46 protein-coding genes (2 of these 46 cut by a window edge) are annotated in these 57,671 nt (G+C 63.5%); 22 read left to right on the top strand and 24 right to left on the bottom strand.

Features of this window, described 5'->3' with window-relative positions; all coding sequences use genetic code 11:
• Nucleotides 1–683 carry the start of an amidase gene (locus HB634_RS18385; RefSeq protein ID WP_213949640.1) on the bottom strand. The gene continues 718 nt to the left of window position 1, outside the view, so 683 of the gene's 1,401 nt are visible here — the first part of the coding sequence; its start codon is at nucleotides 681–683; its stop codon lies beyond the left edge, outside the window.
• A 151-nt stretch (nucleotides 684–834) separates the two neighbouring features.
• On the opposite strand from HB634_RS18385, the gene HB634_RS18380 reads away from it, so the two are divergent.
• The 7 genes from HB634_RS18380 to HB634_RS18350 all read left to right on the top strand — a co-directional run bounded on the left by HB634_RS18380 (nucleotide 835) and on the right by HB634_RS18350 (nucleotide 10,201).
• Nucleotides 835–2,442 (top strand): electron transfer flavoprotein-ubiquinone oxidoreductase, encoded by a 1,608-nt coding sequence (locus HB634_RS18380; protein ID WP_213949639.1) that lies wholly within the window; start codon nucleotides 835–837, stop codon nucleotides 2,440–2,442.
• 4 nt (nucleotides 2,443–2,446) lie between these two features.
• On the top strand, nucleotides 2,447–4,528 hold the full coding sequence (locus HB634_RS18375; RefSeq protein WP_213949638.1) for a glycosyltransferase: 2,082 nt from the start codon (nucleotides 2,447–2,449) through the stop codon (nucleotides 4,526–4,528).
• A 2-nt stretch (nucleotides 4,529–4,530) separates the two neighbouring features.
• Nucleotides 4,531–6,489 (top strand): glycoside hydrolase family 99-like domain-containing protein, encoded by a 1,959-nt coding sequence (locus tag HB634_RS18370; RefSeq protein WP_213949637.1) that lies wholly within the window; start codon nucleotides 4,531–4,533, stop codon nucleotides 6,487–6,489.
• Nucleotides 6,490–6,562: 73 nt separating this feature from the next.
• Nucleotides 6,563–7,309, top strand: coding sequence for an electron transfer flavoprotein subunit beta/FixA family protein (locus HB634_RS18365; protein ID WP_063572163.1), 747 nt, complete (start codon nucleotides 6,563–6,565; stop codon nucleotides 7,307–7,309).
• 22 nt (nucleotides 7,310–7,331) lie between these two features.
• Nucleotides 7,332–8,270, top strand: coding sequence for an electron transfer flavoprotein subunit alpha/FixB family protein (locus tag HB634_RS18360; protein WP_213949636.1), 939 nt, complete (start codon nucleotides 7,332–7,334; stop codon nucleotides 8,268–8,270).
• 134 nt (nucleotides 8,271–8,404) lie between these two features.
• Nucleotides 8,405–9,118, top strand: a complete 714-nt coding sequence (locus tag HB634_RS18355; RefSeq protein ID WP_213949635.1) for a class I SAM-dependent methyltransferase — start codon at nucleotides 8,405–8,407, stop codon at nucleotides 9,116–9,118.
• Nucleotides 9,119–9,214: 96 nt separating this feature from the next.
• Entirely contained in the window at nucleotides 9,215–10,201 is a 987-nt protein-coding gene (locus HB634_RS18350) for a glycosyltransferase family 2 protein (protein ID WP_255548677.1), read from the top strand.
• Here HB634_RS18350 and HB634_RS18345 read toward each other — a convergent pair.
• The 6 genes from HB634_RS18345 to HB634_RS18320 all read right to left on the bottom strand — a co-directional run bounded on the left by HB634_RS18345 (nucleotide 10,198) and on the right by HB634_RS18320 (nucleotide 17,672).
• Nucleotides 10,198–11,769: an FAD-dependent monooxygenase gene (locus HB634_RS18345; protein ID WP_063570455.1), complete on the bottom strand. Its 1,572-nt coding sequence runs from the start codon at nucleotides 11,767–11,769 to the stop codon at nucleotides 10,198–10,200. The two genes, HB634_RS18350 and HB634_RS18345, sit on opposite strands and share 4 nt — an antisense overlap.
• A complete protein-coding gene (locus HB634_RS18340; protein WP_063570454.1) occupies nucleotides 11,762–13,027 on the bottom strand; it encodes an NAD-dependent epimerase/dehydratase family protein in 1,266 nt (421 codons plus the stop codon). Before HB634_RS18340 ends, HB634_RS18345 begins: the two co-directional genes overlap by 8 nt.
• Nucleotides 13,028–13,034: 7 nt before the next feature.
• Nucleotides 13,035–13,424, bottom strand: coding sequence for a GtrA family protein (locus HB634_RS18335; RefSeq protein WP_063570453.1), 390 nt, complete (start codon nucleotides 13,422–13,424; stop codon nucleotides 13,035–13,037).
• Entirely contained in the window at nucleotides 13,421–14,215 is a 795-nt protein-coding gene (locus tag HB634_RS18330) for a methyltransferase domain-containing protein (RefSeq protein WP_213949633.1), read from the bottom strand. Before HB634_RS18330 ends, HB634_RS18335 begins: the two co-directional genes overlap by 4 nt.
• 81 nt (nucleotides 14,216–14,296) lie before the next feature.
• Nucleotides 14,297–15,442, bottom strand: a complete 1,146-nt coding sequence (locus HB634_RS18325; RefSeq protein ID WP_213949632.1) for an acyltransferase — start codon at nucleotides 15,440–15,442, stop codon at nucleotides 14,297–14,299.
• Nucleotides 15,443–15,515: 73 nt separating this feature from the next.
• A complete protein-coding gene (locus HB634_RS18320) occupies nucleotides 15,516–17,672 on the bottom strand; it encodes a glycosyltransferase family 39 protein (RefSeq protein WP_063570451.1) in 2,157 nt (718 codons plus the stop codon).
• Between the two features lie 244 nt (nucleotides 17,673–17,916).
• Here HB634_RS18320 and HB634_RS18315 point away from each other — a divergent pair, with 244 nt between their 5' ends.
• The 4 genes from HB634_RS18315 to HB634_RS18300 are packed head-to-tail and all read left to right on the top strand — an operon-like array spanning nucleotide 17,917 to nucleotide 25,586.
• Nucleotides 17,917–18,759, top strand: a complete 843-nt coding sequence (locus HB634_RS18315; RefSeq protein WP_231873823.1) for an ABC transporter permease — start codon at nucleotides 17,917–17,919, stop codon at nucleotides 18,757–18,759.
• Entirely contained in the window at nucleotides 18,749–20,116 is a 1,368-nt protein-coding gene (locus HB634_RS18310) for an ABC transporter ATP-binding protein (protein ID WP_063570450.1), read from the top strand. Before HB634_RS18315 ends, HB634_RS18310 begins: the two co-directional genes overlap by 11 nt.
• Nucleotides 20,113–24,453, top strand: a complete 4,341-nt coding sequence (locus HB634_RS18305) for a glycoside hydrolase family 99-like domain-containing protein (RefSeq protein ID WP_213949631.1) — start codon at nucleotides 20,113–20,115, stop codon at nucleotides 24,451–24,453. The genes HB634_RS18310 and HB634_RS18305 overlap by 4 nt, the downstream gene beginning before the upstream one ends.
• Before the next feature lie 5 nt (nucleotides 24,454–24,458).
• Complete coding sequence (locus HB634_RS18300; RefSeq protein ID WP_213949630.1) at nucleotides 24,459–25,586, top strand: glycosyltransferase family 4 protein; 1,128 nt, start codon at nucleotides 24,459–24,461, stop codon at nucleotides 25,584–25,586.
• A 45-nt stretch (nucleotides 25,587–25,631) separates the two neighbouring features.
• Here HB634_RS18300 and gmd read toward each other — a convergent pair whose 3' ends face one another.
• The 3 genes from gmd to HB634_RS18285 are packed head-to-tail and all read right to left on the bottom strand — an operon-like array spanning nucleotide 25,632 to nucleotide 28,697.
• Nucleotides 25,632–26,609 carry a GDP-mannose 4,6-dehydratase gene (gene gmd, locus HB634_RS18295; RefSeq protein ID WP_063570447.1) on the bottom strand — a complete coding sequence of 326 codons (978 nt, stop codon included), beginning with the start codon at nucleotides 26,607–26,609 and terminating at the stop codon, nucleotides 25,632–25,634.
• A complete protein-coding gene (locus HB634_RS18290; protein ID WP_063570446.1) occupies nucleotides 26,606–27,526 on the bottom strand; it encodes a GDP-mannose 4,6-dehydratase in 921 nt (306 codons plus the stop codon). The genes gmd and HB634_RS18290 overlap by 4 nt, the downstream gene beginning before the upstream one ends.
• Complete coding sequence (locus HB634_RS18285) at nucleotides 27,519–28,697, bottom strand: PLP-dependent aspartate aminotransferase family protein (protein WP_213949629.1); 1,179 nt, start codon at nucleotides 28,695–28,697, stop codon at nucleotides 27,519–27,521. Before HB634_RS18285 ends, HB634_RS18290 begins: the two co-directional genes overlap by 8 nt.
• A gap of 216 nt (nucleotides 28,698–28,913) precedes the next feature.
• Here HB634_RS18285 and rfbB point away from each other — a divergent pair, with 216 nt between their 5' ends.
• From rfbB to HB634_RS18260, 5 genes are read left to right on the top strand one after another with little or no spacing between them, the layout of a single operon-like run.
• Complete coding sequence (gene rfbB, locus HB634_RS18280; protein ID WP_213949628.1) at nucleotides 28,914–29,984, top strand: dTDP-glucose 4,6-dehydratase; 1,071 nt, start codon at nucleotides 28,914–28,916, stop codon at nucleotides 29,982–29,984.
• A complete protein-coding gene (gene rfbA / locus HB634_RS18275) occupies nucleotides 29,981–30,868 on the top strand; it encodes a glucose-1-phosphate thymidylyltransferase RfbA (protein ID WP_063572061.1) in 888 nt (295 codons plus the stop codon). Before rfbB ends, rfbA begins: the two co-directional genes overlap by 4 nt.
• On the top strand, nucleotides 30,865–31,422 hold the full coding sequence (gene rfbC, locus HB634_RS18270) for a dTDP-4-dehydrorhamnose 3,5-epimerase (protein ID WP_063572060.1): 558 nt from the start codon (nucleotides 30,865–30,867) through the stop codon (nucleotides 31,420–31,422). The genes rfbA and rfbC overlap by 4 nt, the downstream gene beginning before the upstream one ends.
• Nucleotides 31,419–32,363 carry a dTDP-4-dehydrorhamnose reductase gene (gene rfbD, locus HB634_RS18265; protein ID WP_063572059.1) on the top strand — a complete coding sequence of 315 codons (945 nt, stop codon included), beginning with the start codon at nucleotides 31,419–31,421 and terminating at the stop codon, nucleotides 32,361–32,363. The genes rfbC and rfbD overlap by 4 nt, the downstream gene beginning before the upstream one ends.
• Nucleotides 32,360–33,772: a mannose-1-phosphate guanylyltransferase/mannose-6-phosphate isomerase gene (locus tag HB634_RS18260; protein ID WP_063572058.1), complete on the top strand. Its 1,413-nt coding sequence runs from the start codon at nucleotides 32,360–32,362 to the stop codon at nucleotides 33,770–33,772. The genes rfbD and HB634_RS18260 overlap by 4 nt, the downstream gene beginning before the upstream one ends.
• Before the next feature lie 24 nt (nucleotides 33,773–33,796).
• Here the strand turns inward: HB634_RS18260 and HB634_RS18255 are convergent, their stop codons facing one another.
• From HB634_RS18255 to HB634_RS18220, 8 genes are all read right to left on the bottom strand, one after another.
• A complete protein-coding gene (locus HB634_RS18255; protein WP_213949627.1) occupies nucleotides 33,797–35,926 on the bottom strand; it encodes a phospholipase C, phosphocholine-specific in 2,130 nt (709 codons plus the stop codon).
• A gap of 301 nt (nucleotides 35,927–36,227) precedes the next feature.
• Nucleotides 36,228–37,571 carry a phosphomannomutase gene (locus HB634_RS18250; protein WP_213949626.1) on the bottom strand — a complete coding sequence of 448 codons (1,344 nt, stop codon included), beginning with the start codon at nucleotides 37,569–37,571 and terminating at the stop codon, nucleotides 36,228–36,230.
• Between the two features lie 32 nt (nucleotides 37,572–37,603).
• Entirely contained in the window at nucleotides 37,604–38,104 is a 501-nt protein-coding gene (locus HB634_RS18245; RefSeq protein WP_213949625.1) for an acyltransferase, read from the bottom strand.
• 5 nt (nucleotides 38,105–38,109) lie between these two features.
• Complete coding sequence (gene glmS, locus HB634_RS18240) at nucleotides 38,110–39,939, bottom strand: glutamine--fructose-6-phosphate transaminase (isomerizing) (RefSeq protein WP_063573020.1); 1,830 nt, start codon at nucleotides 39,937–39,939, stop codon at nucleotides 38,110–38,112.
• Nucleotides 39,940–39,954: 15 nt separating this feature from the next.
• Entirely contained in the window at nucleotides 39,955–41,325 is a 1,371-nt protein-coding gene (locus HB634_RS18235; RefSeq protein ID WP_213949624.1) for a pyridoxal-phosphate dependent enzyme, read from the bottom strand.
• Nucleotides 41,326–41,511: 186 nt separating this feature from the next.
• The gene (locus tag HB634_RS18230) at nucleotides 41,512–41,739 is read right to left on the bottom strand and encodes a YdcH family protein (RefSeq protein WP_213949623.1); all 228 of its coding nucleotides are present in this window, start codon (nucleotides 41,737–41,739) and stop codon (nucleotides 41,512–41,514) included.
• A gap of 288 nt (nucleotides 41,740–42,027) precedes the next feature.
• Complete coding sequence (locus HB634_RS18225; RefSeq protein ID WP_063574352.1) at nucleotides 42,028–42,684, bottom strand: DUF4398 domain-containing protein; 657 nt, start codon at nucleotides 42,682–42,684, stop codon at nucleotides 42,028–42,030.
• Nucleotides 42,684–43,211: a DUF4398 domain-containing protein gene (locus HB634_RS18220; RefSeq protein ID WP_213949622.1), complete on the bottom strand. Its 528-nt coding sequence runs from the start codon at nucleotides 43,209–43,211 to the stop codon at nucleotides 42,684–42,686. The genes HB634_RS18225 and HB634_RS18220 overlap by 1 nt, the downstream gene beginning before the upstream one ends.
• Before the next feature lie 97 nt (nucleotides 43,212–43,308).
• On the opposite strand from HB634_RS18220, the gene HB634_RS18215 reads away from it, so the two are divergent.
• Entirely contained in the window at nucleotides 43,309–44,418 is a 1,110-nt protein-coding gene (locus HB634_RS18215; protein WP_063571348.1) for a PilT/PilU family type 4a pilus ATPase, read from the top strand.
• A 98-nt stretch (nucleotides 44,419–44,516) separates the two neighbouring features.
• Here the strand turns inward: HB634_RS18215 and maiA are convergent, their stop codons facing one another.
• Nucleotides 44,517–45,164, bottom strand: a complete 648-nt coding sequence (maiA, locus tag HB634_RS18210) for a maleylacetoacetate isomerase (RefSeq protein WP_213949621.1) — start codon at nucleotides 45,162–45,164, stop codon at nucleotides 44,517–44,519.
• Between the two features lie 85 nt (nucleotides 45,165–45,249).
• Between maiA and HB634_RS18205 the strand changes: the two genes are divergently transcribed.
• Genes HB634_RS18205 through HB634_RS18195 form a run of 3 tightly spaced genes read left to right on the top strand, consistent with a single transcriptional unit; the run spans nucleotide 45,250 to nucleotide 49,047 of the window.
• Nucleotides 45,250–46,431: a phosphoglycerate kinase gene (locus tag HB634_RS18205; RefSeq protein WP_213949620.1), complete on the top strand. Its 1,182-nt coding sequence runs from the start codon at nucleotides 45,250–45,252 to the stop codon at nucleotides 46,429–46,431.
• Nucleotides 46,431–47,081, top strand: a complete 651-nt coding sequence (locus HB634_RS18200; protein WP_213949619.1) for an HAD hydrolase-like protein — start codon at nucleotides 46,431–46,433, stop codon at nucleotides 47,079–47,081. The genes HB634_RS18205 and HB634_RS18200 overlap by 1 nt, the downstream gene beginning before the upstream one ends.
• Before the next feature lie 49 nt (nucleotides 47,082–47,130).
• A complete protein-coding gene (locus HB634_RS18195) occupies nucleotides 47,131–49,047 on the top strand; it encodes a hypothetical protein (protein WP_213949618.1) in 1,917 nt (638 codons plus the stop codon).
• On the opposite strand, the gene HB634_RS18190 is transcribed toward HB634_RS18195, so the two are convergent.
• Nucleotides 49,044–51,140 carry an acyltransferase family protein gene (locus HB634_RS18190; protein ID WP_213949617.1) on the bottom strand — a complete coding sequence of 699 codons (2,097 nt, stop codon included), beginning with the start codon at nucleotides 51,138–51,140 and terminating at the stop codon, nucleotides 49,044–49,046. The genes HB634_RS18195 and HB634_RS18190 overlap by 4 nt on opposite strands.
• A gap of 618 nt (nucleotides 51,141–51,758) precedes the next feature.
• The gene (tkt, locus tag HB634_RS18185; protein WP_213949616.1) at nucleotides 51,759–53,771 is read right to left on the bottom strand and encodes a transketolase; all 2,013 of its coding nucleotides are present in this window, start codon (nucleotides 53,769–53,771) and stop codon (nucleotides 51,759–51,761) included.
• 226 nt (nucleotides 53,772–53,997) lie between these two features.
• Here tkt and HB634_RS18180 point away from each other — a divergent pair, with 226 nt between their 5' ends.
• Both HB634_RS18180 and HB634_RS18175 read left to right on the top strand, forming a co-directional pair.
• A complete protein-coding gene (locus tag HB634_RS18180; RefSeq protein ID WP_213949615.1) occupies nucleotides 53,998–54,729 on the top strand; it encodes an outer membrane beta-barrel protein in 732 nt (243 codons plus the stop codon).
• Nucleotides 54,730–54,944: 215 nt separating this feature from the next.
• On the top strand, nucleotides 54,945–55,526 hold the full coding sequence (locus tag HB634_RS18175; protein WP_063570840.1) for a porin family protein: 582 nt from the start codon (nucleotides 54,945–54,947) through the stop codon (nucleotides 55,524–55,526).
• A 128-nt stretch (nucleotides 55,527–55,654) separates the two neighbouring features.
• On the opposite strand, the gene HB634_RS18170 is transcribed toward HB634_RS18175, so the two are convergent.
• The 3 genes from HB634_RS18170 to pyk form a co-directional block, all read right to left on the bottom strand.
• Nucleotides 55,655–56,680 carry a class I fructose-bisphosphate aldolase gene (locus tag HB634_RS18170; RefSeq protein WP_063570841.1) on the bottom strand — a complete coding sequence of 342 codons (1,026 nt, stop codon included), beginning with the start codon at nucleotides 56,678–56,680 and terminating at the stop codon, nucleotides 55,655–55,657.
• Between the two features lie 109 nt (nucleotides 56,681–56,789).
• Nucleotides 56,790–57,233: an energy transducer TonB gene (locus HB634_RS18165; protein ID WP_213949614.1), complete on the bottom strand. Its 444-nt coding sequence runs from the start codon at nucleotides 57,231–57,233 to the stop codon at nucleotides 56,790–56,792.
• A gap of 171 nt (nucleotides 57,234–57,404) precedes the next feature.
• A protein-coding gene (gene pyk / locus HB634_RS18160) for a pyruvate kinase (RefSeq protein ID WP_063570843.1) crosses the window boundary here: on the bottom strand, nucleotides 57,405–57,671 show its end. Its footprint extends 1,203 nt past the window's final position; the window shows 267 of its 1,470 coding nt (coding positions 1,204–1,470); its start codon lies beyond the right edge, outside the window; the stop codon is at nucleotides 57,405–57,407.

Raw genomic sequence — 57,671 nt, 5'->3', positions numbered from 1 at the left:
TCCACGCCACGCGCGAGCAGGCCGACCGCATCCAGACGGCGAGCCGCCGGCACCAGGCCGCGGGCCGAAATCTCGCCATGCGTGGGTTTCAGGGCATACACGCCGCAATAGCTGGCCGGAATGCGGACCGACCCCAGCGTGTCGGAGCCGATCGCCGCGACCGCCATGCCGGAGGCAACGGCAGCGGCCGCGCCACCGGACGAACCGCCGGCGGTATAACCGTGACGATGCGGATTGTGCGTCGCGCCATGAAACGGATTGTTGGTGGTGACCCCGAGCGCGCCTTCGTCCATGTTGGTCTTACCCAACAACACCGCGCCCGAGGCACGTAAGCGCGCGACGATGTGCGCGTCCTGATCCGGGATCGCGCTGCGCCGCCGCATGCCGACCCGCGTGGGCACGCCGGCGACATCGAAGTTGTCCTTGATCGCGATGGGGATACCGTCGAGGCGACCGATGACGCCGTCACGGCGACGACGGTCGGCGGCGAGGGCCTGCTCCTGGATAAGGGGTGCACTGAAGTCGACGAAGGCATTCAGTCGCGGATTCAGCCGCTCAATGGCGTTCTGGTAAGCATCCGAAAGGGCCTGGGGCTGGACCCTTCCAATCGCCAGCCAGTGCAGGATCTGCAGTAGCGTGGCGCGGCGCATGTCGGTGTCAGCCACCGGCGGCATCGTATTCATGAACTCTCCTTGCGCATGGGCCCGATTATGAACGCGCAATGTGAACATCATGCAAGTCAGACTGTTTGAAACGGCGATTTGCCCGCGCGCGGGGGAAGCCGGACAATGACGGGTTGATCCCTGAAGCCAGCCAAGATTGAGTGAGCCAGCCATGAGCGAACGCGAAACCATGGAATACGACCTCGTCGTCGTCGGAGCCGGCCCTGCCGGCCTGGCGTTCGCGATGCGTACGAAACAGCTCAATCCGGAGATCACGGTCTGCGTGATCGAGAAGGCCTCGACGATCGGTGCACAGATCCTGTCCGGCGCCGTAATCGAGACCGCGCCGCTGGATCGCCTGCTGCCCGAATGGCGCAGCAACCCGCCGCCGGTATGCGTACCGGTGACGAAGGATGAGTTCTGGCTGCTGCGCGATCACGCGTCGGGCACCAAGGCGCCCGTGACGCCGCCGCAGATGAACAACCACGGCAACGTGATCGTCAGCCTCGGCGCGCTGTGCGCGTGGCTCGCACCACAGGCCGAAGCCCTGGGTGTCGACGTGTTCCCGGGTTACGCCGCATCGGAGGCATTGTTCGACGAGGCCGGCGCCGTGAACGGCGTGCGCATTGGCGACATGGGCGTGGCGCGGGACGGCACGCACAAGCCCGGCTACACCGAGGGCATCGACATCCGCGCGAAGGTCACCGTGCTGGCCGAGGGGTGTCGCGGTCACATCAGCAAGTCGCTGATCAAGCATTTCGACCTGGACAAGGACAGCGATCCGCAGACTTACGGCATCGGCATCAAGGAACTGTGGCAGCTTCCGCCGGGTCGCGGCGAAGCGGGCAAGGTCGTGCACACGGCCGGCTGGCCGCTGGCCAACGACACCTATGGCGGCAGCTTCCTCTATCACCTGGACAAGGATCGCGTGGCGGTCGGCTTCGTCGTCGGCCTCGATTATCCCGATCCGAAGTTCTCGCCCTTCGAGGCGTTCCAGCAGTTCAAGCACCACGCAAACGTGAAAGGCCTGCTCGAGGGCGGCACCATTCTGTCGGCGGGCGCGCGAGCGATCATCGAAGGTGGCTTCCAGTCACTGCCGAAGGTCGAAATGCCCGGTGCGATCTTGATCGGCGATTCCGCCGGCCTGGTCAACGTGCCGAAGATCAAGGGCACCCACCAGGCCATCGCCTCGGGCATGCTCGCCGCGGAACACCTCGTGGCCACCACGTTGAACCCGACGGGCTGGGACGCGAAGCTGCGCGCTTCGGCGGTGATGAGCGAGCTGAAGAAGGTGCGCAACATCCGCCCCGGCTTCAACAAGGGCCTGTGGTTCGGCCTGATCAATGCCGCGTGGGAAACCGTCACCGGCGGTCGCTCGCCGTGGACGATGAAGAACCACGCAGACTGGTCGTCGCTGGATAAGCTGGGGCAGTACGAAGCGCCGAACAAGGATTACGTGGACCGCACGCTCGCCCCGCGCGACCGTCTGGCCAGCGTTTACTTCGCTGCCACCGAGCACGACGAGGACCAGCCGGTGCACCTGAAGGTGGCCGACACGTCCATCTGCATCGACCGCTGCACCACCGAGTACGGCAATCCCTGCGAAAAGTTCTGCCCCGCGGGTGTCTACGAAATCGTCCAGGACGAGGCCGGCAAGCGCCTGCAGATCAACTCGGCGAACTGCGTGCATTGCAAGACGTGTGACATCAAGGATCCGTACCAGATCATCACCTGGGTGACGCCGGAAGGCGGTTCGGGTCCGAACTACCAGAACCTCTGACGACGTGTCCGGCAAGATCACCTGGCGTTACCGCCGAGCCGTTTCCATCGCGCAGCGCCTTCGCTCAAGCGTTGCCCTGCGCGGATGGCGTGGGACGATCTCACGCATCTCGCAGGAGTTCGCCACGCGGCCCGAAGTAGACGATTCGCTCAGTCTGCTTCCGCTGGAGGTGACCTTCGAGCCGTTCGATGTCCCATCGAGCGAATCACCCCGGCTATCGATCGTCATTCCGGTCTACGGCAAGCTCGAATACACGCTGGCCTGCCTGCGTTCGATCGTTGCGAATCCGCCCACGGATGCCTTTGAAGTCATCGTGGTGGACGATGCATCGCCGGACGATAGCGCAGGGACGTTGGCGAAGGTGTCGGGTATTCGTCTTCTGCGCAACGCGACGAACCTCGGCTTTGTCGGCAGCTGCAATGCTGGCGCCGCGGCCGCCACCGGCGAATTCCTGATCTTCCTCAACAACGATACCCAGGTGATGCCCGGCTGGAGCGAGGAGCTGCTTCGCTGCTTCGCGTTGCGTGCCGATTGCGGCATAGCCGGGAGCCAGCTGGTTTATCCGGACGGTCGTCTGCAGGAGGCCGGGGCCTGGGTGTTCGCCGATGCCTCGGCGTGGAACATCGGGCGCTTCGATTCACGCAGTGATCCCGCCGTGCGCTACGCGCGCAAGGTGGATTACGTGTCGGGGGCGTCGCTCGCGATTCGCCGGCACGTCTTCGCTGAGCTCGGTGGCTTCGACCTGCGCTTCGCGCCCGGTTACTACGAAGATACCGACCTCGCCTTTGCCGCGCGCGCGGCGGGCTATTCGGTCTGGTACGTACCGACCAGCGTCGTGGTGCACGCCGAAGGCATCAGCTCCGCCGGCAACATGGAAACCGGCATGAAGCGGTTCCAGGCGATCAACCAGGTGAAGTTCGCCGACAAGTGGCGCACGGCCCTGGCCGCCCAGCCGGCGATGGGCACCGCGCTCGCCCTGGTGGCGAAAGCGAAGCGACGCGGCACCATCCTTGTCGTGGATGTGGCTACGCCGGATGCATCGCGCGATGCGGGTTCGATGCGACTGATATCGATGATGCGAATTCTCGTCGAGGACGGCTGGCACGTCGTCTTCGCACCGGACGATGGCCGCGCTGACGACGCAGCGATCCGCGAACTGGGCCGCCTCGGCGTCGAGGTGATCGCCCGTCCCTGGGTGGACGGCGTTCCGTCGTGGCTGACACGTTTTGCCGACGACCTGCATGCGGCCATCCTCAGCCGGCACATGGTCGCCGCGCAGTACGCGAGCTTCGTTCGCCGGCATGCGCCACAGGCGAAGGTGATCTTCGATACGGTGGATCTGCATTTTCTGCGCGAAGAACGTGGCGCAGAGCGCGCCGGCAATGCATCGTTGGCACGCCAGGCGGCGACGACGCGGGAGCAGGAGCTGAAGTTGATCGCGGAGGCGGATATCACGTTCGTCGTGAGCGACTACGAACGCGATTTGCTGAGCCGACTGATGCCGAGCGCGAATGTCGACCTGCTTTCGACGATCCAGGAGGTCCATGGGCGGACCGGGGGCCACGCCGGGCGCCGTGATCTCCTGTTCATTGGCGGGTTCGGCCATCCGCCGAATGCCGACGCGATGCACTGGATGGCATCGGAGATCCTGCCGGCGCTGCGGCGCGTGGTGCCGGATGCCAACATCCTTGTCGCCGGCGACGTACCCGAGGGCCATCGTCGCTCGCTGTCGGACACCGGCCTGCGCATGCTCGGTCGCGTGCCGGACCTCGAGCCGCTCATGTCATCGGCGCTGGCTTCGATCGCCCCGCTTCGTTTCGGCGCCGGGGTCAAAGGCAAGATCAATATGGCAATGAGTCATGGCCTGCCGGTGATCGGGACCACGGTGGCCGTCGAAGGCATGCGGCTGGAGGACGGGAACGACGTGCTCGTCGCCGATACGGCAGAGGCCTTTGCCGACGCCTATGTACGCCTGGTGCACGACGCCGGCCTGTGGAGATCTTTGTCGGACCATGCGATCGACAACGTGCGCACGCATTTTTCCGCCGAGGCCGCGCGCGATGCACTGCGTCGCGCAATACTTTGAACATGCCCTTGAACGACCGCCTCCGCTCACTCGTCTTCCAAAGCCTTCGGTTCGGCTTTCGGCTGGCGCCGATGCCCACGGCGACGCGGGATCGCCTTCGCCAGCGGTTCCTTGCACGCCATGCGGACCTCGTGCCGCAAGGACCCCTCGGCCAGAGTGCGGCAGGGCTGTCCATTCGTCCTTACGATCATTCGGCGCACCGCGCGCTCGGCTACATCCCGCGCCTGAGCGCTCCGTTGCCGGATCCATTACCGGCAACCGTCGTCGCCTTCTACCTGCCTCAGTTCCATCCCATCCCTGAGAATGATCGCTGGTGGGGACCCGGTTTCACCGAATGGCGCAACGTCACGCGGGCGCTGCCGCAGTTCGAGGGCCACCTGCAACCAAAGCTCCCGACCGACCTGGGCTATTACGACCTGCGCCTGCCGCAGATCATGCGCGAGCAGATGACGCTCGCTCGCGAGTATGGCGTGGGTGCCTTCTGTACCTATTTTTACTGGTTCGCCGGCAAGACACTGCTGGAAGCCCCGCTCCGCCAATGGTTGGAGGATCCCACCCTGGATCTGCCCATTTGTCTTTGCTGGGCGAACGAGAACTGGTCGCGGCGATGGGACGGCCGTGAAGACGATCTGCTCATCAGCCAGAAGCACAGCGCGGAGGACGATCTCGCCTTCATAGCCTACGTAGCGCCCTACCTGCGTGATCCTCGCTACCTGCGGGTTGACGGCAGACCCATGCTTCTCGTCTATCGCCCTGGCCTCCTTCCCGACCCGCAAGCCACGGCGAGCCGGTGGCGTACGTGGTGTCGTGAGAACGGCGTCGGCGAGATCCATCTCGCTTATGTGCAGAGCTTCGACAATGTCGATCCGTCCGACATCGGCTTCGATGCGGCCGTCGCCTTCCCGCCGAACAACACCAGCCTTTCCCCGATAACCGCGACCAAACGACTGATCAATCCCGCCTTCAGCGGCCAGGTGCTGGACTGGCGCGAACTGGCCAGGGCGAGCATCGCCGCGCCAGATCCTTCGTATCGTCTCTACCCGGGCGTCAATCCGGGCTGGGACAACGAAGCACGCCGGGCCGGCCGGGGCCGGAGCTTCGTGCACGCGACACCGCATGGGTTTTCCACCTGGACGCGTGAGGCGATAGCGATAGCTAGACGACGTGCGCCGACCGCGCCACTGGTCTTCGTGAATGCGTGGAACGAATGGGCCGAGGGCGCCGTCCTCGAACCCGACACGACGTTCGGTTATGCATGGCTTGAAGCGATTCGTCGCGCACTGATCCCCGCCGCGACACCGACTGGCCGGCCCTGCGTGGTCGTGCATCTCGATGACACGGACGGCCTGGAAAATATCGTGGCGGCCATACGCACCACGGGCGTGCCGTTCCGCACGCTACTGACCGTACCGGGCGGCTCCAGGGAGGCCATCGAGCGCATGCTGTCACGCCTTTCGTTCGCGGCGGAGCTCCTCGATGCTCCCGGTCCCGGCCGGGACATACTGCCTTTCCTGCAGGCGGCCACGCTGTTGCGCGACCAGGGTGAGGCGCTTGTCCTCAAGCTGGACCCTGCCGATGCGCGGGACGCTCTGGCACAACGCACCGTCCACGCCATGTTGAACACGTTTGCATCGAACAGGGACATCGGCGTTGCCGTCGCGGCGAGCGGCTTGCGCAGCGCCCCCGGGGCTACCGAGTCAAGGTCGGCCACGCTCGCCTATCTGAGCTCCGTCGCGGGCATCGGCCTCCCGGCGGCTGACGCATCCGTGGTCGAAGGGAGTTTTTGGTGTCGCCTCAGCGCCCTGGCGCCTCTCCTGGACGCGCCGCTCACCGTCGCCGAGTTTGGCCAGGCCCCGACGGGGTCAGGGGACGCCATGGCGCAAGCCATCGAACGCTCGATCGCTGCCGCGGCCTCCCACATGGGCTTCCGCACGGTCCAGGCGAGTTCCGGACCCGCCTGACCGAGATTGGCTAGAATAGTCGTCTAACTACGATGAGCGCCCTCCGGGGCGCCCTTTCCAACAGGAACCGCGAATGAAGATTCTGGTCGGCTACAAGCGCGTCGTGGACTATAACGTCCGCATCCAGGTGAAGCCTGACGGCACCGGCGTGGTCACGGATGGCGTCAAGCTCTCCGCCAACCCGTTCGACGATATCGCCCTCGAAGAGGCCTTGCGCCTGCGCGAGAAGGGTGTCGCCGAGGAAGTCATCGTGGTCGGCATCGGCCCGGCCGACCTCACGGCCCATCTGCGCAACGGCCTGGCCATGGGCGCCAATCGCGCCATCCACGTCCAGACCGCCGATGCCGTCTCGCCGCTCACCGCCGCCCGCACCTTTCTCAAGCTGATTGAGAAGGAACAGCCGGGCCTGGTGATCCTGGGCAAGCAGGCCATCGACGACGATGCCAACCAGACCGGCCAGATGCTGGCCGCCCTGTGGGATCGTCCCCAGGCGACGTTCGCCGGCAAGGTGGAGATTGCCGACGGCAAAGCCACGGTAACTCGCGAAGTGGACGCCGGGCTCGAGACCATCGAAGCCGACCTCCCGGCCGTGATCACCACGGATCTGCGCCTGAACGAGCCGCGCTTCATCAAGCTCCCGGACATCATGAAGGCCAAGGCCAAGCCGATCGACGTGATCGAGCTGGGTTCACTGGGCATCGATGCCGCCGACCACATCAAGACCACCCACTACGCCGCCCCGGCCAAGCGCAGCAAGGGTGTGATGGTGAAGGACGCCGCCGAGCTCGTCGCGGCCCTCAAGCAGAAGGGCCTGCTGTAAAGCAGCCGACCGGAGAATTCACATGTCCAAGATCCTCGTCATCGCCGAACACCTCGACGGCAAGCTCAATGGCGCCACGGCTCGGGCCGTCAGCGCCGCGGTTGCCGTCAAGCCGGAATCCATCGACGTCATTGTCCTGTCCGACGCGCCCGACGCCGTCGCTGCCGAAGCCGCGAAGATCGACGGCGTCAGCAAGGTACTGACCGTGGCCCGCGCCGAGAATGCGCACGCCATGGCCGCCATCCTCGCGCCGCAGATCGCCAAGGCCGCTGCCGGCTACTCGCATGTATTCGCTCCCTCGACGACCTTCGGCAAGGACCTCGCCCCGCGCGTGGCCGCCCTGCTCGGCGTGTCGCAGGTGAGTGACGTGATGAGCGTGGAAGGTGCGCACAGCTTCAGGCGCCCGATCTACGCCGGCAACGCCATCATTACCGTGGAAGTAGATACCGCCTCGACCGTCGTCGCCACGATCCGTACGGCTTCCTGGCCGGCGGCAGCCTCAAACGGCTCCGCACCCGTGGAAGCCCTGACCGTCGATGTCGCCCTGCCCTCGCACACGCGCTTCGTGAACCTGCAACAGGGTAAGAGCGACCGCCCGGACCTTCAGGGCGCTGCCAAGGTGGTCAGCGGTGGTCGTGGCGTGGGCTCGAAGGAGAACTTCGACATCATCTACAAGTTCGCCGACAAGATCGGTGCAGGCGTCGGCGCGTCGCGTGCCGCCGTCGACGCCGGGTATTGCCCGAACGAGATGCAGGTCGGCCAGACCGGCAAGATCATCGCGCCGGAGCTCTACATGGCGATCGGTATCTCGGGAGCGATCCAGCACCTGACCGGTATCAAGGATGCCGGCACCATCGTCGCTATCAACAAGGACGGGGAGGCGCCGATCTTCGAGATTGCCGACATCGGCCTGGTCGGGGATCTGTTCAAGATCCTTCCGGAGCTGGAAGCCGCGCTGTGAAGCGCGCCATCCACGGAGGGCTTAAACGCCTTTCGTGGATGGCACTCGGGTCGGCCCCCGCCCCTCTGAAACGAGTGTGCTACGGTTTGCAGGAATTGCTTACCGTGCATCCAGGCTTGCGAGGGCGTGTGGATATGCTGGCTGAAACACAGGCACACACGTCGCACGCGGGCTATTGCCCGTGCTGCCGCCACCGTACGACGTTCACCATCCATGGCCCCTGGCTCCGCGACGAGTACCTCTGCGACCGTTGCCAATCGATCCCTCGCCAGCGCCATCTGATCAGGATCCTGGATACGCTGTTTCCGCGCTGGCGATGGTCCTCGATGCACGAATCATCGCCCTCGCTGCCCATTCTGGCGAAGCAGTGCTGGCGATACAGCTATTCGCACTACCTGCCCGATGTCACGCCCGGTTCGACGAAGGACGGCATTCGCTGCGAGAGCATCGAAGCCCTCACGTTCGCCGATAACAGCCTCGATTTCTTCGTGACCCAGGACGTGCTCGAGCACGTATTCCATCCCGATCGCGCCTTGCGCGAGATTCATCGCGTACTCAAGCCGGGTGGTGCGCACATCTTCACCGCGCCGAAGCACGAGGCCCTGGCCGTCACGCGTTGCCGCGCGACGATAGCCGACGATGGCAGCATCGACTACCTGTTGCCCGAGGAGTATCACGGAAACCCTGTCGGTGACGGGAAGGCTTTGGTGACCTGGGATTACGGCTCGGATTTTGAGCGGCTCGCCAGTGAGTGGGTGGGCGCAACCGTGGACACGTTTCACACGGTTGACCGTACGCAAGGTATCGATGCTGCGTTCAACGAGGTCTTTGTCATCGTCAAGCGGTGACGCCATGCCGGTGTCGGCGATGACGACCGGGACGAGACACGTTAAGCTGGCCGGGTTCTGCCTTTACCGCAATCCGTCACAGGCATGCCTGAATACATGAAACGTCGTTCCCTGGTTGCAGTCGTCATCCCGGCCTATAAGGTCAGGGCGCATATCCTCGATGTGGTGACTTCGATCGGCAGTGAAGTCGACATGATCATCGTCGTCGACGATGCATGCCCCGAACACAGCGGACAACTGGTGATCGATACCGTTACGGATCCGCGTGTCCAGGTTGTCGTTCTCGAACAGAACCAGGGCGTCGGCGGCGCGGTGATGACGGGCTATCGCACCGCTATCGATGCAGGTGCGGAGATCATGGTCAAGATCGACGGAGACGGCCAGATGGACCCCAGCCTGGTCGAGGCCTTCGTCACGCCCATCGCGGACGGGCATGCCGATTACACCAAGGGGAACCGGTTCTACAGTCTCGAAAACATTCACAGGATGCCGGCGGTTCGCATCTTCGGGAATGCTGTCCTCTCGTTCATGACCAAACTTTCGACGGGCTACTGGGATCTGTTCGATCCGACGAATGGCTACACAGCCATCCACCGCGACGCCGCCCTCGTCCTTCCCCTGGATAAGGTCAGCAAGCGCTACTTTTTTGAGACCGACATGCTTTTCCGGCTTGGCCTGGTACGCGCGAAAGTGGTCGACGTGCCGATGGACGCCTTTTACGGAACCGAAGTCAGCAACCTCAAGATTTCAAAGATCCTCGGCGAGTTCCTGGGCAAACACACCAAGAATTTCTTCAAGCGAATCTTCTACAACTACTTCCTTCGCGGCATGTCCATTGCGTCGCTTGAGCTCATCGTCGGGCTGGTGGTCTTCGTCTTCGGCATCGCCTTCGGCGCCTATCACTGGATCTGGTCGGCGACACACCAGGTGGCGACGCCTGTCGGCACCGTGATGATCTCGGCGCTTTCGGTACTGTGTGGCTTGCAGCTCGTGCTGGCTTTCCTGAGCTTCGATTTCGCCAGCGTGCCGCGAAGCGCCCTGCACCTGTTGCGACGCCCTCATCGTCCCCGTAGCGGGGACTAGCCCGCCAGACGAGCCGCCATGCCCCGGCCAATGCGATCCGCATTGGCCATGATTGTCAGCGTGTGTGATTTGGCCGACAGTGCCGACAGACTCGCTCCGTCGGCTACGAAGATGCCAGGCGCGCCAAAGAGTTCACCGGCCGCCGTGCACTGGCCCGGACCAGGATCGGAAAGCATGGGCAGCGAACAGGCGTAGTGAATGTCGGCACCGGGCGCACTCGGCGTAAAGCTCCCGGGAAGCATCCACGCACCCAGCCGCCGAAACGCCTTGCCCAGCTTGACCCGCGCCTCATTCAATGCCGGATCGAGGGCAGTGGCGAAGCCACCTTGGAAATGCACCGTACCATCCGTCAGCAGCGTTGCCGAATTGTCGGACAGGCTCCCCGGGAAGAAGGCATTACCTAAGATGCACGAGCTGAGCAGTGTTCTGAGAACATCCGCGCCATAGCGACGGCTCAGCGGGAGATGACGAACGAACTCGGCGACGGGAAGTCCTGTCGACGAGAAGGTCGAGCCGAACGCGGAGAGGCCTCCCTCCAGGGCAAGTGAGAACGAAAGCTGCCCTAAACCGAAGCCGGGACGGCGTCCAGCTCCGAGCTGCGCAGGCAGCCAGAGGAGAAACGCGGCCGTTGGCGATGTCTGCACCGCGAGTGGTCGTGTCATACCGAGCGACCTCATGGCGATCGCCGTCGTCGCAAGCGTGCCCGCCGCGAGGACCGTTCGCCGACCCGGGATGGCCTCGGACATGCCACCCTGATGACCTATCACCTCTTGGTAGCCATCATGGGTGACGAAGCGATCGACGATGAAACCGGGGCGATAGGTGAAGTTATCGGCGTCACGCAACGTAGCAAGGTCGCTCACTGAGCTATACAGAGCCCCTCGGTGACACCCCCACAGGCACATGCCACTCAGGTCGCATGCGTTGCGCCCCGAGCGGGGCGTCGACAGTGCAGCGACCCGCGAACGCCCAAGGAGGAAGCCCATCTCGCGCAGGCCAACGCGCGCCTTGCTGTATTTCCTCATCACCCCGTCATGAAGATCGTCGAGCGGCACAGGTTGATCGGCCCACTCGTCGACACCGAAATAGTCCTTCATGTCGTCAGGCCCCGCGCCGCTCATGCCGATGCGGCGCGACACCGTGGCGTACGACGCCCGCATCTCGCCCTCGTCGACAGGAAACGCCTGGAGCTCGCCGGGACTCAATGCGGCTACGCCGCAGCCCCATGCATTCGAAAGGCCGCCGCGTGCAAGGGACCCCATCAGGGCAAAGTTGCTGCCACTCACCCGATTGGCACCTGAAAAATCGACAAAGGTGGCGGCCTGCGTCGGCGCCCTCAGCTTCGGCGATACGGCCGACACCTGACGCAGAGCGTGAAAGTCTGCTCCTACCATCCAGCGCGACTGGTCCCGTGCCCGGGCACGCTCGACCAGGTATTGCCCGGCAGGCGGTTCCACGCGGTTCTCTCGCCCGCCGTCGATCATCAGAACCCGCAAACCGGCGGCCACCAGCGGGAAACTTGCGGATACGCCTGCAGGCCCGCTACCCACCACAATCACATCAAACACGGGCGCTCTCCTGCAACGCGCCGATACGACGCAGCCACATCGGCGCCAGGATGGGCCGCACGACGCGCCAGGCGATCTCTGCGAGCACCGCACGGGCCAGCCTCATCACTGCCGTGGGTGTCGCCTCGCGCTGCCCCCCTCGCATGAATCGACGAAATCCGGCCGGACTGGCCTCACCGATGACGGTAGCCGCGTCGATACGCCACCGGAGCTCCTCGTGATTGCGAAGAATGGCCGGCGAATCGATGGCGGCGACGAGCGCCGGCATGACGACCATCGATCGTGGCAATCCGAGAGCGCGCCCTTGGCGGACCGACTCGACCGAGCGCACGTATCTCGACAGAAGCTGGCCAGAGGGCGCGCTGCGCAGGACGTAACCGATAAGCGCACGACCTTCTTCGAGCAGACGGCGGCGCCCGTTGCCTGCCTTCGGCATCCCGTCGTCCAGCGAGCGCAACGCGAGCCCAAGTGCACTCATATCATCGCCACTGGAAACACGTGGAACATCCAGTAGCGAGTCGAGTTTATCCAACACCGGGAGGGAAACACCGATTCGTCGAATGCCGTAAATAGCGCCTCGTAATAGCACGGTTGGGAACGGAATGAAGACGACGCGCTTCCGCACCCGATCGCTTGCGATGCGGCGCAGGAATTCCGTGAACGTCACCGGTTCCGCGGCAGCGAGGTGGATGACGTGAAGCCCAGCCGGCTTCATCAGTGCGACACGCAGCAGCCCCTCAGCGCAGTCCTCGACGTGGATGGGCTGGATCAGTGGTCCAGGAACCAGGGCGGGCAGCACGGGCAATCGCCTGAGCAGCGAGGTCAGGGTTCCGAACAGGCCAAGCTCCGGTCCGCCATAGACTTGCCCAGGCCTGACCACCCAGCCGCCACGCGCCAGCACGCGTTGTTCGATCATCCATTTACTGCGCCCGTACGCTGTCGGCGCGTCGGCGCGCGCAGTCTGGCTCGATACGAAGACGAACGGAATATCGGCTGCCGACGGGGCGTCCATCAGCGCGACGGCGGCGCGAAATTCAGCCTCCGGGTCATTGATTGCACCCGTAGTGTCCGCAGCCATGTGAACAATGACATCGACATCGCCGGACAAGGCGATGGCGTCGCCGAGCTGATAGGGAATCCACTCACCTACCGGCGAACGGCGGCGCGATGCCGTCACGACTCCGTGACCGTTCGCGAGCGCGCGCCGAACGAACACCGAACCGATATAGCCTGTTGCGCCTGTAACGAGGATCTTCACGCTTGCGTCAGCCCGGCCGGCGATCGCGTCGGGCGCCGAATATGAACACCTTGCTGACCCAATAGGTGAGCGCCACGTTGGCGACGTCCGAAATAAACTTTGCGAGCCACGGCGGCCCGATGACGTATAGAAGCGCCTTCATGAGCCCAGCCGATATCGGGATATTGCAGGCAAGCGTGATGAAATACCGCGCGGCCTGCGACGAGGCGGTTGCATTGTCACGCGCCTCGAAAGTGAAGTGCCGGTGCACCAGGAAAGCGAAACAACCAGCGACAGCCTTTGCACCTATGTTTGCCAGGATAGGATCGGCATGCGCCGCCTTGGTAAGAAGAAGGAAGCTGCCCATGTCGACGCCATAGGCGACGACCTGGACCGCTACGTATTTCGCAAACTTCACTGAACGCGTTTCCTTATGACTACTACATGATGGAGCGATGTCCACCTATTAAGCGGGGAGCCCAGCCTCTGTACTGCACTGACCACAGGGATCATCCAGTTAGGGACAAGTTGACGAAAGTTGAGTCCACCTGAAAGCAGGTACTCGAGATGATTGCCGCAGACTTCCTGGTGGACTATCTCGAGACCGGGAAATCTCTTTTCGAACGTTTCACGGTCGCGGACAAAAACGATGTAGCTCAGCGCCTGGTTCGCACCGTTCATCGGTCCCGTGGCCGGTGTCTCCCAAGACGGGTAATTCTTGTCGAACCCCTCGGTCGAGAACAGCCGCGGAAACATCCAGGATGCTATCGGGCCGTAGTAGGGCTCGAGCAGGATCGCACCGCCGCCTGGTGTGAGCACACGTTCGAGTTCGCCGAAAAAACGTTCAGGCTCAGGGAAATGATGGAAACAGTTCTGTCCATAGACAGCCCGGACCGACCCGTTCCCGAGATCCATATCCTGGGCGTTCAACGTGCGATCGAGTTGCTCGCTGTAAACGACGTCTGTCGCAAGGACATCGGGAAACGAGTTTCGAATGGGTGCAACGCCGGCACCAAGCTCGATCCGCTGACCCTGACCAGTGAAGAACTGCTCGTCAAGGCGCCGAAAAACGCTATGGAATTCAGCAAACACCTTCTGCAACATCGGCTTGCTGGCCAACACCTTCTCGTGCGCCGCGATACGGTCGGCACCATCCACGTCGATCTCTTCCATGCCAGAGATACGAATGCGGTCGAGTAATGACTTCACGATGCTTTCTCCGTCGAGCCTGTGGATCCTTCAGCGATCTTATACGAAAAGAATGAATTCATGCGGCAAAAACTCATTACTTCAAGCAGTTACCGGCGCTCCGGCGACCGACTTGCGAAACAGTCGCTTACCCCATTCCATGCCCGGCTTCTCGATCAACTCGTAAGTCACGGAGGCAAGCGCGACCACGATTCCGATAGCCACGGCCATGGAAAGAAAGAAGCTCCATGCGTAGTGCGATGGCATCTTCTCGTGCAGCCACATGTAGACGCCATGCTGGCCCAGCTCCCAGGTGATATTCGGGTGCAGAAGGTAGACGCCGAAGCTGATCTTGCCGACATAACGCGTTGCCGCGTTTGAGATGAGCCACGTCGGAAATATGGCAGCGCCGAGGCATAGGAAGAAGAACGGCAGACCCCAGAGCGACGCATGTGCCCGCGTCATGTCGTATTTATAGAAGAAGCCCGCCAAGCCAAAGTCCTTGTACATCACCAGGAGCAACGCGACAGCCACGAGGCTTAGGCCGATGCCGGCAAGGTGGACGCGAGCAACCGGAATCCGCGGAAGCAGCCATTGGTGCACGTGATAGGCGAGGACGCCCCACATGAAGAATGGAACATTCGCCATCACATTGTGGTAGTTGAACGACTGCGATATGCCCGTCGCGTGATTCATGTCCGCGGTGTATTTCGTCGCCACGAAGATAGCGAACAGCAACGCCACGGCCGTCCGCCGGATCGACGTACAAAGTAGCACCACGAAGGGAAATACAACGTAGAACACCATCTCGATCCCGATCGACCAGCTTGCCGGAACAATGCCGTCAGTCAGGCTCGGGACGAAATTGAAGACGAAGAGTGCATTCGCAAGAATGTCTCCGGGGGAGAACGTGACATTTACCCTGAAGTAGAGATAGATCACCTGGAACACCAGCATCGCGTAGAACAGCGGCGCAATACGCGCGAACCGGCGAACGAGATACTGCTCGACATCAGCCATGCTCTGCAGCCGGCCGAAATACCCATACGACAGGCTGAAACCGCTGATCACGAAGAACAGCGGCACGCCCATGCCGAAATGCGTCCGGAAGAAACTAAACCCCAGCGGGAAGTTGTCGCCGACCAGTGCCGACACATGGAAGAAGATGATGGAAACGGCGGCGAAGGCGCGAAGTGCTTCGATGCCTTCGAAATGTTTGCGTGGTGACGCGTCCAGCGTGTTAGACATGCCTGATTCCCGTGATTTCCAAGACGGCAGCGTCGTTCGCTGCCGTTACAACGCTGAGCCGCCCTGCCCGTGGTCAGGGGCGCTGGAACTGGAGTCTGGCCATGGCGACGCCCAACTGTCGCGGCCCCGACGCTTCAAGATGATGGCAACGAACGAACATCCGTTCGGCTTCCTTGCCAGGCGAAAGGGTGACGGTGTAGTCAGCCCCCTTGCCGGTGATATGTACCGTCGCCTTGCTGTCGCCGAGTTCCAGCGTGACGTCGTCACCCTCCGGCGTGGCCGACCAGGCGAAGAACGTGACCACCACGGTACCGCTCACACGCACGGGCAGCGCGATGGACGCGTCCGTGCCGGAGGACCATCGCCCCCAGGGCTCAGCGGCATTGAAGTGATCGAACGTCGTCAATCCCCCCGCATCCGACGGTGAAATGAGCAGCGGTTCGCCGTCCCACACTTTCCGCATCGGAACCGTTGGCCAATTCACGCCACTGCCCAGAAGGTACAGCCGGTACGGCCCGAAGGGCAGTTCCGCCGCCGACGGCAGGTCGACCTCGATGTCCGAGCCGGCGACAACCCACTGCACGCCAGCGGGTACGGCGGATTCGCGGAGAGTCTGACCAGGGCGCAGCACGTCCACGTGTTGCAGTGAGTCGATGGCGGCCAGAAGGTAGCTCGCCTGACCGAACCGGTCGGTGGTGGCAATCATGCCTTTCCCCGCCGGCTGATCGCCCAGATAGGCAGCCACCGCGTTGCCCGCATCGATGCTCACCTGCGCATAACGCGACTGGGCGGCCAGCCACGCACCCGCCTGAAAATGGGCCAGCACCATCACAGCCAGGACAAACACCCCGTACACCGCTCGGCGATAGCGCGATACGGCGAACCCCAGCCATGCCAGCGTGCCGGCGATGAGGGTCCATGTACATGTCCACGGAAGCGCGCCGTCGAAGGACCATCGCCCTGGCGTCGGCGTGAAGAACCCGAAGGCATCGGGATAGTCCCAGGGGTAGAGCTGGAAAATCTGCGTCCCGAACCACGCAAACGTCCACAAGGCAAGCAAGCCGAGCGCGGCGAGAACCTTCGCCGGGGTCTTGTACACACCAGCGACGGCGTAGCCGAGCAGCAGGGGAAAGAGAAGGGCCAGGTAACGCCCGTGAAGACGCCCCTTCTCGAAATCGCTCCCGGCGGCGGCGGCGTCTGTGAACACAGCCACCATTGCCACCAACGCGAGCACCAGCAGCAGGACGAACAGCGCCATGGCGCCACTCGAGAAAGGCTTGCCGGCGATGCGTCCGGGCGCCTCCCGCCCGCGCAGCCAGGCCCAGCTCTCCGCTATGAGTAGCGGAAAAGCGGGCAGGAAAAACACGCAGAGCAGCCAGAGGTGGCCCGCGGCATACATAGCCGTCGTGCCCGCGTGTTCGAGCAGGTAGTGCGGGTCTCTGAGGCCTTTGAGGTACTGGGCGTAGAAGCTCGCGACCACGGTGCCCGACGTCCTGGGGTCAAGGAGCCGACCAAACACCTTCATGAAGACGTACGTCGCCACGAGGAACAGCAGCATGCGCCAGGCAGCACCCCCGATCCGGCGACCGAGGGGCGCGTCATAAGGAAGCCGCAGGCCGGCGACGCCGAGCCAGGCGACACTCGCCAGGATCGCCGCTGCCGCATGCGGCTTGGTCAGGTAGCCAAGCGCCCCGGCGGCGCCCGCGAACAGGATGCGTTGCCATGACGGCAGCGGGGTGCCGAATACCCAGATGGCCACCAGCACGTAGACGGTGAACTGGAACTCCACCTCCGGCAGCAGCATCGTGGCGTAGATCGAGAACGGAAAGGTCAGGTAAAGCAAGGCCGAGATCAGCGCGACGCGCCGGTCGAACAGGCGCTGGAAGATCGCAAACAGCAGGAGCGCGCAAACGCTGTAGAGGAAGGCGTTGAAAAGGCGCCCCACATCGGCGACCCGCTGCAGTGACGCCGTCGACCACAGCTTGTACAGCCAGGGATAGACCTTGTTGTCCACTCGCTGGATGTTCGTATCCAGCAGGAACAACTGGTCCCGCGCCGCGTCGAAATGGGCCGACTGGAAATAGGCGTACTCGTCGCTACCCATGACCGGCGAGTCGATCGCCACCACCCGGACGGCGAGAAGGGCAAAAATTACGAAGACGCCCAGAATGAGGGAAGTCGGAAAGAAATCACGCCGCCATGAAGACCACGGCAAACCCTTGAGCACCATCGAATAGCGTCCTTGAATATCTGCGGCCCCCGGTCCCCGGAAACTCTTGCGATCGATTATCCGCGACGGGACGCCATGTCCGCCACCCGCGTGGACCGCGAGCTCGTCTTTGGTCTTTCTTAACAGCCACTTAGCCGGCGCACCCGTTGCCGTGCTTTCCACACTCGCCACGGTTAAGATATGCGGTCGCCTTACGCCCCGCCTCCGTCCCTGGTTACGCGGTGCCGGCATCCGGGTAGACCACGTGACCAAAGCCTCGACGTTCACTTCCCTCGCGCGCCATCGGGCCAGTCCCCGGGCCATGCTCGGCCACGGCCGGCACAATCGCGCGCTGATCATGTCCCTGATCAGGCGGGACATTGCCAGCCGCTACCGGGGTTCCGCCCTCGGCATGGTGTGGTCGGTACTCAACCCCTTGCTCATGCTGGCGATTTACACCTTTGTGTTCAGCCAGGTGTTCAAGATGCGCTGGGGCGCCGCCTCGGCCCCTTCCGAATTTGCGCTCATGCTGTTTGCGGGCATGCTCGTCTTCAATTTCTTCTCGGAGACCGTCAGCCGGGCTCCCGGACTGATCACCGGCACGCCCAACCTGGTGAAGAAGATTGTCTTCCCGCTGGAAGTGCAGGCCTACGTGGTCATCGGCTCGGCGCTGTTCCAGAGCCTCATCAGCCTGATCGTCCTGCTCGGCGCACATCTGCTGATGAAGGGCATGCCGCCCGCGACGACCGTACTGATTCCGCTGATCTTTATCCCGCTCAGCCTGATGTGCCTGGGATTTGTCTGGCTGCTGTCCGCCCTTGGCGTCTACCTTCGTGACATCGGCCAGCTGGTGGGTCACGTCATCATGATGACGATGTTCCTGTCGCCCCTCTTCTATCCCGAAACCGCCGTTCCCGAGCGTTTCCGCAGGTTCATCGACGTCAACCCGCTGGCTATCCTCATCGCGCAGTCGCGAAAGGTGCTCATTCTCGGCGAGTGGCCGGACTGGGGCGTCCTGGGCGGATTCACGCTAATCGCGTTTGCATTCGCCAGCCTCGGCTTCTGGTGGTTCCAGCGTACGCGCAAGGGGTTCGCCGATGTCCTCTGAAATCGCCATCAGCGTCCGCAACGTCAGCAAGATCTACAACATCTACGACAGCCCCATGCATCGACTGGCGCAGTCGCTTTATCCGCGTGCGGCGGCCGTCGTCCACCGGGTCGGTGCACGCCGGCTGGCCGGCTCGCTTCGCGAGCGCCGCGGCTTTCGCGAATTCCACGCCCTGGACGATGTCAGCTTCGAGCTGCGCCGCGGCGAAACCGTCGGCATTGTCGGTCGTAACGGCTCGGGCAAGTCGACCCTGCTGCAGATGATCGCCGGCACGCTGGCGCCGACATCGGGCGAGATCGTGGTGGCCGGGCGCGTCGCCGCCCTGCTCGAGCTCGGATCCGGTTTCAACCCCGACTTCACCGGCCTCGAGAACATTCGCCTCAATGCGGCTGTGCTGGGCCTGTCGACCGAAGAGATCGATAGCCGGATGGATGCCATCCTCGCCTTCGCCGACATCGGTGAATTCGTCAAACGGCCGGTGAAGACGTATTCCAGTGGCATGGTCGTTCGCCTCGCCTTCGCCGTGCAGGCGCAGGTCGAACCGGACGTCCTCATCGTCGACGAAGCCCTCTCCGTCGGCGACGCCAAGTTCCAGTCGAAGTGCTTTGCGCGCCTCGATACGCTCAAGCAGAACGGCACCTCGATCCTCTTCGTCTCGCACTCGACCGAGCAGATCGTGACGCATTGCGACCGCGCAATCCTGCTCGACGACGGCGAGCTCCAGCAGGACGGCCAGCCCAAGGACGTCGTCCACACCTACCTCGACCTCCTCTTCGGCAAGGGCCGCAAGGTGAAGGGGGGAACGCTCGAGTCCGACGACCCCAATGTGCCGGCGACGAAGGACGACGCTCTCGTGGAAGTGCCGGATGGCGCTTTCGAGCTGCGCACGAACTACAACCCCTATGAATATCGCTGGGGCGACAGGGCCGCCGAGATCAGCGACTTCCGGCTGACCACCCCCGACGACGCGGAGCCCGGCAGCATCGCGAGCGGCACGCCGCTCCGACTGGCCCTGAGCGTGGTCTTCCACCAGGCGATACGTCGTCCCATCTTCGGTCTCACGATCAAGACGAAGGACGGCATCACGGTGTACGGAACGAACACCGAAGTGGCCGAGACGCCGCTGCCCGACACCTTGGGCGGCAAGGGCACGCGCACCCAGATCTCATTCGAACTCGACAGTCGCCTGGGCCCAGGCGACTACTTCATTTCTGTCGGCGTAGCCAGCCACAACGGCGAAGACGTGATTCCCCACGACCGCCGCTATGACGCCATCCATCTCAACGTCCATGGAAAGGGCTTCTTCGGCCTGACCAACCTGGACGTGCGCATCGACGCCCAGGAGCTCACGCAGTGACCGCACCTCTTTCGCTCCCCCGCCGTATCCTCGCCGACGCGGGTTACGCCGCCGATGTCGCTCATGATGTCTGGGTCCGTACCGGACACAACGCATCGGCGTTCGCCTATTCGGACGGTGACGAAGTTGAAGAGCGCATCGCGGCAGCCATCAAGGACAGCACTGACGTCTCCTTGCAGTCCGAGCAGTTGCGCGGGTTCCAGGTGGATTGGCCGTCGATCTACCACCTCAGCGCCACGCGTGCGAACCTGCTTCGCTCGATCGGAAGCCTATTCAAGGGCGCCAGCGTCCTCGAGATCGGTGCCGGCTGCGGTGCCATCACGCGTTTTCTCGGTGAAGCCGGCGCGCACGTGGTTGCTCTCGAAGGTAGTCCGCGCCGCGCGTCGATCGCGGCGTCGCGTTGCCGCGACCTTCCCGACGTCGCCGTCGTCAACGAACGCTTTGATGCCTTCGCACCGAAACAGCGTTTCGATGTGGTCACCCTGGTCGGCGTGCTCGAATACGCCCGCATGTACACCGCCGGCGACGACCCGATCCAGGAGACCCTGCGTCGTGCCCGCGACCTCCTGACCGACGACGGCGTGCTCATCATCGCCATCGAGAACCAGCTCGGACTAAAGTACTTCGCCGGCGTCCCCGAGGATCATATCGGGCGGTCGATGGCAGGCATCCAGGACGATTACACCGATCGTACGGTGGTCACGTTCGGCAAGGCCGAACTCGAAAGGCGCCTCGCCAGTGCGGGATTCGAGCGCAGCGCATTTGCACTGCCCTTCCCCGATTACAAGCTTCCCTTGAACATCGTGCTGCCATTGGGCGTCGATCATCCGGGGTTCGATGCCGCGACGCTTGGCGCACAGGGAACGCGAGCCGACCGCCAGGTGCGCTTCACGCCGTTGTTCTCCATCGGCCGCACCTTCGACGTCATCGGTCGTAACGGCCTGCTGGCCGACATGGCCAACTCGTTCCTGATCATCGCCGGTAAATCGGCGGCGTCGCCGTCGTTCGCCACGGCTGCTCCGGACATCCTGGCGGAACAGTATTCAACGGAGCGTCAGCCGGCTTACAACAAGGCGGCACGCTTCCGCGAGACGAACGGCGCGATAACGGTGGAGCGCTTCCTACTCTCACCGGATGTCCGGTCGAACTCGCGTGTCATCGCCCATCACATCGAAGACGAAGCCTATCTCAAGGGCCGCCGCTGGCCCGATCGACTCGATGCCATCCTGAGCCGACACGGCTGGACGCTCGACGAAGTCGCCGACTGGTTCGAGGTGTGGCTGCGCGCCATCCTGCGTGAAGCGAACCTCGAAGGGCCTGTCACGCTGGAGCAGCCGATCCCCGGCACCCTGATGGATGCCATGCCGGGCAATCTCATTGTCGACGACGACGGCAACGGCACCTTCTTCGACCTCGAGTGGTCGCTCCTTTCGCCGACCACCCTGGGCTACCTTGCCTTCCGCGCCATCAAGCTCTCATTGGGACAGTTGACGGCGGTAGCCATGCCGCAGGACCAGCAACTCCTGCATACGGACACGCTGCTACGCGTTGTCCTGCGGCGCTGCGGATTCATCCTGACCACCAGTCACGTGCAGCAATACCTCGATACCGAAGCGGCGTTCGTCGCCGAGGTGCTCGGGGAACTCACCCGCGACATTCCCATCGGCCCATACAAGACCGAATCCCTCGCCGTACTGCCTGACGTGGCCGTGCTGCTCACGCAGCACACCTCGGCAACCGCGGAGGCGCTGCGCAGCAGGGCAGCTCTTCAGAATGAGATCGACCAGCTGAGAGCGTCACTCGCCGCCACGGAAGCCGAACTCACCGACACCCGCTCCCATGCGCTGCATACGGATGTCCAGCTGTCAGACGAGATCCGGAAGGCGTTGAATGACGCCACGATCACCCGCACGGATGCCGTGAGCCGGCTGGAAATCGCACGGCGGGAGAACCGTAGCCTGCAGCGTATGGTTGCTTCGCAGGAGCACGAACTAGGCCTGGTCAAGCGCTCGCTCAGCTGGCGGCTGACCGCGCCGCTGCGCAGGGCAAAGCGAATTGTCTCCCGCGTCCGCGGTGGCGCGCGCCGTCGCCTGGTTTCGGGCGCCAAACGCGTCTACACGGCGGCTCCGCTGAGGCCGCAGTACAAGCGCGCGGTGAAGGGCTCGATCTTCCGTGTGGGCAAGCCATTCCTTCGTCGCACGGCGGCTTACCAGCGATGGGAAGCCTACGAGCGAATCTCGAAGCCCACCTTGCCACGAGCCACCGCTTCGCGGCCGACGTCCGCCGGTGTCGTCGACACCTCAGTGGGCAACGTCCTCTGGCAGGCCGATGGCGTACGGGAGTGGAGCGATTACGCAGAGGTCCGCAATCGGATCGACGTTGAGACGCAAGCCTCGCGAGCGAGCCGGACCGCCACCCCCGTGCCGCAGCTCGACTACTCCCGTGTGACGCCAGAGGATGTCGCAGGCCGTGTCGGCCTGCCCGCGACCAGCAAGCCGCACGTCACGATCCTCATACCCGTCTACAACCATCTCTCGACGACACTGGAATGCCTGGCGTCGATCGTGGCGTCCATGACGCCGGAGGACCCGTCGTTCGAAGTACTGGTTGCCAACGACGCCTCGACGGACGCCACCGCACAGGTGCTGGCCGGCGTAAGCCATCTTCGGGTGGTCAACCAGCCGTCGAATCTCGGTTTCCTGCTGAACTGCAACACCGCGGCCGCGCATGCGCGGGGCGATGTGCTAATCCTGCTCAACAACGACGTCCAGGTCACCCGCGGCTGGCTGGGCAAACTGGTCGCCTGCCTCGAATCCGATGAGCGCATCGGCGCCGTCGGTCCCCGCATCCTGTACCCGAACGGTTGGCTGCAGGAGGCCGGCACGCGACTACATCGCGACGGCAGCGCGGAGATGCTTGGGCTCAACGACCAGGCCGATCTGCCCCGTTACCAGTACACCCGGGACGTCGATTACTGCAGCGGTGCCTGCCTGGCATTGCACCGTGCCGATTTCGATCGCCTCGGCGGTTTCGACACCGGTTACGCTCCCGCTTACTGCGAAGATTCCGACCTTTGCATGCGACTGCGGTCCGAAGGCCGCCGTATCGTCTACTGCGCCGACACCGAAGTGGTCCACCAGCTGAGCGCGACGTCCGATGCGATGCCGAGCGAATACAAGCTCAGCTGCATCGCACGCAACCTGGATCGTTTTGCAACGAAGTGGCGTGAAGATCTCGATCGCATGAACGAGGTCCGCACCATCGCATTCTATCTTCCGCAGTTCCATCCGATCGCGGAGAACGATGTGTGGTGGGGCCCCGGCTTCACCGAATGGACGAATGTCACCAAGGCCCGGCCCAACTATGTCGGGCACTACCAGCCCCGTATGCCGGCCGACCTGGGCTACTACGACCTTCGCCTGACCGAGGTCATGGAGAAGCAGGCCGAACTCGCACGTCGCTACGGCGTGGGTGGCTTCTGCTTCTACTACTACTGGTTCGCGGGCAAGCGTCTCCTCGAGCGTCCCATCGAGCAGATGCTCGAAACGGGCAAGCCCGATTTCCCGTTCTGCCTGTGCTGGGCGAACGAGAACTGGACGCGTCGTTGGGACGGCCAGGAGAACGAGATCCTGATGGCGCAGAACCATTCGGATGAGGATGATCTTGCCGTCATCCACGACCTCATGCGCTACTTCCGCAGCCCGAACTACATCCGCATCGACGGCAAGCCGCTGATCCTTGTGTACCGCATCACGCTCTTCCCTGACTTCAAGCGCACCGCGTCCATCTGGCGCGAAGAGTGCCGGCGCGCGGGCTTGGGCGAGATCTATATCGCACAGGTGGAATCTTTCGAGCTGGCGGCGGCAGGAAGCAATCCGAAAGACATGGGCTGCGATGCCGCTGTCGAGTTTCCGCCACAGGGCATGGGGCAGCCGATCGATCTGACCGAGCCGCTTCTCAACCCACAGTTCCAGGGGGTCGTGTCCGACTACCGCGATATCGCCGTGCGCTACGCCACGCGCGAGATGCCCGCATACAAGCGCTTCATGGGCGTGATGCCAGGCTGGGACAACACCGCGCGACGCCAGGACAACAGCTACAGCTTCGCCGAGGCGACACCTGGCAGCTTCCAGGCCTGGATGGAAACCACTGTAGCTCGCACCAAACAGCAGTTCAGCGGCGATGAGCGCCTGGTGTTCATCAACGCGTGGAACGAATGGGCGGAAGGCACCTATCTCGAGCCCGACCGTCGCTTCGGCCACACCTTCCTGGAAGCGCACCGCAATGCACTGGACGCCGACTATCTCGCACGCAAAGACAAATACTCGCTGGGCTGATGACCATGGATAACCACGACATCGTCCTTGTAGGACATCCTTACGCCCCGATCGGCTGCGGCGAGAGCCTGCGCTGTTCGTACCGCGCGCTGCGATCGGTCGCCATGCGCCCCGGCCTGCTCGATGTCTATGGAATGAATGCGCCCGAAGCCGATGCCGCCCGCGAGTTCGGTGGCGCCATGACCAAGAAACTCGGCCGTATCAACGTATTCCACCTCAACGCGGACGAGGTGGACGCGTCGCTCGCTACCTTGCCTGCAAGCGATCTCGCGCGCTCGTACAACATCCTTTATCCGAACTGGGAGCTGTCACGCTTTCCGTCCGAGTGGTTCCCACTGCTCGAGCGTTTCGACGAGGTCTGGGCGCCGTCGAAGTTCATCGCCGACTCGATCGAAGGCCATATCTCAAAGCCGCTTCGCCACCTGCCGGTGAGCTGCGAAGTCGACCTTTCGTCGCTGCTGGCACGGCGCTACTTCGGCATCCCTGAAAGCGCTTACGCGTTTATCTTCTTCTTCGACTTTCGCTCTTTCGCCACACGCAAGAATCCGCAGGCCGTCGTCGAAGCGTTCCGCCAACTGGTTGCCGCACGGCCGACGAGCGATTGCGCACTGGTTATCAAGGTCAACGGAAGCGACCGCGATCCCGAGGCGCTCGCCCGCCTCAAGGACGAGGTGGCGCAGTACCAAGACCGCATCGTCCTGATCGACCGCACCGTGACCGACAACGAGGTGAAGAACCTCATCCGCTGCTGCGACTGCTTCGTCTCGCTCCACCGGTCCGAAGGTTTTGGCCGCGGCCTGGCCGAGGCGATGTACCTCGAGAAGCCGCTTATCGCGACGGCTTACTCAGGCAACATGGATTTCATGGACGAGCAGTCCGCCCTGTTGGTCGACTTCACGTTGATCCCCGTGCGTGACGGCGACTATCCGAAGCATGAAGGCCAGGTCTGGGCTGATGCTGATGTCGAGCAGGCCAGCGCGCACATGATCCGTCTCGTCGACCAGCCCTCGCTCGGACGAGAGATCGGTAAGCGCGCAGGCCGGATGGTCCGTGACCGTGTCGGCTATCGCCACGTGGGCATGACGTACCGGAATCGCTTTGCCGAGATCGAAAAGGGCCTTAACACCCTTTGATTCCGCCGCCAGCCCCGAGATCATCTCGTCGGGGCTGGCGAGCAATCAGCCCTTCAGGCGACGCAGGTCCGCGTCCACCATCATGGCAATCAGTTCTTCCATCGTCGTGCGCGGCGACCAGCCGAGCTTCGCCTTTGCCTTCGCGGGATTGCCGAGCAGCACGTCGACTTCGGCCGGACGCATGAACTTTGCGTCGATCGCGAGGTAGTCCTCGTAGTTCAGGCCGACATGCTCGAAGGCAAACTTGCACATGTCGCGCACGGTATTGGTGACGCCCGTGGCTACCACGTAGTCGTCCGGCGTCGCCTGCTGCGTCATCAACCACATGGCTTCGACGTAGTCGCCGGCAAAACCCCAGTCGCGCTTGCTGTCGATATTGCCGAGGCGGAGCTCTTTCTGCAGCCCGAGCTTGATGGACGCGACGGCGTGCGCCACTTTGCGAGTCACGAATTCGATGCCGCGCAGCGGCGATTCGTGATTGAACAGGATGCCGCTCGACGCGTGCATGCCGTAGCTTTCGCGATAGTTCACCGTGGCCCAGTGGCCCATGAGCTTCGCGACGCCATACGGGCTGCGCGGATAGAACGGGGTGCTCTCGTCCTGGTGGTCGGCCTGGATCAGGCCGAACATTTCGCTGGTGGAGGCCTGGTAGAAGTGGGCATCGCGATTGACGATGCGAACCGCCTCGAGCATGCGAACCGTGCCGGTACCGTCGATGTCGGCCGTGAGCAGCGGCTGCTGCCACGAGGTGCCGACAAAGCTCTGCGCGCCCAGGTTATAGACCTCGCTGGCACGCGAGGTTTCCATCGCACGGATAAGCGAGGAAAGATCCGCCAGGTCGCCATCGATCAGATGGACATCGCCGGCAACGCCCAGCTCGCGAAGACGCCATGACGTATCCGTACTGCGCCGCGGCGCGAGTCCGTGGACCTCGTAGCCCTTGCCGAGCAGGAACTTCGCAAGGTAGGCGCCATCCTGACCGGTAATACCGGTGATCAGCGCGGACTTAGTGGAATTGCTCATGCTCGGCCTCTTGCATCAATAAGTACATCGTTCAATGTCTGACGGATAGGAACCCGTGGTTCCCACCCGGTGTGTTTTTTCAGCAACGCGGCACTCGCCACCATGCGTCGCTGCTCGGCGGGGCGCATGCGGGCGGGGTCCTGCCTGATCTCGACGGATACGCCGACCAGTTCGCACATCATTTCAATGAGCGTACGCATGCGGTACTCGTGGCCACTGGCGACGACGTACGTCGAGCCGGCCACGCCAGCCCCGAGGACGGCCTCATAGGCACGAACCACATCGCGCACATCGGTGAAGTCGCGCGTGGTGTCGATGTCGCCGGTCTCCAGGACCGCCGGCGCGCCACGCTCGATCGCGACGATCTGCGCGGCGAAGGACGCGACGGCGAAATTCGGCGCTTGCCCAGGACCGATATGGTTGAAAGGCCGCACGACGACAGCGTCGAGACCGAACGTACGATGCCACATCAGGACCAGCTGCTCGGCAGCCACCTTGGATACGGCATAGGGATTCCGGGGTTCCGGGGCTCGATTCTCATCCACGGGCAACGCATCGTCGGGAACCAGCCCGTAGACATCGCCGGAGCTGACATACACGAAGCGGCCACTGAACTTCGTCGCCGATAGCGCCCGGAGGAGGTTGAGCGTGCCGCCCAGGTTGATATCGAACGTTTCCTGGGGGGCCTCGAACGAGCGCGGCACGAAGCCCTGTGCGGCCAGATGGAGCACGCCGTCCGCCCTTTCGGAGGCCAACCATGCGTCGACGGCGACCGGATCGCGCAGGTCGAGGCCAGGCGGCGCAACCGTGAGCGACCAGCCCGCGAAACCACCCTCGCGTGCGGCCGCGCGGATCGTCGAGCCGACGAAGCCGCTGCCGCCGGTGATCAGCAGGCGCCGGGTCGGGCTATCAGACACCAGAGAGGACCTCGTCGAGTTCCGCGCGCAGATCCTCGACGTTTTCCACGCCGACGCTCAGGCGGACCAGGTTATCCGTGATGCCAAGGCGTGCGCGGACTTCGGGTGGCACCGAGGCATGCGTCATGATCGCCGGATGGTTGACCAGGCTTTCGACACCGCCCAGTGACTCGGCCAGCGCGAACAGCGACGTGCGCTCGCAGAAGCGCGTCGCCGCGGCAGGGCCACCCTTCAGATAGATGGAAATCATGCCGCCGAAACCGTCCATCTGGCGGCGCGCGAGTTCGTGCTGCGGGTGGCTCGCCAGTCCCGGGTAAATGACCTTCTCGATCGCCGGGTGGCCGGCGAGCCAATCCGCCAGCTCGGCCGCGCTCGCGCAATGTGCGCGCATACGCAGGTGAAGCGTCTTGAGGCCGCGCAGGGCCAGGAAGCTATCAAAGGGCCCCTGGACGGCACCCGTGGAGTTCTGCAGGAATCCCACGCGACCGGCCAGCTCCTCGTTGGCCGCCACGAGCACGCCGCCAACGATGTCGGAGTGCCCGTTGAGGTACTTGGTGGCCGAGTGGAGGACGAGATCCGCGCCGTATTCGATCGGGCGCTGGACCATCGGCGAGCAGAACGTGTTGTCGACGACCATCAGCAAGCCGTTTGCCTTGCAAAAGGCGCCGACGCGTTCCAGGTCGACGAGCTTGAGCAGCGGGTTCGTCGGCGTCTCGACCCAGACCATCCGGGTTTCCGGCCGAAGCGCCGCCTTCAGGGCCACTTCGTCGTTCAGGTCGAGGAAGGTGAAATCCAGGCCCGCCGAACGGCGACGGACGCGCTCGAACAGGCGGTACGTGCCACCGTAGAGGTCGTCCATGGCGATGACGTGGCTGCCACTGTCCAGCAGGTCCAGCGTACATGCGGCCGCGGCCAGGCCTGAGGCATAGGCGAAACCCGCGACCCCACCTTCGAGATCGGCGATGCATCGCTCGTACGCCATGCGGGTGGGGTTCTGCGAGCGCGAGTACTCGTAGCCCTGGTGCACGCCGGGACTCGACTGGACGTACGTCGAGGTGGCGTAGATCGGGGGCATGATCGCGCCCGTCGAGGGATCCGGCGCCTGGCCGGCATGAATGGCCCGCGTTCCCAGTCCCAGCGGTCGAAGGGTGCTGTCGTGTGGCTTGGTCATTTGGCTTCCGTACTGTCGGGTGGCGCCGACGTGGCGTGTCAAAAGCGGCCATCTTACTCCGTTTGGTCCTGAGCCCAGGCACTGCCAGAGCCCCCGACCGACCGGCGATCACGGCGGAGTCGTTCAGGATTCGTTTGGAGGGAGGAGCCCAGACGAGGCATTATTCCCTACCTAGGAAGGCTCCGGCCCCACCCCCTCACACGAGTGCGACCACCGATGACATCTTCGAGCCAGCGGCACAAAACCCTGCTAGTGACCGGCGGCGCCGGCTTCATTGGCGCGAATTTCGTTCTCCAGGCCGTGGCCGACGGTCTCAAAGTCATCAACCTGGACAAGCTGACCTACGCCGGCAACCCGGACACGCTGGCGCAGCTGAAGGGCAACGACCTTCACGTCTTCGCCAAGGGCGACATCGGCGACCGCACTCTCGTGGCGCAGCTTCTGGCCGAGCATCGGCCCACGGCTGTCATCAACTTCGCCGCCGAGTCGCACGTCGACCGGTCCATCGACGCGCCGGCCGACTTCATCCAGACCAACGTCGTGGGCACGCTGGGCCTTCTCGAATGCGTTCGCGACTACTGGCGCTCGATGGCCACGGAGGAACAGGCCGCCTTCCGTTTCCTCCACGTGTCGACCGACGAAGTGTACGGCTCGCTGGGTGCCGAGGGCCTGTTCACGGAAACGACGCCCTATGCGCCGAACTCGCCCTACTCCGCGTCCAAGGCCTCGTCGGATCACCTCGTCCGCGCGTTCCACCACACGTACGGCCTGCCCACGCTGACCACGAACTGCTCGAACAACTACGGCCCGTTCCAGTTCCCCGAGAAGCTGATCCCGCTGGTGATCCAGAAGGCGCTGGCTGGCGAGTCGTTGCCGGTCTATGGCGACGGCAAGAACATCCGCGACTGGCTCTTCGTCGGCGATCACTGCACCGCGATCCGTCGCGTCCTCGAGGACGGTCGCGTCGGCGAGACCTATAACGTCGGCGGCAATGCCGAGCGCCAGAATATCGACGTGGTCGGCACCATCTGCGACCTCCTCGACGGCGAGGGACCCCTCTCGTCGGGCGCCGATCGCCGCTCGCTCATCACCTACGTGCGCGACCGACCAGGCCACGATCGCCGGTATGCGATCGATGCCGGCAAGCTCAAGCGAGAACTCGGCTGGACGCCGGCCCATACCTTCGAGACCGGCATCGCGGACACCGTGCGCTGGTACCTGGACAACCAGCCGTGGGTCGCTCGCGTCCTCGACGGCAGCTATCGAATGGAGCGCCTCGGAGCATGAGCAAGACCAAGGGAATCATTCTCGCGGGGGGATCGGGAACGCGTCTTTATCCCATCACCCAGGCTGTGAGCAAACAGCTCCTGCCCGTGTACGACAAGCCGATGATCTACTACCCGCTTGCCACGCTGATGCTGGCAGGCATCCGGGACATCCTGATCATCAACACGCCGCACGAGCAGGCGCTCTTCCAGCGCCTCCTGGGCGATGGCAGCCAGTGGGGCATCAACATCAACTATGCCGTGCAGCCGTCGCCGGACGGCCTGGCGCAGGCCTTTCTCATCGGCAAGGATTTCATCGGCAGCGATCCGAGCTGCCTCGTCCTCGGCGACAACATCTTCTATGGCGTGGGCCTCACCGAACGCATGAAGCGCGCTGCGGCTCGCGAGAGCGGCGCGACGGTGTTCGGCTACTGGGTGCGCGATCCGGAACGCTACGGCGTGGCCGAATTCGATGCCAGCGGAAAGGTCATCGGCCTGGAGGAAAAGCCAAAGACACCGAAGTCCAACTACGCGGTGACCGGCCTCTATTTTTACGATAACCGCGTGCTCGACTACGCGAAGGACCTGAAGCCCTCGCCCCGCGGCGAGCTGGAGATCACGGACCTCAACCGCTGCTACCTCGACAGTGAAACACTGCATCTCGAACAGCTCGGCCGCGGCTACGCGTGGCTGGATACGGGCACGCATGAGTCGCTCATGGAAGCCGGTGAATATATCCAGACGATCGAGAATCGGCAGGGCCTCAAGGTCTGCTGCCCCGAGGAGATCGCCTACATGAACCAGTGGATCGATGCGGAACAGCTGCTTCGCCTGGCCGAACCGCTGGCGAAGACGGGCTATGGCCAGTACCTGCAGAACCTCATCAAGCAGGGCTACGTCGGATGAAGTTCATCGAAACGTCCCTGCCCGGCTGCATCGTCGTCGAACCCCAGGTGTTCGGCGACTCGCGAGGCTTCTTCTACGAAAGCTACAACGAAGCCAAATACCGGGACGCGGGAATCGACCGCCGTTTCGTGCAGTCGAACGTATCCCGTTCGGCGCGCGGCGTGTTGCGCGGCTTGCACTACCAGTGGCCTCATCCGCAGGGCAAGCTGGTGAGCGTCCTCGAGGGCGAAGTCTATGACGTCGCCGTGGACATCCGCCGTGGCTCGCCGACGTTCGGCCAATGGGCCGGCGTCATGCTGACGGCGGAAAATCATCGCCACTTCTGGATCCCCGAGGGCTTCGCCCACGGCTTCTGCGTCGTCTCCGAGCACGCGACATTCTCGTACCAGTGCACCGATCTGTACGACGCCAAGGCCGACGGCGGCGTTCGCTGGGACGATCCCGCCATCGGCATCGACTGGCCCGTCTCGGAACCGCTGCTTTCGGACAAGGACAAGAAGGCACCGCTTCTTGCCGACGTCCCCGTGGATCGGCTACCGGAATTCCTTCCGTGAAGTTCCTGCTCCTCGGCGCCAATGGACAGCTGGGTCAGACGTTCCTGAGCCAGGGCGGCCTCGCCGACCGAGGCGAGCTTGTCGCAGCGACGCGCGACGGTTCGCTCGCGAACGGTGCACGTGGCGTGGTGGGCAATCTTGCGGACCCCACCAGCCTCGAAGCGCTGCTGGAGACGGAGCGGCCCGATGTCATCGTCAATGCCGCTGCCTACACGGCAGTGGACAAGGCGGAATCGGACGAAGTCACGGCCTCCCTCGTGAATGGTCACGCCCTCGGCATTCTGGGTGATTGGGCGGCTCGTCACGGCGCAATGGTCATCCACTACTCGACGGACTATGTGTTCGACGGCGAAGCCACAACGCCTTACACCGAGGATGCGACGGTCGCGCCAGCGGGTGCCTACGGGCGCTCGAAGCTCGTCGGCGAGGGGAAGCTCCGCGACAGCGGGGCGGCGCATTTCATCTTTCGCACCGCGTGGGTCTACTCGTCGGTCGGCCATAACTTCCTGCGCACCATGCTCCGCCTTGGCGCCGATCGGGACCAGCTTGCCGTCGTCGCCGACCAACAGGGCACGCCCACCGATACCGGACTCATCGTCGATGCCACCCTGGCCGCGCTGGACCGATGGGTGGCCGAACCGTCGTCGCGCGGCGCTGTCGAAGGCACGTACCATCTGACGGCGACGGGAACGACGACCTGGCACGGTTTTGCGGAAGCTATTTTCGACGGGGCTGTGACCCGCGGCCTGCTTGCCCGCCCTCCTGTCGTCAAGCCCATCGCCACGGCGGAATTTCCGACACCGGCACGTCGTCCGTCTTATTCAGTACTGGACAACCGACGCTTCGCCCAAACGTTCGGCTTTGATTTCCCCACCTGGCGCGCTGGCGTCGAGAAGACCCTGGCGATCCTCGCCCAAAGCAATGGAATAACGATCCCATGATCATTCCCCTGATTCTCAGCGGCGGTAGCGGGACACGGTTGTGGCCGATCTCACGCAGGAACCTGCCCAAGCAGTTCCTTGCGCTGACGGCCGCCGAGACGCTCTTCCAGCAGACGGTGATCCGGGCCGCGCGCCTGCCTGACGCGGCGCCGCCGATCGTCGTGGCGGCCGACGATCACCGGTTCCTCGCTGCCGAACAGCTTCAGGAGCTGAAGGTTTCCGGCGCGAGCATCCTGCTCGAGCCGACGGCCCGCAATACGGCACCCGCGATCGCGGTCGGTGCCTTCCACGCCCTGGAGAAGGACCCCGATGCCCTGCTGCTCGTCCTCCCTGCCGACCACCTGATCGGCAACGACGACTTGTTCGCCGAGGCGGTAAGCCGCGCGCGCCCCCTCGCCGAGGACGGCTGGCTGGTGACCTTCGGTATCCGTCCCGATCGTGCCGAGACAGGTTTCGGCTATATCCAGCGTGGCGACGCCATCGGCGGTGCCAGCTTCAAGGTCAACCAGTTCGTGGAGAAACCCGCGAGCGATCTCGCCACGCGTTATGTCGCCTCCGGCGATTACGACTGGAATTCGGGCATGTTCATGTTCCGCGCCTCGCGCTACATCGAGGAGCTCGGCAAGTATGCGCCGGAGATGGTCGAAGCAGCGCGCGCCGCCTATATCAAGGCAAACACCGATCTCGACTTCATCCGGCTGGACGCTGAGGCATTCGCCGCGGCGCCCAGCGACTCGATCGACTACGCCGTGATGGAGCGCACCGAGCGCGCTGCCGTCGTGCCCGTGAGTTGCGGTTGGAGCGACATCGGTTCGTGGGACGCGCTTTGGCTTTCCGCGACGAAAGACGCGAATGGCAACAGCACCGAAGGCGACGTCATCGCGCTCGACACGCAGGGCTCCCTCATCCGCTCGCACGCACGCCACCTGGTGGCGACCATCGGACTGGAGGACGTCATCGTCGTAACTACGCCAGATGCCACCCTGGTAGCGCGTCGGGATGCATCGCAAGAGGTCAAGAAAGTCGTCGACGAGCTGAAGGCCGCCGGCCGCACCGAGCACGACCTGCACCGTGTCGTTCGCCGTCCATGGGGAAGCTACGATTCGCTCGAATCCGGCGATCGCTTCCAGGTGAAACGCATCGTCGTGAAGCCGGGCGCAGCGCTAAGCCTGCAGATGCACCATCACCGCGCCGAGCACTGGATCGTGGTGAAGGGCGTCGCCGAAGTCACCTGTGACGATAAGGTTTTCCTGCTTGCCGAGAACGAGAGCACGTATCTCCCGCTCGGCGCTCGCCATCGCCTGCGCAACCCTGGCAAGGTCCCTGTCGAGCTGATCGAAGTGCAGTCCGGCAGCTACCTCGGAGAGGATGACATCGTCCGCTTCGACGACGTGTACGGACGCGCCTGAGGCACCCGTACACGCCTCCCTGGATTACTGGGCGGGATCGCTGATGCTCGGCATCCCACTCTCCATCCGTCCCGCGAACCGGTAGGCAAGTGCCTCGCCGGTGACCGAGAAGTCGTACCAGTTACCGACCGAGTCGATCTTCCATGCGCGCTCGGTGGCCGCTCCGGCCGGCAGGGACAGCGTCGCGCCACTATCGAATTTCCGATAGGCGTTGAAGCGGAGATCAAGATTGACGGCGCGCGCACGCTTATTGGTCAGTGTAAGCACCAGCTCCCGGGCATCCTTGCGATAGGCCATGGCCATCTCGACACCGGCGTCGTGTTCATTGAACACATCGCCCTGGAACGAGCGAAAGAAACCGTTGGGTCCGAACACTTCTAAATCGTAGTGCCCTCCGTCGACCGCCGACGGACGCCAGATGTCGTCGTCCAGACGCGCACGGGCGGCAACGGTGTAGCGCCGCGGTATGTTGGCCAGGTGCTTCTTGTCGTACACGTGCAGGACCGCGCCTTGTGCCCCGTTGTTGACGAAGTCCAGGCGCAGGCGGCCGTCGGGTCGAGGCGTCGCGTACACGGCGAGGTCATAGGGCAGCGGGCGCGAGTAGCGCACACCGGGCTCCCTGACCATGGGTTGCTCGACCGCGGGCGGCCTGGCAACCGGTAGACGCGCGGACGCCGCTTCCACCGCCTCGTAGTTGGCCATGCTCGGCAACGCGGGCAGGCTCGGGCTGTTCGGGCTGCTGAAGTCGAAGGCCGATGTAAGGTCGCCGCTGACCGTCCGATGCCAGCGACTGATGGCGGGAATGGTGATGCCGAAGCGCTTCTCCAGGAACATGCCCATCGAGGTGTGATCGAACACCTGCGAGTTCACCCATCCACCCTTGCTCCAGGGTGAGATGACGAACATGGGAACGCGCGGACCCATTCCCCATACGCGCAGGTCGCCCGTGATGGTGTCGGAGGGATGGACGTACTCCGGCTTGTTTACGGCGAAGTACATGCCCTCCACGGGAACGGACGATTTGCCGGCGAGGTTGCCCTCAGCGTCATAAGACGGTACGGCCGGTGGCGGCACGTGGTCGAAGAGACCGTCGTTCTCGTCATAGGTGATGAAGAAGGCGGTCTTGCTCCACGAGTCCGGATTACCCGTCAACGCCTGCAGGATACGCTCGACGAAATGGCCGCCGCGTCCCGCGCTCGACGGAGCAAACGGATGCTCGGATTCCATCGGTGTGGGCAGAATCCAGGTCACGGCGGGAAGCGTTCCGGCCATCACGTCGCTCGCGAGATCGTCGATGGAGTGATGACTCATTCCCTTGTCGTAGTGCGCCGATCCCGGAAGCGCGCTGCGAAAGCTGTCGAACGCGAGACCGCCGTGCATGAGGCCCCACCAGTTGTTGTTCGGGTCCTGGTAGATCTTCCAGCTGATGTTGTTCCGCTCGAGGACGTCGGGAATGGTGTCCCAGGTGAACGCACTCCCGGTATAGGCATAGCCCGGCGACGGCATCTGGCCCACGACGTTGCAGCGAATGTTGGTTGGCTCAGCCGTGGTGTCGTCGCAATTGATGCCCGCGTCCCGAAGCCGGGGATCATGGTTGGATCCCGACCAGAACATGATGCGATTCGGATCCGTGCAGCCTTGCACCGAGCAATGGTAGGCATCGCAAATCGTAAACGCGTCGGCCAGCGCGTACTGGAAGGGTGCCTCACTCCGGGTGTAGTAGCCCATGGAGCCGTCCGTCTTGTACTGCGGCCAGTGCCCGTACTTGCCCTGGTTCCACGCCGCCTGCGCGTCGTAGAAGAAATGCGGCATGTCCTTGATAAGCGCCGCGTTCATCGTGTTCTTGTCCAGATGGAACGGTTTGACCACCCGGGTACCGTTCGACTGGTCCCATACGCGCCCGCCACCTTCCAGGGGAATCGGAAATCTGTCGCCGAAGCCGCGCACCCCTCGCAGGGCGCCAAGGTAGTGATCGAACGACCGGTTCTCCTGCATAAGGATGACGACGTGCTCGATGTCATTGATCGAACCGGTCGCGCTGTTTCCCTTGATGGAAAGCGCGCGTACGAGGCTGGGCGGAAGGCCGACCACGGCGGCCGCCGCGGCGGCGCCGCCGGCTATCTTGATGAATTTGCGACGCTGAAGATCGGTCATTGTGAGCTGGCATCCGACCCTTCTGGGGGTCCGTAGCATCGTGTGGGAGCAACATATCGACGGGATTCGGACACGATCACGGCGGACCGCCAAGGGGCGGCCCGACAGGATGCGTAAGTTTCATTTCTGTTTCCTTACGAATTCGCAAAACGGCGGCGGCAGGATGTTGCCGTCCTGACGACACCCGAGGGTGTGCGTCAATAAATTGGCAGCCATAACAAAGGCCTGGCGATATGACTATCGCCAGGCCCTGGTTTTATTGCCGCGAACGTTTTTGCGAAAAAACGCAGGAACTTACATATTAACCCGCAATCAGGGCGGACAGTTCGGCGGTCTTCGCCTTCATCAGCGCCTCGTCGGCTCGCGCCTCAACGTTGAGCCGAAGCAAGGGCTCGGTATTGGATGACCGGAGATTGAAGCGCCAGTGGGTAAACTCCGCGCTGACGCCGTCCACGTGATCGATGCGCGGCGCTTCCGCCTTATAGAAGGCCATGACCCGGTCGACGGCGGCCTTCGCGTCGTCCACCACGAAGTTGATCTCACCGCTGCACGGGTAGGCTGCCATCCGTTCGGCGAGCATCGCGGCGAGGCTGCTGCCTGTCTTCGACAGCCGTTCGGCGACGAGCAGCCAGGGAATCATGCCCGAGTCGCAATACGCGAACTCACGGAAGTAGTGGTGCGCACTCATCTCACCGCCGTAGATCGCGTCTTCCGACCGCATGCGCTCCTTGATGAACGCGTGACCGGTCTTGCTCTCGATGGGAATCCCACCGGCACCCTTGACCATGTCGATGGTGTTCCAGGTCAGGCGCGGGTCGTGGATGATCTTCGCACCGGGGCGCTTCTCGAGCAGCTGGGCCGCGAGCAAACCGACAATGTAGTACCCCTCGATGAACTGGCCCCGCGCATCGAAAAGGAAGCAGCGATCGAAATCGCCGTCCCAGGCGATACCGAAGTCGGCGCCATGGGCGATGACGGCGTGGGATGTCGCGTCGCGGTTTTCCGGCAGCAGGGGGTTGGGGATGCCGTTCGGGAAGCTACCATCCGGCTCGTGGTTCACGCGGATGAATTCGAACGGCAGGTGGGCGTCGAGCAGGTCGATGACACCACCGGCGCCCCCGTTGCCGGCATTCACCACGATCTTGAGCGGACGCAGCGCGCTGGCGTCGATGTAGCCGAGCAGGTGGCTGACGTACGCCGACTTGTCGTGATCGTGAACGACGTTCCCTCGCACGGCGGCCGTGTCGCCGAAGGTGTTGTCTTCGACCAGGCGCTCGATGTCACGCAGCCCCGTGTCGCCACTGATCGGGCGTGAGCCCTCACGAACGAGCTTCATGCCGTTGTAATCGATAGGGTTGTGGCTGGCGGTCACCATGATGCCGCCGGCGACCTGTCGATGGAATGTCTGGAAGTAGACCTCCTCCGTTCCGCACAGGCCGATGTCGATGGCGTCGCGGCCCTCGTCATTCAGTCCGCGAACGATCGCCCCCGCGAAAGCAGGACTGTCGCGGCGGATGTCGTAGCCCACCACCACGGCACCCTCGCCCACCGTGCGCGCAAAAGCGCGACCGAGCCGATAAGCGATGTCTTCATTGAGCTCGTCGGGAACGCGACCCCGGATGTCGTAGGCTTTGAAACACTTCATGGCGGCGTTCCCTTGGAAACCACCATTTTCGATCACCCGGGGCTGCGGCTCAAGGCATCGTCACCGATCGCGTCGTCGACCTGACCGATGACCCGTGCGGGATTCCCGACGACGATGGCACGGGCGGGCACATCACGCGTGACGACCGCACCCGCTCCCACCATCGCTCGCTCGCCAATCTCCACGCCCGGCAGGATCGTCGCGCCGCCCCCGATCGAAGCACCCCGGCGCACAACGGTTTGCGGAAAGTTTTCGGGATAGATCCGCGAACGCGGCATGCGGTCGTTGGTGAAGGTCACGTTGGGACCGACGAAAACATCGTCTTCCAGCCGGAGGCCATCCCAGAGCTGCACGCCGCTCTTCACCGTGACACGGTCACCGACGACCACGTCGTTCTCGATGAAGCAGTGCGAGCAGATATTGCAATCCGCGCCGATTACCGCCTGCGGCAGGACAACCACGAACTGCCAGATCCGCGTCCCGGCGCCGATCCTCAGCGCCTGGACATCGGCCGTGGCATGCACGAACGGCATGCTGCTCACTCGACGGTAACTGACTTGGCCAGATTTCGGGGCTGATCGACGTCGGTGCCACGCTGCACCGCAACGTGATACGCCAACAGCTGCAGCGGAATCGTAAATACGGCAGGCGCAATCAGATCGCCACCGCCATCCACACGCACCATGGCCACGTGCTCGGTGCCGTCGTCCATCTCGGCGCGCTCATCCGCAAAGACAATCAACTCGCCGCCGCGGGCACGCACTTCCTGCAGGTTCGACTTCAGCTTGTCGAGCAACGGGCCATTCGGCGCCACCGCCACGATGGGCATGTTCTCGTCGACCAGGGCCAGCGGACCGTGCTTCAGCTCACCGGCGGGATAAGCCTCGGCGTGGATGTACGAGATTTCCTTGAGCTTGAGCGAGCCTTCCAGCGCCACGGGGAACTGCGCGCCGCGCCCGAGGAACAGGGCGTGCTGCTTGTTGATGAAGTGGTCGGCGATCTTGAGGATCTCCGGCTCGATCTTCAGCGCGTTCTCGATATAGCGCGGCAGCGACTGGAGCTCCTTGCAGTGCTCGAGGTACTTCGCGTTATCCAGGCCGCGACGGCGGCCGAGGTCCAGCGCCAGCAACGCGAACGCGGTGAGCTGGGTGGTGAAGGCCTTGGTCGAGGCGACGCCGATTTCCGGACCCGCGCGCGTCATCAGGCGCAGGTCGGATTCACGGACGACAGACGACTCCGGCACGTTGCAAATAGCAAACGTGGCCAGGTAACCGCGGCGGCGCGACTCACGCATGGCGGCCAGCGTGTCGGCGGTTTCACCCGATTGCGATACCGCGACGAAGAGTGTGTTTTCCGGCACGACGACGTCGCGGTAGCGGTACTCGCTGGCTACTTCGACAACGACAGGGATGCGTGCAAACTGCTCGATCCAGTACTTCGCGACCATGCCGGCGTGATAGCTGGTGCCGCAGGCCACGATGTGGATGGCGCGCGTTTTCTCGAGGATCGGGTCGGCGTCGATACCGAAGATGTTCGGCAGGATGCCGTGCGGACCGATGCGACCCTCGAGCGTGTCGGCGACCGCGCGCGGCTGCTCGAAGATTTCCTTCTGCATGTAGTGACGGTACTCGCCACGCTCCACGGAGTCGGCGCTGATTTCGCTCTCGTGCGCCGTGCGGTCGACACGCTGGCCGTCCAGGCCGAAGACTTCGACGGTGTCGCGCGTGATTTCGACGACGTCGTCTTCCTCGAGGTACATCATCCGGTTGGTGACCTTGATCAGCGCCTGCGCGTCCGAACCGAGGAAGTGCTCACCAATGCCGATACCGACCAGCAGCGGGCAGCCACGGCGAGCGCCGACGATGCGCTCGGGCTCGTCCAGGCTCATCACGGCGATGGCATACGCGCCTTCGAGTTCGCGCACGGCGGCGGTGACGGCTTCGCGCAACGACTTGCCGGCCTGTACGTGCTCGTCGATCACCGCGCCCATCACCTCGGTATCCGTCTCCGAGTGGAAGGTGCGGCCTTTGGCCCTGAGCCCGTCGCGCAGGGATGCGTAGTTTTCAATGATGCCGTTATGCACGATGGCGATACGACCCTGCACGTGCGGGTGCGCATTCGCCTCGCTGGGAACGCCGTGCGTCGCCCATCGCGTATGCGCGATACCCGTGCCGCCCGGCACCGGATCGGCGTCGTAGAGGGCTTCCATCTCGCGAACCTTGCCCTTCGCACGGACCCGGCGGATCTCACCGCCATCGGCGATGGCCATGCCAGCCGAGTCGTAGCCGCGGTATTCCAGGGCCTTCAAACCGGCAATGAGGATCGGCGCGATATCACGCTGCGCGACAGCGGCAACAATTCCACACATGAGTCGTGATCCTTCTTAATTGACTTTGCGGCGCAGGTAATTGAGCAGGTCGATCCGGGTGATCAGTCCGAGGAACTGTTCGCCGTCGACCACGATGGCGACGTGGCCCTTCTCGAACACGGGCAATAGTGCATCGATCGGTTCGCGGACCTGGAGCATTTCCGGCGAAGCCATCATGGCCGTGGAGACGGGGTCTCGGAACCGGGTTTCGTCCGAATGCACGTGCATCAGCACGTCGGACTCGTCGAGGATGCCGACGATGCGCTCACTCTCCATCACCGGCAGCTGCGAGACGTCGTACAGCTTCATGCGGTTATAGGCGGTGACCAGCATGTCGTCCGGCTTGATCACCACCGTGTCGCGTTGCGCATAGGGCCGCAGGATGAGGTCGCGCAGGTCGCCGTAGCGTTCGCGCTCGAGAAAGCCGTTGTCGAGCATCCAGTAGTCGTTGTACATCTTCGACAGGTACTTGTTGCCGGTGTCGCAGACCAGGGTGACGACACGCTTGGGTTCGGTCTGCTCGCGGCAGTACTTCAACGCGGCGGCCAGCAGGGTGCCCGTGGACGAACCACCGAGAACGCCCTCCTTCGCCAGCAGTTCGCGAGCGGCGAGGAAGCTTTCCTTGTCACTGATGGCGAAAGCCTTCTCGACCATGGAGAAGTCGCTGATGGAGGGTAGGAAATCCTCGCCGATGCCTTCGACCATCCAGCTGCCGGACTTCTCCGACAACACGCCGTCATTGATGTACTCGGCGAGGATCGATCCAACGGGGTCGGCCAGCACGATACGCGTATGCGGCGAATGCTTGCGCAGGTAGGCGGTGAGGCCGCTCATCGTGCCTGAGGAGCCGCAGCCGACGACGATCGCGTCGACCTTGCCGTCCATCTGCTCGAGGATTTCCGGGCCGGTGGTCTGCTCATGCGCCAGCGGGTTGTCCGGGTTGCCGAACTGGTTGATGAAGTACGCCCCCGGGGTCTCGCGAGCGATGCGCTCGGCCATATCCTGGTAGTACTCGGGGTGGCCCTTGGCCACGTCCGAACGGGTAAGCACGACCTCGGCACCCATGGCCTTGAGGTTGAAGATCTTCTCGCGGCTCATCTTGTCGGGCACGACGAGGACCAGGCGATAGCCCTTCTGCTGCGCGACCAGCGCGAGGCCCAGGCCGGTATTGCCCGCGGTGCCTTCCACGAGGGTGTCGCCCGGCTTGATCTTTCCGGCGCGCTCGGCGCCTTCGATCATCGACATACCGATGCGGTCCTTCACCGAGCCGCCCGGGTTGGCGCTTTCCAGCTTCAGGAAGAGCTCGCAACGGCCAGTATCCAGACGCTGGGCGCGCACCATGGGGGTGTGGCCGATCAGATCGAGGACGCTGTCATGAACACTCATTGGAACTCCGTCTTTTTCCGGGCACGGTCCCTGCGACCCCACCCTCTGGGCGCACATGATAAAGCGTGGCGCCCTGAACCGATGCCCGGCTTCTCGGCCGATCCAAAACGGTGTAGGGAACGACCATAAAAAAAACGGGCACGTTCCCGTGCCCGTTCTCTGGAATTTGTGAACCCGATGAAGGGGTCAGTGTCGTGATTGCTGCCAGCTGTCCCACATTCGCTGGAGCTTCTCCTTTGCCTGCAGCTTTTCTTTCTTGAGTCCCGCCAGGCTTTGATCGTCCATGGGCAGACAGCCGGTGTTGGCGTCATGCAGCTTGGTGTCGAGTTCCTGGTGACGGTAGAAGAGACGACGGGTGTCGGCATCGGCGTGGACGAACTTTTCGACGTCGTCGGGCTGCTGGTTTTCGAACATAGCGAACTCCTCGCGTTGGGGAGGGCCATCACGTGTTTTTCGCGTGACGGGAGTTCGAAGCTACTCCGCTCGAGGAGGTGCTGCAAGACCGATCTTTCTCAATTCACGCAGGAAAAAATGGTTGCGAGAGCAACGGTTTACGCGTCAGGCAACCCCGACCCCGCCATCTGGCGGGGCCGGAGCGGCTTGTGTAGGAGCCGATTCATCCGCGATGGGTGCGGCGGAGCGTTGAAGTTCTCCGCGAGCACCCTTTCGCCGATGAATCGGCTCCTACAGGGCGCTGTGGCCTTAGTTGCCGTTGCTGCTTTTCTTCTTTTTCGGGCTTGGCGCGGGGTCGGCCGCACCGTCGGACGAGCTCGCATCACGCATGGCGCGTGCCGCGGCCTCGGCCAGGGCCGCCTGCTTCTTGGCGGCGTTGGCGACCTTGGCCTGGGCAGCGGCGACCTGGCGGGCCTTGTCGCCCTCGGCCTTGGCCTGATCCAGGGCCTGGGAGTACTCCACACCCTGCTGCTGCAGGCGGGCGGCCTCTTCCTGGATCATCTGGTTCTGGGCGCGCTGCTGCTCGAGCTGGCGGCGGGCCATCTCGGCGTCGAGGCGGCTGGCCTCGAGCAGGATGGAATCGTGCTCGCGATCCAGCTGGGCCGACTTGCTCTGCGCATCCTGGAACTGGGCCATCGCCTTGGCGATGTCCACGCGGCGCTCGGCGATGTACAGGTAGTGCGCGTGCTCCTTTTCCTTGGGCTTGAACTGCGCCATCTGGTTGATCGCCTCGCGGGCCCGGGCCTGCTCCGCCTGGGCGTAGCCGCCGAGAACGGGGTCGGCCGAGAGCTGGTCCAGGCTGGAGTTCAGCCGGCGGATGTCCAGGTCGTCCGTGGCGGCCATGGCCGACCCTGCCGAGAAAACGGCAAGGACCAGGGCGGAGAGGAGGATAGTCGAGCGCTTCATCACTGGCCTCCCTGATGGTCGTTCAGCGGCTGGGTCTGGCCACCCACGGGCGGCGGAGTGTTGTCGGTCGGCTCAGGCAGGACGCTTTCGGTTTCCTGCACGTTGGTCGGGATCGGCACCGTGTCGTTCGCGTGGTTGTCGATCATTTCGACGCGCATCCGCGAATTTTCCTGGCTCTTGGTCTGGTTCTGGGCACGGGCGGCACCCAGCCGGGCCTTGGCCCGGGCCAGTTCACTATCCGCGCGCGACTCGTCGGCCAGCACGGCCGCCTCGTCGTATTTGCGGCTCGCCATGGCTGTTTGCGCCTGGCGGAACTTACCCTGCGCATAGTCGAGGTCGACCGGCGCATAATCGGCTGCACCTGCGTCACGCGCCGCCTGTAGCTGAGCTAGTGCCTGATTCATGGCACCATCCGGCGGCGGAGCGCTGGCGCAGCCAGCGAGAGTAGCAATCGCCAGGCCAAGGGAGGCCAGGGCGAGGAGCCGGCGGCCCTTGGAAAGGGCTTTCGACGGCAAGATGTGCACCATCACTCGTTATCCTCTTACAGGTTTGCGAGATATTGTCGATATATGAAGGTCTAGGGAGACCTCGTCTCGATTGTAATGCGAACGCCCGGGGGTTTAGGTGGATATCGGTTATTTCCTGAAGCTAATGGTGGACAAGGGCGCGTCGGACATGTTCCTGACGACCGGTGCCCCTGTGAACATCAAGGTGGAAGGCAAGCTCTACCCGTTAGGAAACACAGGCCTGCCCAGCGGCATGGTCAAGAAAATCGCCTATTCGCTCATGGACGAGGGCCAGGTGCCCCAGTTCGAGCGCGATCTCGAGCTCAACATGGCCCTGGCCGTGAAAGAGGCGGGGCGCTTCCGCATCAACGTCTTCAAGCAGCGCGGCGAGATCGGCATGGTCATCCGTGCCATCAAGAGCGAGATTCCGTCGCTTGAAGAACTGCGCCTGCCCACGATCTTCCGTGACCTGATCATGGAGCCGCGCGGGCTGATCCTCTGCGTCGGTGCCACGGGGTCGGGCAAGTCGACCACGCTGGCCGCCATGCTGGACCACCGCAACAACAACAGCTCGGGCCATATCCTCACCATCGAGGATCCCATCGAGTACCTGCACCGCCACAAGCGCTCGATCATCAACCAGCGTGAAGTGGGCCTGGACACGCACAGCTACCACGAGGCGTTGAAGAACGCGATGCGTGAGGCGCCGGACGTGATCATGATCGGCGAGATCCGCGACACGGAGACCATGGAGGCCGCCATCGCCTTCTCGGAAACCGGTCACCTGTGCCTGGCCACCCTGCATTCGAACAATGCGGACCAGACGCTTGAGCGCATCCTGAACTTCTTCCAGGAGGCCTCGCACAAGAACGTGCTGATGAACCTCGCCCTGAACCTGCGTGCGGTGATCAGTCAGCGTCTGGTGATCGGCAAGGACGGCCGCCGCATGCCGGCGACCGAGGTGCTGCTGAACACCCCGCTGATCCGCGACATGATCCGCCGCGGCCAGATCCACGAGGTGAAGGACGCCATGGACCGCAGCCTGCAGGAAGGCATGCAGACCTTCGACCAGTCGCTCTACCGGCTGTTCAAGGACGGCCACATCACGCTCGAAGAGACCCTGAACAAGGCCGACTCGCGCGATGGCCTGGCCCTGAAGATCCGCCTGTCCGAGGGTTCGTCGAGCAACGAGTTTGCATCGAGCGATCCGTACGGCATCGGCGTTTGACCGTCGAATAGCGACCTGTGGGAGCCGATTCATCGGCGAAAAGCCAACGGTGCGGTGAAGCCGGAAAGCATCGCCGCTGAAGCGGCTCCCACATTTCCTTACTGGGCGTCCGGCTGCGCCTCGGGCGCGGCCTGCTGGAACGCTTCCAGCGCCTGGCATGCCTCGACCACCCGGCGGATCGTCGGGTAGGGCGCCAGGTCCACGCCCCAACGCACCGCGTTGTAGAACTGCGGCACCAGGCAGCAATCGGCCAGGGTCGGCGTGTCCCCGAAGCTGAAGCGCCCTGACGGCCCCTGCGCCAGCAACGCCTCGATGCCGTCGAAGCCCTGCTTGATCCAGCGCCGCGACCACGCCTCCTTGACCGGCTGGTCCGCACCGAACTCCGCCTCAATGGCTCTGAGGACGCGCAGGTTCCCCAGCGGGTGGATATCCGTGCCCACGGCCTGCATCAGCTCCCGAACACGCGCCCTGCCCAGCGCGTCGCCCGGCATGAGCGGAACCTCGGGGCGGGTCTCGTCCAGATATTCCAGGATGGCCATGGACTGGCGGATCGTGCGGTCGCCATCGAGCAGGGTCGGCAACTGGGCCTGGGGGGAAATTTCGCGGTAGGCGGGCTTGAGGTGTTCACCGCCTTCGTTGATCAAGTGCACCGGACGGGCCTCGTACGGCAGGCCCTTAAGGTTCAGGGCGATCCGGACACGGTAGGCGGCGCTGGAGCGCCAGTAGGTATAGAGGACGAGGGCCATAGGGCTTCCTTGTGAGAACGAGGCGGATTCTAGATCGCCCCCCAATTACAATGGGCGTTTCTCCGAACCGAACCTGGAGTCCAACGTGTCCGTCATCCGCATGCAAGACCTCGACCTGCGCGGCAAGCGCGTCCTGATCCGCGAGGACCTCAACGTCCCGGTCGAAAACGGAAAGATCACCTCCACCCAGCGCCTGGACGCCTCGCTGCCGACCATCGTCGCCGCGCGCGACGCTGGGGCGAAGGTCATGGTTATCTCCCACCTGGGCCGGCCGAAGGAAGGCGAGTTCGATGAAGCCTCCTCGCTCAAGCCGGTTGCCGAGTGGCTGGGCAAGAAGCTCGGCAAGGACGTCCGTCTGGTGCGCGACTACCTCGATGGTGTCGAGGTCGCCGAGGGCGAAGTGGTGGTGCTCGAGAATTGCCGCATGAATGTCGGCGAAGGCAAGGACGACGAAGCCCTGTCGAAGAAGTACGCCGCGCTGTGCGATATCTTCGTCATGGACGCCTTTGGTACGGCGCATCGCGCCCAGGCCTCCACGCACGGTGTGATCCGCTTCGCTCCGATCGCCGCCGCCGGCCCGCTGCTGGCAAAGGAACTCGACGCGCTGGGCAAGGCTCTGGAAAACCCGGACAAGCCGCTCCTGGCCATCGTCGCCGGCTCCAAGGTGTCGACCAAGCTCGAACTGCTGCAGAATCTCGTCGGTCGTGTGGATCAGCTCATCGTCGGCGGTGGCATCGCCAACACCTTCATCCTCGCCGAAGGCCACAAGGTCGGTAAGTCGCTGGTCGAAGCCGATCTGCTCGACATCGCGAAGAAGATCATCGCCGACGCCAAGTCGCGTGGCGCCGACGTGCCGGTGCCCACCGACGTGGTCGTCGCCACCGAGTTTTCCGCCACCGCGAAAGCCACGATCAAGAACGTGACCGAGGTCGCCGACGACGAGATGATCCTCGACATCGGTCCCGACACCGCGAAGCGCTACGCCGAACTGATCGCCAAGGCGGGCACGGTCGTCTGGAACGGCCCCGTCGGCGTGTTCGAATTCGACGCCTTCGGCAAAGGCACCGAAACACTCGCTCGCGCGATTGCCGCCTCGAAAGCGTTCTCCATTGCCGGCGGCGGCGACACGCTGGCGGCCGTGGATAAATACGGCATCGAAGAAGGCGTCTCCTACATCTCCACCGGCGGCGGCGCCTTCCTCGAGTTCCTCGAAGGCAAGGAACTGCCGGCCGTCGTCGCGCTGAAGGCTCGGGCGGAGAAGAAGTAATGCTCTTCCTCTTCGATCTCGATGGCACCCTCATCGACTCTGAAATCGGCATCTTCGCCGGCGTTCGCCATTCCCTGGCGGCCGTCGGCGCGGAGTCGCCGGATGACGCCGCCTTGCGGGCCTGGGTTGGCCCGCCGCTGCGCGTAAGCTATGCCGCCATTCTCGGCGACGACAACGAACGCATCGAAGCCGCCGTGGCGGCGTACGGCGAGCGTTTCCGTGACGTGGGCTGGTCGGAACACACCGTGTACGACGGTATTCCCGAACTGATCGCTTCGCTATCTGCTGCCGGCCATCGCCTCGCCGTCGTCACCAGCAAGCCCCTCCCCCATGCCGGCCCGATCATCGCCCACCTACCCTTCGGACACTTCTTCGAGCGCGTCTACGCACCCGACCTGTCCACTGCGCACAGCGAGAAGGCCACGATGATCTCCGCCGCACTCGCCGACTTCGACCAACCGGCCGAAGACACGATCATGATCGGCGACCGTCTTTACGACATGGAAGGCGCCGTCGCCAACGGCGTGCGCGGCATCGGCGTGCTCTGGGGCTTTGGCGATCGCCGAGAGCTGGAAGGCGCGGGCGCGTGGAAGATTGCCGACAAGCCGGCCGATATCGCGACGTACACCGCCGCGGTCATGGCCGATTAACCCCCGCAACGGTAGAAGCAACGTTCCTCACAAATCAGGCTGGCGCGTCATGCAGGGTATCGGTCGGCTCCTCGTTCTCGCCTTGATCGCCGCCGGCCCGGCGCATGCATCGGAGGGGCCGCAACCGCTGCCCCTCCCTTTGCCGGCTCCGGCGCCGCGAGATGTTCCTTTCAAGGGGAGCATCGGGCTCGCCGTCGACGCGACGGACACGGCGCAACGTATCTACCGCGTGCACGAATCGATACCCGTCCAGTCGGCCGGACCCATGACTCTCCTCTACCCACAGTGGGAAACGGGAAGCCATGCGCCGACAGCGTCGGCCACCGCGCTGGCCGGGCTCGTCATCCGTGCGCAAGGTCGGCCACTCACATGGCAACGCGACACGGTGAATCCGTTCGCTTTCCATCTGGACGTTCCTTCCGGCGTGACCACGCTCGATATCGTTTTCGAGTTCCTGTCGCCCTTCTCCGCGCGACAAGGCTTGGTGAGTGCGACGCCAGACATCGTCACCGTTCCGTGGCAGAGCGTGGTTCTCTACCCTGCCGGTTGGTTCGTGCGGAACATTCCGGTGACGGCACGACTGACGCTGCCGCCAGGTTTTGGATACGTCACCGCGCTCGAAAGCCGGTCCGGCAGTTCCGTTGAGTTCAACACGACATCCCTGGAAGCGCTGGTCGACTCGCCCGTCTTCGCAGGCCGGCACGTCGAGCGATATGAACTTGCTGCGGCGGGCGACGCGCCGGTGCGACTGACCACCCTCGGCGGGAACGCCGATGACGTAACCGTGGACGTGAAGGAACAGGAACGGCTGCGCGCGATGGTGCAACAAGCACGCAAGCTGCTGCCGACGCGTCACTACGACCACTACGATTTCATGCTGGCCCTCAGCGACACCCTGCCCGGCCCGGGAGGCATCGAGCAGGCGCAGTCCAGCAGCAACGTGCTTCCTCCGGATTTCTTCCGGAACAACGCAAACTACCTTGTCGACCGCGATCTGCTCGCTCACGAATTCGTGCACTCGTGGAACGGCCGTTACCGTCAGCCCGCCGACCTGTGGTCGGCTACGTTCAACGAGCCCATGCGCGGCAGTCTGCTCTGGGTCTATGAAGGCCAGACGGAATTCTGGGGCCGCGTGCTCGCCGCGCGCGCTGGGTTGCGCAGCAGACAAGAGACCCTCGATGCGCTCGCGGTGGGTGCAGCCGGTGTCCTTGGCCAGAGCGGGCGTGAGTGGAAGTCCCTGCAGGACAGTACCAACGATCCCCTGATCGCCGCGGGCCATCCACTCTCATGGCGCGACTGGCAACGACGCGAGGACTACTACGGCGAAGGGGTTTTCCTCTGGCTCGCCGTCGATGCCGAGATCCGTAAGAAAACGGGCGACAAGAAGAGCCTCGACGATTTCGCACGTGACTTCTTCGGCAGCGGCCAGGAGGGCGACATGACGACGTCGACATACACCTTCGACGATGTTTGCACAGCCCTTCAACGCGTCGCCGCAAACGACTGGCCAACCTTTCTGCGCTCCCGCCTCGACAGCCATGACGCGGCCCGTGTAACGGATGGCCTGGAACAGGAGGGCTACCGTCTCGTTTTCGATGCCACTCCTGGCGAGTATTTCCGGCAAAGTGAAATCGACGCCGGTGCCCGCGACTTCTCCAGCGCCATTGGCCTCACCGTCGGCAAGGGCGGCATCGTAAAAGCCGTGTCGTGGAACGGCCCGGCGTTCCACATGGGCTTCGCTCCAGGTGCACGCATCGATGCGGTGAACGGGGTCGCCTATCGACCTGAGTTGCTCGAAGATGCGCTCAAGGCGGCGCGGCCCAGCCCTGTACGGCTGACGACAACGACGGACGGGAGGACATCCACTGTCGCCATACAACCGGCGGGACCGCTCCGCTATCCGCATCTTCAACGCATCGAGGGCACGCCGGACCGCCTCAGCGCACTGCTTGCCGCCCGGCGCTAGTAGGTTGCCACGCCGGCTGTCGATGGCACGGGCTGGAGTTGACGAACCGCCTGGGTAAACGAAGGCAACAGCAGACGGTTGGCAAAGCCGCTCAGGTGATCGCCGTCGAACATCAGTGGTTTGCCGTCGAGAAAGCCATTGCACTCTGCGCCCACCGGGCAAAGCAGCGGGAAGGGATCCCAGACAGCCGAGCCGGGCACCTGGCCTGCCAGCGAATGAATCGAGGCGAGCATCGGTGCGCGAAGGTGCTCGAACTCGGCTCGGTTCACCGTGGTGCCGTCCGCACACACCGGGTTACTCGCCGTCCACACGTCCGCGCAACGGAACAGGGGTGCTTTCAACACCAGGTTCGGCGCCTCGATCATCGGGCGCGCGCCGGTGGCCCGGATACGCTGGAGAATCTTCGCCCCCTCCAGCACGGCGGCATCGCGTTCTTTCGCCGCGGCATCGCCGAAGACGAGTTCCTGCATGCCCTCCTGAGGCAGGCGAGCCCACTGGTCCACAAATCGCGGTACGCGCAGCGAAGGCATGAACACCACGTCGCCCGCGCGCAACCGAGGCAACATGTCCTCCAACGCCTGTCCCGCCACCTTGGCACAATGAGGCATGCGGTCACGCCAGGGTTGCAGGCTCAGGAAGGGGCATCCGCCATTGTTGTAGAGCATCACCTGAGCGCCGGTATCCAGCACGTAGTCACTGAACATCGTGCCATAGGCCATGGCGTGCGAGTCACCAATGGCGAACACCCGGGGCGCGGTCACCGGTCCGCGACAGGCCTTGCGTTCGAAGACGACACGAAAGCCATCGCCGACGGGTACGGGCGTCGGCGTTACCGAACAACCTGAGGCATTGGTGATGACCGGCTTCTTCGACGGATACCAGTCATCGGCGTGACGCGCGACGGCACTGATCGAGAGCACCGGCTGGCGTCGAGCCACCCAACCACTGATCCACATGCCCGCATAGAGCGCCACGACACCACAGGCGACCACGGCAATGCGCGGCATGATCTTGAATCGGTGCGCGCGGCGCACGGTCGTCTCGACATAACGCCAGGACAGCACGGACAGGATCACCGCGATCGCCACGGCGGCGACGCGCGTGGCCAACGAACCGGTGCCTACCGTCCAGCGGAACAGCACGAATACCGGCCAGTGCCACAGGTAAAGCGAATACGACAGCCGACCGATCCGGAGCATCGGATGCCAGGTCAGCGCGCGCACGAGCGGAAAATCCATCGGGCGTCCGTGCAACAGCCCGAGCAAGGCGGCGGTCGCCAGCACCGGAAGCACGGCGCCCGGCGCGGGGAACCTGGTCGGCTGCGATGTGATCAGGCTTACCAACAAGCCGATCGACGCGAGGGCTACCGCCGGCAACAACCAGCGTGGCGTCACCGGGTCGAAGGCGTCAAAACGCCGCCCCGCCATCGACATACCAAGATAGAGCACGACGCCCACCGCCAGTTCCCAGAACCTACTGGGCAGCAGATAGAAAGCCGCGGAAGGATCGGTGGAACCCAGCTGCACGGCCTGCACGAACGACCACGCCCCGCCGATGACGAACAGACCGGTAACGACGCCGCGCCAACGCCCGCGAAAACTCCATAGCCAGAACAACGCCGGGAACAGCAGGTAGAACTGCTCCTCTACACCCAGCGACCACGTGTGCGTGTACGGGTTGTATTCGGAGATCGGCGAAAAGTAATCGTTATTGTGCTGCGCCAGGATCACGTTGCCGAAGCCGAAGAACGCGAACTTTCCCGTGCGTTGGTTGCCGTCGCTCAACCACGCGTCGGGGATGAAGACCGCCGCGACCAGTCCGGTGACCAGCAGGCAGACGATAAGCGCAGGGGCGATGCGCAGCATGCGCCGGGACAAGAAATAGGTGATGAACGAAGGAAGCGACGTGCGCTCACGCTCGCCCACCGAAGCCGCCACGACGAAGCCCGAAATCACGAAGAAGATGTCGACGCCCGCGAACCCGCCGGGTAACCACGCCGGATTCAGGTGATACAGGACGACCGCGATGACCGCGATCGCTCGCAGTCCATCGACGTACGGGAGGTACGCGTGGCGTTGGGGGGTCGGCGTCATGAAGGGAGGCATCGGCGGCGCGGAACGCCAAGATTACCAGAGCCACGCCCGGCACTCCCTTCGCACCTCGACCCAGCGTAAGATCCGATTCGACCCAGTCGGGCAGGCAATCCATGGAGGATTTATGCGTTCCATCAGCACCGCATTCGGACTTGTTGTCGCAATAGCCTTACCCGTTGCTGCGCATGCCGCGCAGGATCCGATCCTGGCGCCGGGCCCGTGGACCATCGCACCACCTGTCGCCGCCACCCAGAATCCATCGTGGCGCACGCCTCTGCTGTCGCACGTTGCGGATCCCTCGCCAGGCCCCAGCGCCGTGATCGCCAACGGCTTCAGTCACCCGCTCCGCTATAGCATCGGGACGGAGTGGGCGGTACGTGCTGCGGTTGTCGCGCTTCAGGCCACGGGGCACGTGACAAGCGGACAGCGCAGAACGACCGGAGATAGCGCCCAGCAAGCTGCGGTTTGGCCAGAACCGCTACTGCCTCCGATCAACGTCAAAACCGGCTCCAGCCAGACCGCTTTTTAGTAAGCGCGATCGCTGAAACCCATCGCTGCCAAAAAAAGAGGCCTCCTTTCGGAGGCCTCTCTCGTAGTACGTAGAGCCGCTCTACTGACTTACTTGATCACACTCTTGACCGCATCGACGATCTTCGGCGTCGTGATTCCGAAGTGCTCGTAGAGGTCGTCGATCTTGGCCGAAGCACCGAAGGTGGTCATACCGATCACCTTGCCGTCCAGGCCAACGTACTTGAACCAGAAGTCCACGCTGGCCGCTTCAACGGCGACGCGAGCGCGGCACCACGACGGCAGCACGCCTTCGCGGTATTCGACCGGCTGTGCGTCAAACTCTTCCGTGCAGGGCATGGAGACGACGCGAACCGGCACGCCCTGGTCACCCAGCGACTGCGCGGCTTCCACGGCGATACCGACTTCCGAGCCCGTGGCGATGATGATCGCCTTGAACTTCTCCGACGGTTCCCAGAGGACGTAACCGCCCTTCTCGATGTTCGCCAGCTGCTCGTCGGTGCGCGGATTGTGCTTGAGGTTCTGGCGCGAGAAGATCAGGCAGGACGGGTTGCCCGCACGTTCGATCGCCATCTTCCAGGACACCGCCGATTCAACCGCATCGGCTGGACGCCAGACGCGATTGTTCGGGATCAGGCGAAGCGAACCAAGGTGTTCGACCGGCTGATGGGTCGGGCCGTCTTCGCCCAGGCCGATCGAGTCGTGCGTGTACACGTGGATGGCGTGTGCCGGAATGAGGCACGACATGCGCACGGCATTGCGGGCGTAGTCGGAGAACACCAGGAAGGTCGCGTCGTACGGAATGAAGCCGCCGTGCAGCGCGATACCGTTGGAGATCGCCGTCATGCCGAACTCGCGCACGCCGAAGTGGATGTAGTTGCCTTCGGCACCACCGGTCGCGATGTTCTTCGAGCCCTTCCAGATGGTCAGGTTCGACGGGGCAAGATCCGCGGAGCCGCCGATGAGTTCCGTCAGCAGCGGACCGTACGCGTCGAGCGACATCTGCGATGCCTTGCGCGAAGCGACGACCGGACCTTCGGTCTGCATCTTCTTGATGAAGGCGGCAGCGCCTTCCTTCCAGTTGGCCGGCAGCTCACCGGACAGGCGACGCTTGAGCTCGCTGGCAAGTTCCGGGAACGCCTTGGCGTAGGCGTCGAACTTGTCGTTCCAGGCCTTCTCGGCATCGGCACCGCTTTTCTTCGCGCTCCACGAGTCGTACATGGCCTGCGGGATTTCGAACGGACCGTATTCCCAGCCCAGCTGCTTGCGGGCAAGGGCGACTTCTTCCTTGCCCAGCGCGGCGCCGTGCGAGGATTCCTTGCCTTCCTTGTTCGGCGAACCGAAGCCGATGATCGTCTTGCAGATGATCAGCGAGGGCTTTTCGCTCTGCGAGGTAGCGGCGGAAAGCGCCTTCTTGATCGCTTCGGCATCGTGGCCGTCGACCGGCTTGTCGTCGTCGCCAACCACCACGTTCCAGCCGTAGGCGCGGAAGCGCTCGGCGGTGTTGTCGGTGAACCAGTCGTGCACTTCACCGTCGATGGAAATGCCGTTGTCGTCGTAGACGGCGACGAGCTTGCCGAGCTTGAGCGTGCCGGCCAGCGAGGACACTTCGTGCGAGATGCCTTCCATGAGGCAACCGTCACCCACGAATACGAAGGTGTGGTGGTCGACGATGTCGTGGCCCGGGCGGTTGAAGCGCGCGGCGAGGACTTCCTCGGCAATCGCGAAACCGACAGCATTGGCGAGGCCTTGGCCGAGCGGACCGGTGGTCGTCTCGATGCCGGGCGTGTGATGGAATTCCGGGTGGCCAGCGGTCTTCGAACCGAGCTGGCGGAAGCGCTTGAGCTCGCCGATCGGCAGGTCGTAGCCGGTCAGGTGAAGCAGAGCGTACTGCAGCATCGAGCCGTGACCGTTCGACAGCACGAAGCGATCGCGATTGGGCCAATGCGGGTTCGTCGGGTTGTGATGCAGGAAGTCGCCCCACAGAACCTCGGCGATATCGGCCATACCCATCGGCATGCCCGGGTGGCCGGAATTGGCGGCTTCCACACCATCCATGGCCAGGGCGCGGATCGCATTTGCGCGTTCGCGACGTGTCGTCATCGGCGTTCTCCAGTTAGCAAGCGGCGGAAAAACCATGATTGTCGCGCATTGATCACATCTTGTCGTGGACGTTCATGCTGCAAACGCAAAGTTAACTCCCGCTTAATCTTTCCGTTCTGTTTTTCGAGTCGCTTCAGGTTCGAAGGACTCTAATCGACCACGGCAACCGATCTTCCCCCACCCCCACGGATCGATTGCCGCCCCGAAAATAAGAGGAACACCCCCCATGAAAAAGGCAGCACTTGCCCTTGCAGTTTCTTGCGCTTCGTTTGCGGCCATTCCGGCCTTCGCCCAGGACAGCAACCCGGCTGTCAGCGGCAATTATCAGCCCAGCCAGGCCGTGGGTAGCGGTAACTGGTTCATCGGCGCCAACGTCGGTCGCACCAACGGTAGCGACACCGGTGGCTTCGGTAGCAATGTCAGCGGTTTCAATCCCCTGCACGGCGAACAGGGCCGTCGCACGGGCTACGGTCTTCTGGGCGGATACCGCTGGAAGGTCGGCCCCGATCTCGGCCTCGGCCTCGAGGCCGGTTACACGGATCTCGGCAATTACCGCGTAAAGAACGTGTTTGAGGCCGATCAGAACGTCGACCAGAAGAACACCAAGAACGCGCTGCGCGGCTGGATGCTCGGTGTCAACGGCAAGATCAACCTCGTCCCCGGCTGGTACCTCAGCGGCCACGGCGGTTACTTCCGCGCCAACGACAACAACAACAATTACAACAACAGCGTCGGCCAGGACCTCGGCTTCTCCAATGGCGGCCGCCCGAACCGCGGCAGCTGGTACGCCGGCGTCGGCACCGGTTGGGACGTCAACGAGCACTTCGGCGTCGGCCTGACCTATGACTACTTCCACGCGAATGCGGGCAAGGTCATGGACAACACCACGGGCGAGACCAGCGTGGGCCTCAAGCGCTCCACGGGCATCATTTCGCTCGCTGGCGAGTACCGCTTCTAAGGTTGGATGAATTGTTGTTCTGAAGTAACGAGCCACGGCGGAAACCCGCCGTGGCTTAATCTTCTCTTAATAGTGAACTTACGGGTATTGAATCTATTGCGGCGCCGCCGCATGTAGTACCCGGACACACGGCACCCCCGCTCGTGTGTTGTGGCGAGTCGGCATCCCCATGCCGCCCGCATCGAACGCATAAAGAATAAGCAGGAGTTTTCCCCATGAAAAAGACCCTCATCGCCCTTGGCCTCATGGCGGCCGGTATGGTTGCGGCCCCGGCTTTCGCGCAGGACGCCAATGGCGCCGGCTTCTTCGTCAACGGCAGTGCCGGCCGTGCGCAAGTGAACAAGGGCAATTACGACGGGCATGACGTCGCATACGACATCAACGGCGGTTATCGCTGGGCTGTGAGCCCGTCGCTCGCGCTGGGTGTCGAAGGCGGCTACAACGACCTGGGTAACATTCACGCCAAGCACCTTGTCACCGGTGGCAACGCCATCGATGGCCGCAAGTCGAGCCTGCATGGCTGGACCGCCGGCGTGAACGGTCGCTTCAACATCGATCCGAAGTGGTACATCAGCGGCCGTGCCGGCCTCTACGCCTGGAAGGGCGACGGTGTGAGCCACGACGACATCACGCGCGACAACTTCGACAAGACCAGCTGGTATGCCGGTGCGGGCGTGGGCTACAACCTCACCCAGAACTTCAGCCTCGGCGTGAACTACGACCATTACGACGCGAAGAAGCACGGTCTCAACCTGTCCACGAACGTGGCCTCGGTGAGCGCTGAATACCGCTTCTGAGTCACCGGGGTCGTTAATCCCCCTGTTGGTGAAATAAAAAACCCGGCGCCGCGAGGCGCCGGGTTTTTTGTTGTCGCGGGGACATGCCACGAGACGCGCCGTGAGACGCGTCACGCAGCACGCGCCGATCAGCCGCGCTTCGTCCAGCGACCCAGCGCAGCGTCGCCATTTTCCTTGGCGCGCTCGTGGACAACCTTCTGCGCCTTCTCGTAGTTACCCTTGAGATCCTTCGACCAGACGTTCAGCGCCTCGGCAACCAGTGCGCGGCCGTAGGAGAAGCTGACCGGCCACGGGTGCGGGCCCATCTTGTTGATGAGGTCCAGGTGCTCGGTGGCCTGCTCGTCGCTCTGGCCGCCGGACAGGAACACGATGCCCGGCAGGCTTGCCGGCACGGTGGTACGGAGCACGCGCACGGTTGCCTCGGCGACTTCTTCCGGCGTGGCCTGCTCGTCCTTGGGCGCATTCTTGCCCGGAATCACCATGCTCACCTTGAGGATGACGCCTTCGAGCATGACGTTATGCGAATACAGGGCATTGAACAGGCTGCGCAGCACTGCTTCGTGCACTTCGTAGCTAACGTCGAGATCGTGCGTGCTCTCCGGACCGTCCATGACGATCTCCGGCTCGACCATCGGTACGAGACCGGCTTCCTGGCACAGCGCCGCGTAGCGAGCCAGGTTTTCCATGTTGGCCTCAATGGCCGTGGAGCTCGGGTTGTCGTCGGTGATGTTGATCACCGCACGCCACTTGGCGAACTGCGCGCCAAGCTGGGCGTATTCCTTGAGGCGGTCACGCAGGCCGTCGAGGCCTTCGGTGATCACGTCGCCCGGGAAGCCGGCGAGCGTCACCGGACCCTTGTCGACCTTGATACCCGGGATGATGCCGGCCTTCTTCATGGCGTCGACGAGCGGCGTACCGTCGCTGGTCTTCTGGCGGATGGTCTCGTCGAACAGGATGGCACCGGAAATATGCTCGCCCAGGCCCGGCGTGGTCAGCAGCAGCTCACGATAGCGGCGACGGTTTTCCTCGGTGTTCTCGACACCGGCGGCTTCGAAGCGCTTCTTGATGGTGTTGGTGGATTCGTCGACGGCAATGATGCCCTTCCCCGTGGCCACCATCGCCAGCGCGACCTGTTCGAGATTTTCGATGCTCATGACAACTCCGTAATGGGTGTAGTGGTATGCCCCTCGTCGAGGGGCTAAGCGAGGACAAAAACCGGCGGAGTATAAGGGACTACTCCGCGAAAGCCGTTGTGCGGCGCGATTAAGTGGTCTGGTAGCCCGACAGCTTGCACTGGTCGAGGATCGCCGCCTTTTTCGCGGGATCTTCCGGCAGGTTGAAGCCGGTCACGTAGTAGGTCTGCACCGGTTCGGCCGTGCCGTTCTGGGAGCCCTTCACGTAGGAAAGCTGCTTGACGATGCTCACGCCGACCTGGCCCAGGTCGCCTGCGGGCACGACCTTGGAGATGGTGGCGTTCTGGGTGCGGCCGTCGGAGCCGATCATGTAGGTCACCGCGACGCAGGTGGGCTGGTCGAGGTTCTTGCCGGTATTGGGGACATCGGGGTTGACTGACTTGTTGGTCAGGTACCAGTAACCGGTCAGGCGTTCCGGAGCGACGCGGCGGACGTTCTGCGCCTCGGCAGCGCCGGCGACGAGCAGAAGAGCGGTGGCGGCAATGGCGCCGGTACGGAGCTTGAGTCGGATCATGACGCCCTCGGTGATGTGCCAGGACCTCAAGTTTAACCCTGCGCACGCATGCGATGCGTGTGAAATCGTGCGGTGCCGGTGCGCCACCCTGGTTCGGTAGGAGCCGATTCATCGGCGATGGGGGGCTACCCCACCCTGGTTTTCGCCGATGAATCGGCTCCTACAGACATATCAGAGGTCGCGCAGGCTGTCGGCGATGCCGTCGTCACCGACGACCAGCAGCTTCAGCGTGTTGGTACCACCGCCACGACCGATGTGGTCACCGTGGGTCAGGATGACGCGGTCGCCCTTGGCCAGCTTGCCCAGCGCGAACAGGTGCTGGAGCGCGGCGCGGGCGGTGTGTGCCGGATCGAGATTGCTCTGCTCGAAGTCCACCGGCTGCACGTCGCGCAGCATGAGCATGCGGCGGCGGGCCATGTCCGACGGGGACAGCGCGTA

Source organism: Luteibacter sp. dw_328 (genome assembly GCF_018449605.1).
GTDB lineage: Bacteria > Pseudomonadota > Gammaproteobacteria > Xanthomonadales > Rhodanobacteraceae > Luteibacter.
Note: the sequence above shows the minus strand (reverse complement) of the source record. Positions and strands in the feature narration are given on the sequence as shown.

Coding starts and splice junctions, on each gene's coding strand:
- HB634_RS18170 (WP_063570841.1), bottom strand. CDS start 56,680: ATGAGCATCGAAAATCTCGAACAGGTCGCGCTGGCGATGGTGGCCACG.
- HB634_RS18250 (WP_213949626.1), bottom strand. CDS start 37,571: ATGAAGTGTTTCAAAGCCTACGACATCCGGGGTCGCGTTCCCGACGAG.
- HB634_RS18360 (WP_213949636.1), top strand. CDS start 7,332: ATGTCCAAGATCCTCGTCATCGCCGAACACCTCGACGGCAAGCTCAAT.
- HB634_RS18260 (WP_063572058.1), top strand. CDS start 32,360: ATGATCATTCCCCTGATTCTCAGCGGCGGTAGCGGGACACGGTTGTGG.
- HB634_RS18350 (WP_255548677.1), top strand. CDS start 9,215: ATGAAACGTCGTTCCCTGGTTGCAGTCGTCATCCCGGCCTATAAGGTC.
- HB634_RS18325 (WP_213949632.1), bottom strand. CDS start 15,442: ATGTCTAACACGCTGGACGCGTCACCACGCAAACATTTCGAAGGCATC.
- HB634_RS18180 (WP_213949615.1), top strand. CDS start 53,998: ATGAAAAAGGCAGCACTTGCCCTTGCAGTTTCTTGCGCTTCGTTTGCG.
- tkt (WP_213949616.1), bottom strand. CDS start 53,771: ATGACGACACGTCGCGAACGCGCAAATGCGATCCGCGCCCTGGCCATG.
- HB634_RS18220 (WP_213949622.1), bottom strand. CDS start 43,211: ATGGTGCACATCTTGCCGTCGAAAGCCCTTTCCAAGGGCCGCCGGCTC.
- HB634_RS18300 (WP_213949630.1), top strand. CDS start 24,459: ATGGATAACCACGACATCGTCCTTGTAGGACATCCTTACGCCCCGATC.
- HB634_RS18200 (WP_213949619.1), top strand. CDS start 46,431: ATGCTCTTCCTCTTCGATCTCGATGGCACCCTCATCGACTCTGAAATC.
- HB634_RS18355 (WP_213949635.1), top strand. CDS start 8,405: ATGCTGGCTGAAACACAGGCACACACGTCGCACGCGGGCTATTGCCCG.
- HB634_RS18365 (WP_063572163.1), top strand. CDS start 6,563: ATGAAGATTCTGGTCGGCTACAAGCGCGTCGTGGACTATAACGTCCGC.
- HB634_RS18320 (WP_063570451.1), bottom strand. CDS start 17,672: ATGGTGCTCAAGGGTTTGCCGTGGTCTTCATGGCGGCGTGATTTCTTT.
- rfbC (WP_063572060.1), top strand. CDS start 30,865: ATGAAGTTCATCGAAACGTCCCTGCCCGGCTGCATCGTCGTCGAACCC.
- HB634_RS18175 (WP_063570840.1), top strand. CDS start 54,945: ATGAAAAAGACCCTCATCGCCCTTGGCCTCATGGCGGCCGGTATGGTT.
- rfbB (WP_213949628.1), top strand. CDS start 28,914: ATGACATCTTCGAGCCAGCGGCACAAAACCCTGCTAGTGACCGGCGGC.
- HB634_RS18225 (WP_063574352.1), bottom strand. CDS start 42,684: ATGAAGCGCTCGACTATCCTCCTCTCCGCCCTGGTCCTTGCCGTTTTC.
- HB634_RS18310 (WP_063570450.1), top strand. CDS start 18,749: ATGTCCTCTGAAATCGCCATCAGCGTCCGCAACGTCAGCAAGATCTAC.
- maiA (WP_213949621.1), bottom strand. CDS start 45,164: ATGGCCCTCGTCCTCTATACCTACTGGCGCTCCAGCGCCGCCTACCGT.
- HB634_RS18165 (WP_213949614.1), bottom strand. CDS start 57,233: ATGATCCGACTCAAGCTCCGTACCGGCGCCATTGCCGCCACCGCTCTT.
- HB634_RS18235 (WP_213949624.1), bottom strand. CDS start 41,325: ATGAGTGTTCATGACAGCGTCCTCGATCTGATCGGCCACACCCCCATG.
- gmd (WP_063570447.1), bottom strand. CDS start 26,609: ATGAGCAATTCCACTAAGTCCGCGCTGATCACCGGTATTACCGGTCAG.
- HB634_RS18255 (WP_213949627.1), bottom strand. CDS start 35,926: ATGACCGATCTTCAGCGTCGCAAATTCATCAAGATAGCCGGCGGCGCC.
- HB634_RS18370 (WP_213949637.1), top strand. CDS start 4,531: ATGCCCTTGAACGACCGCCTCCGCTCACTCGTCTTCCAAAGCCTTCGG.
- HB634_RS18245 (WP_213949625.1), bottom strand. CDS start 38,104: ATGCCGTTCGTGCATGCCACGGCCGATGTCCAGGCGCTGAGGATCGGC.
- HB634_RS18230 (WP_213949623.1), bottom strand. CDS start 41,739: ATGTTCGAAAACCAGCAGCCCGACGACGTCGAAAAGTTCGTCCACGCC.
- glmS (WP_063573020.1), bottom strand. CDS start 39,939: ATGTGTGGAATTGTTGCCGCTGTCGCGCAGCGTGATATCGCGCCGATC.
- HB634_RS18285 (WP_213949629.1), bottom strand. CDS start 28,697: ATGACCAAGCCACACGACAGCACCCTTCGACCGCTGGGACTGGGAACG.
- rfbA (WP_063572061.1), top strand. CDS start 29,981: ATGAGCAAGACCAAGGGAATCATTCTCGCGGGGGGATCGGGAACGCGT.
- HB634_RS18380 (WP_213949639.1), top strand. CDS start 835: ATGAGCGAACGCGAAACCATGGAATACGACCTCGTCGTCGTCGGAGCC.
- HB634_RS18190 (WP_213949617.1), bottom strand. CDS start 51,140: ATGACGCCGACCCCCCAACGCCACGCGTACCTCCCGTACGTCGATGGA.
- HB634_RS18195 (WP_213949618.1), top strand. CDS start 47,131: ATGCAGGGTATCGGTCGGCTCCTCGTTCTCGCCTTGATCGCCGCCGGC.